Annotated in this window: 40 protein-coding genes and 3 pseudogenes (1 of these 43 running past the window's edge); 14 read left to right on the top strand and 29 right to left on the bottom strand. The window is 73.5% G+C overall.

Features of this window, described 5'->3' with window-relative positions:
* Positions 1 to 1,201 precede the first annotated feature (1,201 nt).
* Together IE109_RS26920 and IE109_RS26925 are read left to right on the top strand one after the other, a co-directional pair.
* A pseudogene (locus tag IE109_RS26920) lies at positions 1,202 to 2,587 on the top strand (CLIPPER-2 domain-containing protein); the annotation flags it as partial.
* Between the two features lie 635 nt (positions 2,588 to 3,222).
* Positions 3,223 to 3,426 (top strand): hypothetical protein, encoded by a 204-nt coding sequence (locus tag IE109_RS26925; protein WP_189553953.1) that lies wholly within the window; start codon positions 3,223 to 3,225, stop codon positions 3,424 to 3,426.
* A 225-nt stretch (positions 3,427 to 3,651) separates the two neighbouring features.
* On the opposite strand, the gene IE109_RS26930 is transcribed toward IE109_RS26925, so the two are convergent.
* From IE109_RS26930 to IE109_RS34115, 9 genes and pseudogenes are all read right to left on the bottom strand, one after another.
* Positions 3,652 to 3,972, bottom strand: a complete 321-nt coding sequence (locus IE109_RS26930; protein ID WP_189553954.1) for a hypothetical protein — start codon at positions 3,970 to 3,972, stop codon at positions 3,652 to 3,654.
* A 256-nt stretch (positions 3,973 to 4,228) separates the two neighbouring features.
* Positions 4,229 to 6,610 carry a phosphoketolase family protein gene (locus tag IE109_RS26935; RefSeq protein ID WP_189553955.1) on the bottom strand — a complete coding sequence of 794 codons (2,382 nt, stop codon included), beginning with the start codon at positions 6,608 to 6,610 and terminating at the stop codon, positions 4,229 to 4,231.
* A 212-nt stretch (positions 6,611 to 6,822) separates the two neighbouring features.
* Positions 6,823 to 7,340: pseudogene (locus IE109_RS26940) on the bottom strand (sensor histidine kinase); the annotation flags it as partial.
* Between the two features lie 153 nt (positions 7,341 to 7,493).
* Entirely contained in the window at positions 7,494 to 8,636 is a 1,143-nt protein-coding gene (locus tag IE109_RS26945; protein WP_189553956.1) for an LLM class flavin-dependent oxidoreductase, read from the bottom strand.
* A gap of 141 nt (positions 8,637 to 8,777) precedes the next feature.
* On the bottom strand, positions 8,778 to 9,962 hold the full coding sequence (locus IE109_RS26950; RefSeq protein WP_189553957.1) for an SfnB family sulfur acquisition oxidoreductase: 1,185 nt from the start codon (positions 9,960 to 9,962) through the stop codon (positions 8,778 to 8,780).
* A gap of 5 nt (positions 9,963 to 9,967) precedes the next feature.
* Positions 9,968 to 10,522 carry an NADPH-dependent FMN reductase gene (gene ssuE, locus IE109_RS26955; protein ID WP_189553958.1) on the bottom strand — a complete coding sequence of 185 codons (555 nt, stop codon included), beginning with the start codon at positions 10,520 to 10,522 and terminating at the stop codon, positions 9,968 to 9,970.
* A 55-nt stretch (positions 10,523 to 10,577) separates the two neighbouring features.
* The gene (locus tag IE109_RS26960) at positions 10,578 to 11,795 is read right to left on the bottom strand and encodes an acyl-CoA dehydrogenase family protein (RefSeq protein WP_189553959.1); all 1,218 of its coding nucleotides are present in this window, start codon (positions 11,793 to 11,795) and stop codon (positions 10,578 to 10,580) included.
* Positions 11,796 to 11,868: 73 nt separating this feature from the next.
* A complete protein-coding gene (gene sfnG, locus IE109_RS26965) occupies positions 11,869 to 12,990 on the bottom strand; it encodes a dimethylsulfone monooxygenase SfnG (RefSeq protein ID WP_189553960.1) in 1,122 nt (373 codons plus the stop codon).
* Between the two features lie 209 nt (positions 12,991 to 13,199).
* Positions 13,200 to 13,283 carry a putative leader peptide gene (locus IE109_RS34115; protein ID WP_366877399.1) on the bottom strand — a complete coding sequence of 28 codons (84 nt, stop codon included), beginning with the start codon at positions 13,281 to 13,283 and terminating at the stop codon, positions 13,200 to 13,202.
* A 137-nt stretch (positions 13,284 to 13,420) separates the two neighbouring features.
* On the opposite strand from IE109_RS34115, the gene IE109_RS26970 reads away from it, so the two are divergent.
* Together IE109_RS26970 and IE109_RS26975 are read left to right on the top strand one after the other, a co-directional pair.
* Positions 13,421 to 14,368 (top strand): LysR family transcriptional regulator, encoded by a 948-nt coding sequence (locus IE109_RS26970; protein WP_189553961.1) that lies wholly within the window; start codon positions 13,421 to 13,423, stop codon positions 14,366 to 14,368.
* A gap of 198 nt (positions 14,369 to 14,566) precedes the next feature.
* A pseudogene (locus IE109_RS26975) lies at positions 14,567 to 16,314 on the top strand (RecQ family ATP-dependent DNA helicase).
* A 9-nt stretch (positions 16,315 to 16,323) separates the two neighbouring features.
* Here the strand turns inward: IE109_RS26975 and IE109_RS26980 are convergent.
* Complete coding sequence (locus IE109_RS26980) at positions 16,324 to 16,929, bottom strand: flavodoxin family protein (protein ID WP_189553962.1); 606 nt, start codon at positions 16,927 to 16,929, stop codon at positions 16,324 to 16,326.
* 112 nt (positions 16,930 to 17,041) lie between these two features.
* On the opposite strand from IE109_RS26980, the gene IE109_RS26985 reads away from it, so the two are divergent.
* A complete protein-coding gene (locus IE109_RS26985) occupies positions 17,042 to 17,620 on the top strand; it encodes a DUF6328 family protein (RefSeq protein ID WP_189553963.1) in 579 nt (192 codons plus the stop codon).
* 71 nt (positions 17,621 to 17,691) lie between these two features.
* Here IE109_RS26985 and IE109_RS26990 read toward each other — a convergent pair whose 3' ends face one another.
* The 3 genes from IE109_RS26990 to IE109_RS27000 all read right to left on the bottom strand — a co-directional run bounded on the left by IE109_RS26990 (position 17,692) and on the right by IE109_RS27000 (position 19,251).
* Positions 17,692 to 18,117, bottom strand: coding sequence for an ATP-binding protein (locus tag IE109_RS26990; protein ID WP_189553964.1), 426 nt, complete (start codon positions 18,115 to 18,117; stop codon positions 17,692 to 17,694).
* Positions 18,118 to 18,121: 4 nt separating this feature from the next.
* Positions 18,122 to 18,997, bottom strand: coding sequence for an MEDS domain-containing protein (locus IE109_RS26995; RefSeq protein WP_189553965.1), 876 nt, complete (start codon positions 18,995 to 18,997; stop codon positions 18,122 to 18,124).
* Between the two features lie 62 nt (positions 18,998 to 19,059).
* Positions 19,060 to 19,251: a hypothetical protein gene (locus tag IE109_RS27000; protein ID WP_189553966.1), complete on the bottom strand. Its 192-nt coding sequence runs from the start codon at positions 19,249 to 19,251 to the stop codon at positions 19,060 to 19,062.
* Between the two features lie 355 nt (positions 19,252 to 19,606).
* On the opposite strand from IE109_RS27000, the gene IE109_RS27005 reads away from it, so the two are divergent.
* Together IE109_RS27005 and IE109_RS27010 are read left to right on the top strand one after the other, a co-directional pair.
* The gene (locus IE109_RS27005) at positions 19,607 to 20,665 is read left to right on the top strand and encodes a LysR family transcriptional regulator (protein WP_189553967.1); all 1,059 of its coding nucleotides are present in this window, start codon (positions 19,607 to 19,609) and stop codon (positions 20,663 to 20,665) included.
* 112 nt (positions 20,666 to 20,777) lie between these two features.
* On the top strand, positions 20,778 to 22,166 hold the full coding sequence (locus tag IE109_RS27010) for a carbohydrate-binding protein (protein WP_189553968.1): 1,389 nt from the start codon (positions 20,778 to 20,780) through the stop codon (positions 22,164 to 22,166).
* A gap of 128 nt (positions 22,167 to 22,294) precedes the next feature.
* On the opposite strand, the gene IE109_RS27015 is transcribed toward IE109_RS27010, so the two are convergent.
* From IE109_RS27015 to IE109_RS27055, 9 genes are all read right to left on the bottom strand, one after another.
* On the bottom strand, positions 22,295 to 22,663 hold the full coding sequence (locus IE109_RS27015; protein ID WP_189553969.1) for a hypothetical protein: 369 nt from the start codon (positions 22,661 to 22,663) through the stop codon (positions 22,295 to 22,297).
* Between the two features lie 162 nt (positions 22,664 to 22,825).
* Positions 22,826 to 24,043 (bottom strand): ATP-grasp domain-containing protein, encoded by a 1,218-nt coding sequence (locus IE109_RS27020; protein ID WP_189553970.1) that lies wholly within the window; start codon positions 24,041 to 24,043, stop codon positions 22,826 to 22,828.
* A complete protein-coding gene (locus IE109_RS27025; RefSeq protein ID WP_189553971.1) occupies positions 24,040 to 26,916 on the bottom strand; it encodes a non-ribosomal peptide synthetase in 2,877 nt (958 codons plus the stop codon). The genes IE109_RS27020 and IE109_RS27025 overlap by 4 nt, the downstream gene beginning before the upstream one ends.
* On the bottom strand, positions 26,913 to 27,788 hold the full coding sequence (locus tag IE109_RS27030) for an SDR family oxidoreductase (RefSeq protein ID WP_189554053.1): 876 nt from the start codon (positions 27,786 to 27,788) through the stop codon (positions 26,913 to 26,915). Before IE109_RS27030 ends, IE109_RS27025 begins: the two co-directional genes overlap by 4 nt.
* An 11-nt stretch (positions 27,789 to 27,799) precedes the next feature.
* A complete protein-coding gene (locus IE109_RS27035) occupies positions 27,800 to 28,516 on the bottom strand; it encodes a thioesterase II family protein (protein ID WP_189553972.1) in 717 nt (238 codons plus the stop codon).
* Position 28,517: 1 nt separating this feature from the next.
* Complete coding sequence (locus tag IE109_RS27040) at positions 28,518 to 33,542, bottom strand: non-ribosomal peptide synthetase (protein ID WP_189553973.1); 5,025 nt, start codon at positions 33,540 to 33,542, stop codon at positions 28,518 to 28,520.
* Between the two features lie 69 nt (positions 33,543 to 33,611).
* Entirely contained in the window at positions 33,612 to 37,397 is a 3,786-nt protein-coding gene (locus IE109_RS27045; protein ID WP_189553974.1) for a non-ribosomal peptide synthetase, read from the bottom strand.
* The gene (locus IE109_RS27050; protein WP_189553975.1) at positions 37,354 to 38,625 is read right to left on the bottom strand and encodes an MFS transporter; all 1,272 of its coding nucleotides are present in this window, start codon (positions 38,623 to 38,625) and stop codon (positions 37,354 to 37,356) included. The genes IE109_RS27045 and IE109_RS27050 overlap by 44 nt, the downstream gene beginning before the upstream one ends.
* A gap of 772 nt (positions 38,626 to 39,397) precedes the next feature.
* Positions 39,398 to 40,639: an FAD-dependent monooxygenase gene (locus IE109_RS27055; RefSeq protein ID WP_189553976.1), complete on the bottom strand. Its 1,242-nt coding sequence runs from the start codon at positions 40,637 to 40,639 to the stop codon at positions 39,398 to 39,400.
* 143 nt (positions 40,640 to 40,782) lie between these two features.
* Between IE109_RS27055 and IE109_RS27060 the strand changes: the two genes are divergently transcribed.
* Positions 40,783 to 40,938, top strand: a complete 156-nt coding sequence (locus IE109_RS27060) for a DUF6131 family protein (protein WP_189553977.1) — start codon at positions 40,783 to 40,785, stop codon at positions 40,936 to 40,938.
* Between the two features lie 177 nt (positions 40,939 to 41,115).
* On the opposite strand, the gene IE109_RS27065 is transcribed toward IE109_RS27060, so the two are convergent.
* The 3 genes from IE109_RS27065 to IE109_RS27075 all read right to left on the bottom strand — a co-directional run bounded on the left by IE109_RS27065 (position 41,116) and on the right by IE109_RS27075 (position 43,787).
* Entirely contained in the window at positions 41,116 to 41,667 is a 552-nt protein-coding gene (locus IE109_RS27065; RefSeq protein ID WP_189553978.1) for a DoxX family protein, read from the bottom strand.
* Between the two features lie 192 nt (positions 41,668 to 41,859).
* Positions 41,860 to 42,348: a hypothetical protein gene (locus tag IE109_RS27070; protein WP_189553979.1), complete on the bottom strand. Its 489-nt coding sequence runs from the start codon at positions 42,346 to 42,348 to the stop codon at positions 41,860 to 41,862.
* Positions 42,345 to 43,787 carry a WGR domain-containing protein gene (locus tag IE109_RS27075; protein ID WP_189553980.1) on the bottom strand — a complete coding sequence of 481 codons (1,443 nt, stop codon included), beginning with the start codon at positions 43,785 to 43,787 and terminating at the stop codon, positions 42,345 to 42,347. Before IE109_RS27075 ends, IE109_RS27070 begins: the two co-directional genes overlap by 4 nt.
* A gap of 125 nt (positions 43,788 to 43,912) precedes the next feature.
* Between IE109_RS27075 and IE109_RS27080 the strand changes: the two genes are divergently transcribed.
* The 3 genes from IE109_RS27080 to IE109_RS27090 all read left to right on the top strand — a co-directional run bounded on the left by IE109_RS27080 (position 43,913) and on the right by IE109_RS27090 (position 47,905).
* The gene (locus IE109_RS27080) at positions 43,913 to 44,566 is read left to right on the top strand and encodes a class I SAM-dependent DNA methyltransferase (RefSeq protein ID WP_189553981.1); all 654 of its coding nucleotides are present in this window, start codon (positions 43,913 to 43,915) and stop codon (positions 44,564 to 44,566) included.
* Between the two features lie 120 nt (positions 44,567 to 44,686).
* Positions 44,687 to 45,454, top strand: a complete 768-nt coding sequence (locus IE109_RS27085) for a peptidoglycan recognition protein family protein (RefSeq protein ID WP_189553982.1) — start codon at positions 44,687 to 44,689, stop codon at positions 45,452 to 45,454.
* A gap of 231 nt (positions 45,455 to 45,685) precedes the next feature.
* A complete protein-coding gene (locus IE109_RS27090) occupies positions 45,686 to 47,905 on the top strand; it encodes an NADP-dependent isocitrate dehydrogenase (RefSeq protein WP_189553983.1) in 2,220 nt (739 codons plus the stop codon).
* 208 nt (positions 47,906 to 48,113) lie between these two features.
* Here the strand turns inward: IE109_RS27090 and IE109_RS27095 are convergent, their stop codons facing one another.
* From IE109_RS27095 to IE109_RS27110, 4 genes are all read right to left on the bottom strand, one after another.
* Positions 48,114 to 50,600, bottom strand: coding sequence for a beta-xylosidase/alpha-l-arabinosidase (locus IE109_RS27095; protein ID WP_189553984.1), 2,487 nt, complete (start codon positions 50,598 to 50,600; stop codon positions 48,114 to 48,116).
* 8 nt (positions 50,601 to 50,608) lie between these two features.
* Positions 50,609 to 51,427: a carbohydrate ABC transporter permease gene (locus IE109_RS27100; RefSeq protein WP_189553985.1), complete on the bottom strand. Its 819-nt coding sequence runs from the start codon at positions 51,425 to 51,427 to the stop codon at positions 50,609 to 50,611.
* Positions 51,424 to 52,293, bottom strand: a complete 870-nt coding sequence (locus IE109_RS27105) for a carbohydrate ABC transporter permease (protein WP_189553986.1) — start codon at positions 52,291 to 52,293, stop codon at positions 51,424 to 51,426. The genes IE109_RS27100 and IE109_RS27105 overlap by 4 nt, the downstream gene beginning before the upstream one ends.
* Before the next feature lie 198 nt (positions 52,294 to 52,491).
* Positions 52,492 to 53,790, bottom strand: coding sequence for an ABC transporter substrate-binding protein (locus IE109_RS27110; RefSeq protein WP_189554054.1), 1,299 nt, complete (start codon positions 53,788 to 53,790; stop codon positions 52,492 to 52,494).
* Between the two features lie 161 nt (positions 53,791 to 53,951).
* On the opposite strand from IE109_RS27110, the gene IE109_RS27115 reads away from it, so the two are divergent.
* The 3 genes from IE109_RS27115 to IE109_RS27125 all read left to right on the top strand — a co-directional run.
* Positions 53,952 to 54,977 carry a LacI family DNA-binding transcriptional regulator gene (locus IE109_RS27115; protein WP_189553987.1) on the top strand — a complete coding sequence of 342 codons (1,026 nt, stop codon included), beginning with the start codon at positions 53,952 to 53,954 and terminating at the stop codon, positions 54,975 to 54,977.
* 300 nt (positions 54,978 to 55,277) lie between these two features.
* Positions 55,278 to 56,654 carry a glycoside hydrolase family 10 protein gene (locus tag IE109_RS27120; protein ID WP_189553988.1) on the top strand — a complete coding sequence of 459 codons (1,377 nt, stop codon included), beginning with the start codon at positions 55,278 to 55,280 and terminating at the stop codon, positions 56,652 to 56,654.
* Positions 56,655 to 56,759: 105 nt separating this feature from the next.
* Positions 56,760 to 57,671: the 5' portion of an extracellular catalytic domain type 1 short-chain-length polyhydroxyalkanoate depolymerase gene (locus IE109_RS27125; protein WP_189553989.1), read on the top strand. The gene runs 402 nt beyond the window's last position; only the first 912 of its 1,314 coding nucleotides appear in the window; the start codon lies at positions 56,760 to 56,762; its stop codon lies beyond the right edge, outside the window.

Below are 57,671 nucleotides of genomic sequence, written 5' to 3' on the forward strand. Positions count from 1 at the left end.
CGGAGGCGAGGTAGATGAAGAATTCGGTCGTCTTCAGAGCCGACTTCGTCTCGGTCGACAGGCGACGGGGACGGTGCCCGACAGGGCCGGTGCCAGCAGGATCGTTGGGGTTGCCGGCCGGGGTCCCGAGGTTCATGGCGATGCATCCATCCAGTACGTGCGAAGCACTTCATGCACTCCACGAGGGCGGAAGCGCCGCGTCAAGATCAACGCTCCCAGCCCCCGACTACCCCATGTCCGCCACGTAAACCGCGGATAAAGCGAGCCGGCGAACGCTCCACCACCACACCGTCAGCGACCTCACCCTCGCAGTCCGAACCCAACACACCATCAGGTCTGCCGACCGTCCTCGCCCTCGTCCAGCTCCGGGCGCCCCCGCCGGGCGGAGGTACCGATCTTGGGCGGTGGGTTCCGTACGCCCCGACCGAATCGGATGTCCGTGGCTTCAGTACCACGGGGCGACCGGATGAGCAGCGACGATGGGTGTGCGGCCGCCCGCTGAGCGGGTGTCCACCAGTGGGCGCACGGTGCGCACAGAAGATCGGCGCCGGTGCGCCCTCGACGCCTCTTCAGCAGCGAGTGAGCCGCTGGACGGGAAGGCGCTGGCGAGTGGTCGCGGGATCTGTACCCGGGACAGCGGCCCTGCAGGCCGGCCGGTCAACCGGTCACGGCACACGGAGCCCTTGGCGCTGAGCGCCGGGGGCTCCGTGAGATGCACCTGGCCAAGCAAGAGGCCGTGCAGGCGCGGGAGTTGGGCCGAGCATACGGGCTCGCCGTCGCCTGACAGCGCTGTCCGGAACCGTTTTCCGGGCCGGTGCGGCACCGCGACCGGCCCGGTTCGGCGGTTGCGCGATGAAGGCAGCACGTCAATATCACGCAACTCGATTCACTCGATCGGGGAGTGCGTCCTGTCAGTTCTTTGACCTATCTCGGCCATTCACAGGGTGACGACTGATCGAATCGGTGCACAAGTAGGGCCTGTGGCATACGCGGGGCAAGACCCCGCGAGTGGGGGTCCGTCATATGTCCCATGCGCATGCCCGTCAAACCGGCCCCGCAGCGATGACCGGAACGGTAGGTCGGTTCCTGTCGGCCGAGGCATTGGACGTGCTGTCCTTCCGGGCCACCAGTAGCCCGCCTACCGTCCGCGTCTCCGGGGCCTGGTCGGCGGCGCGTCAAGCAGGACCGAAGGGGGAAGACAGTGACCACTCCCACCCCGCTCCGTACAGCGCTCGTCAACGGCAGCTTCGAAGAACCCAGTGGCGTCGAACGCTGGGAACTCGTACCGGACGCCTCCCAGACCCAGGCGCCACGGCGGGTGCCCGGCTGGCTGACCACCGCGCCCGACCACAGGATCGAACTGTGGCGGTCGGGCAACGCAGGCGTACCGGCTCCCGACGGGACGCAGTTCGCCGAGCTCAACGCCAACTCCGTGTCCACCCTGTACCAGGACCTGCCGACCACACCCGGCACGACGCTGTACTGGCGGCTGTATCACCGCGGGACCGCGGGCCAGGACACCATGGCACTGGACATCGGCGCGCCGGGAGCGGTGGTCGAGCAGCGGCGGTTCACCGACGGCAACACCGCCTGGGGCTACTACGTGGGCACCTACACGGTGCCGGCCGGGCAGACGACGACCCGCTTCGCCCTGCGCTCGGTGGCGGCGGCCGGAGGCAACCCCCGGGTCGGCAATCTCGTGGACGGGGTCTTCTTCGGCACCGCGCCCCTGGTGGTGCTCACCAAGTCCGCGATCCCCGAGGGGCCGCTGGAGGTGGGGGACGTCATCACCTACCGCGTCACCGCCAGGAACGAGGGCGGCAGCGCGGCCGAGAACCTCGTCCTGACCGACGCCATCCCCGCCGGAACGACCTACCTGCCCGGGTCGCTGCGCATCGTCGAGGGCCCCAACACCGGTGCCAAGACCGACGAGGCGGGCGACGATCAGGCGTACTTCGACGCCCAGGACAACCGGGTCGTCTTCCGCCTCGGCAGCGGGGCGACCAGCGGGCAGGGAGGCAGCCTGCCCAGCACCGAGACCGTGCCCGAGGGCACCACCGCGGAGTACCGGGTCACCATCGACGAGGCCAGTGCCGGCGGACGCGTCACCAACACCGCGACCGCCACCTACGAGAACCGCCTCGGTCCCACCCCCGAGCCGCTGACGGCCACGTCGAACGAGGCGGTGACCGAGGTCCGCGCGGCGGCCGACCTCAGGGTGGTCAAATCCGCCGACGCCACCACCGTCACCGTCGGCCAGACCGTCACCTACCGCATCACCATCCGCAACACCGGCCCCAACCAGGCCACAGGCGCCACGGTCACCGACCGGCTGCCCGACAACCTCGCCTTCCTCTCCGCCGCCGCGACCGCCGGCTCCTACGACCCGGCAACCGGCCGCTGGACGGTCGGAGACCTGGCCGACGGCGCCACCGCCACTCTCACCCTCCGGGCCAAGGCCACCCAGGCCGGCCCCCTCACCAACACCGCCACCGCGGACGCCGACGAGACCGACCCCCGCCCCGGGAACAACACCGACACCGTCACCATCTGCGTCGAGAACGCCAACTCCTGCGGCGCGGAATGCACCGTGGATCTCGACCCCCGCACCTGCAACTCCCTCACCCAGACCCCTCAAGGGCTGCTGGCGCCCCGTACGGTCCTGTCCGGCATCGCCCCGGGCGGCACCGTCGGCCGCTCCCGGTCGATCGACATCGACGTCACCGACACCGGCGGCCGCAACTGCCCCGACACCTGGAGCATCGGCGCCCGCCTGTCCCCCATCAGCGGCGAAGTCCACAACAGCTCCGAGGTCAACCTGCCGCGCACCGCCGCGTGGCGGCCCACCGGCGCGGCCGCGGTCCTGCCCGAAGCCGGGATCTACGAGGTCACCGCCACCGGCTGGGGACAGATCTGCGCCGTGGCCGGACCCCACACCAACCTGTGGGTCAGCCTCGGTCTGCGCATCGACGGGCAGGGCGTCATCGGCTCCGACCTCGTCGTCCAGCACCAGTTCACGATGAACACCGGCAGCAGCATGCAGGCCTGCGTCCTGGGCCAGGGCTCCGTCACCCGACGCGTACGCACCACCGGACGCATCGTCGTACGAGCCGTCGCCGCCCTCTCCGGCCCCGCGCCGACCGAGGACTCGGTGCTGCGCTACGCCCACATGAACAACGCACACCTGTTCTGGCACAAGATCAGCGACTAGGGAGCCCGGACATGAGCGACAGCACCAGCCCGTCCAGCACGCAGCCGCGCTACTTCACCAAGCCCGGTGAAGGCGTCCAGATCGTCCACAACCTCAAGGATCCCACTCCCTACACCGACCTCGGCTACGAAGAGGTCGACGAGGCCGCCTACCGGGCCACCCTGCCCGACCCGGACGAACCGCCCGTACTCAGCGAGCCCTGCGCCAACGACTGAACCCGCCGACGGCCGCACGGACACGCGACCGACACGGCCGGCACCGGCCAGGCCCCGACCGGCGGTGCCTCCCTGCCCGCGACCGCCGCGCGGGCCGGGAGGCACCGCCGTCCGGAAGCACCTCCGGCCCGGGAGCCAACGCCGGGCCGGCGCTCGACACCCCCGAGCAGGCACGTGCTCGCCGGGCGGTCACGGTGCCGCCCGTCGAGCACCCGGCAGGTCACGTCACTGGACGAAGACGACCGACCAGCCCGCGGGCCGAGTGAGCGTCTGGCCGATACGCAGGTACTCGACGTGGTACCCGGGTTCGCACCCGGGTGCGTGGAAGACCCACGCCACCTTGTCCGTCCGGTTGCCGAAGGTGACGTCTCCCTTCGCCGGGTCGCTGGACATGCAGGTACGCGGCGCCGGATTGGTGTACGTCGTGGTCCGACCGGCCTGCGTCATGTACGCCGTGCCGGTGGCCGCGCTCGCGGACGTGGTCAGCCCCACGGTGAGCAGGCCGGCGGCGGCCAGCGTGCCGGCCGACATGAGGAGGTCGCGCATCTGTTCCCCTTGCTGATCATTGGCGCCCTGTGGCGCCCGACCCCGGCCAGTAAAGCCCGTCAAGCCTGCCGGGTGACGGGCTTTGCCCCGTCTGAGGGGCGGCGTATCGAGGCTTTCCGGAGGCGTGGGCTCACGCCGGTCGTACCGGCTTCACCATTCCTTCGTGGTGTCGTGCTGGCCTCGTACCGCTCGACGGCTTCCCGTCCTGCGCGGGGCAGGCGTCGGCGAACCCGCCTTCACGGCCGGGCGGGGGCGTTCAGTCGGTCCACGCCCAGTCGGCGACTTCCGGCATGTCGGTGCCGTGTTCGCGGATGTAGGCGTGGTGGCGGGTGCGGGCGTCCTCCATCCGCTGCCGGACGACCGCGGCCTTCACCGCGAGGCCCGGGACGCGGTCGATGACGTCCATGACGAGCCGGTAGCGATCGAGGTCGTTGCGGACGACCATGTCGAAGGGCGTGGTGGTGGTACCCGTCTCCTTGTAGCCGCGGACGTGCAGGTTGCCGTGTCCGGTACGGCGGTAGGCGAGACGGTGGATGAGCCAGGGGTAGCCGTGGTACGCGAAGACCACCGGCTTGTCGGGGGTGAACAGCGCGTCGTACTCGGCGTCGGTCATGCCGTGCGGGTGCTCCTCGTGCGGCATGAGCCGGGCCAGGTCCACCACGTTGACCACCCGCACCGCCAGGTCGGGCAGTTCGGCGCGCAGGAGGCTGACCGCCGCGAGGACCTCCTGGGTGGGGACGTCACCGGCGCACGCGAGGACCGCGTCGGGATCGCCCGCCTCGTCCTGTGTACCGGCCCAGTCCCAGATCCCGGCGCCGCGCGCGCAGTGGGCGCGCGCCTGGTCGAGGGAGAGCCAGTCGAACGTGGGCTGCTTGCCGGCCACCACGACGTTCACGTGGTCGCGGCTACGCAGCACGTGGTCGGCCACCGACAGCAGGGTGTTGGCGTCCGGCGGCAGGTAGACCCGCACGACGTCGGGGCTCTTGTTGAGGACGTGGTCGACGAAGCCCGGGTCCTGGTGCGAGAAGCCGTTGTGGTCCTGGCGCCACACATGGGAGGTGAGCAGGTAGGTGAGCGAGGGGACGGGGGCCCGCCACGGCAGGGCACGGGACGTCTTCAGCCACTTGATGTGCTGGTTGACCATGGAGTCGACGATGTGGACGAACGCCTCGTAGCAGGAGAACAGCCCGTGGCGGCCGGTCAGCAGGTACCCCTCCAGCCAGCCCTGGCACAGGTGCTCGGAGAGGATCTCCATGACCCGGCCGTGCCGGTCCAGGTGCTCGTCCGTGCCGAGGGTCCGCTCCTGCCACGCCTTGCCGGTCGCCCCGTAGACGGCCTGCAACCGGTTGGAGGCGGTCTCGTCCGGCCCCACCAGGCGGAAGTCGCGCCGCGCCGCGGTGTCCGCCATCACCTGTTCGAGGAGCTCGCCGAGCACCTGCGTGGGCTCGTGGCGGCCCGCGCCGGGCTTCTCCACGGGGACGGCGAAGCGCTCCAGAGGGGCGATCGGCAGGTCCCGCGTGAGGAGTCCCCCGTTGGCGTGCGGAGTCGCCCCGAGCCTGCGCTTCCCCTCCGGTACGCACTCCAGCACCCGGGGGCGGGGACGGCCCAGGTCGTCGAAGAGCTCTTCGGGGCGGTACGAGCGCAGCCACGCCTCCAGCTGCGCCAGGTGTCGCGGGTTCTCGCGGACGCCGGACAGGGGCACCTGGTGCGCGCGCCAGGTGCCCTCCACCGGCTGTCCGTCCACCTCGGCGGGGCCCGTCCAGCCCTTGGGCGTCCGGAGGACGATCACCGGCCAGCGCGGCCGGCCGGTGACGCCGTGCTCGCGGGCGGCGCTCTGGACGGCGGCGATCCGGTCCAGGGCCCGGTCCATGGCGGCGGCCATCGCCCGGTGCACTTCGGCCGGGTCGTCACCGGACACGTGGAGGGGGTCGTGACCATAGCCGCGCAGCAGTTCGTCCAGCTCCTCGCGCGGCAGGCGCGACAGGACCGTCGGGTTGGCGATCTTGTAGCCGTTGAGGTGGAGCACGGGCAGCACGGCGCCGTCGTGGACGGGGTCGAGGAACTTGTTGGCGTGCCATGAGCCGGCGAGCGGGCCCGTCTCCGCCTCGCCGTCCCCGATGACGCAGGCCACCACCAGGTCCGGGTTGTCGAGCGCCGCGCCATGGGCGTGGGCGAGGGAGTAGCCGAGTTCGCCGCCCTCGTGGATCGAGCCGGGGGTCTCGGGGGCCACGTGGCTCGGCACGCCGCCGGGGAAGGAGAACTGCCGGAAGAGCCGCTCCATGCCGCTGCCGTCCCTGGGCACGCCGGGGTAGACCTCGCTGTAGCTCCCCTCCAGCCACGAGTTGGCCAGCACCGCGGGTCCGCCGTGGCCGGGTCCCCAGACGCACAGCGCGTTCAGGTCCCGGGCCCTGATCACCCGGTTGAGATGGGTGTGCACCAGGTTGAGGCCGGGTGACGTACCCCAGTGGCCGAGCAGCCGGGGCTTGATGTGCTCGGGCCGCAGGGGTTCCCGCAGCAGGGGGTTGCGCATCAAATAGATCTGGCCCACGGCGAGGTAGTTCGCGGCGCGCCAGTGGGCGTGCAGGGCGTCGAGCTCCTCCGCCGACAGGGTGGTGGGGGCGGCCTCGCCGTCGCTCATGAGCTTCTCCGTTTCGTGGACCGGACAGGGCAAGGATGCGTCGTGGCCGGGTGCGCCGCACGGTGGCGCCTCCGGGGTTCCGCCCGCCGCGCGGGACCGGCAGGGGCCGGTCGGCCCCACGCGCGGTCCATGAGGTCCGGGTTCCGGTCTGCCGGACGAACATGCGGCGCGGGGGAAGGATGTCCGGAACCGGTGCCCGGGGGGTGCCGGGGTCAGACGCGCAGAGGGGCCCGCCACACGAGGCGGGTCCCGCTCCCCGCCGGTCCTTCGATCCCGAACGTGCCGCCGACCGCACGTGCTCGCTCCCGCAGGTTGGCGAGGCCGCTGCGCCGGCCCGCCTCGGGGACGCCCACACCGTTGTCCGCCACCGTCAGGACGACCTCGTCGGTCGTGGCCCGCACGGTGACCTCCACCCGCGTGGCGCGCGCGTGGCGTGCCGCGTTGCTGAGCGCCTGCGTCAGTGCCGCCACCACGTGGTCGGCCACCTCGGCCGGCACGTCGGTGTCCAGCAGGCCCTCCCTGCTGAGCCTCGGCGGATGGCCCAGCGCCGGGGCGGCTTCCCCCACGGCCCGGGCGACCTGAGCGCGCAGGCTGGGTCCGGTGTCCTCACGCGTGCCCGGAGACCGAAGATCGTCGATCGGATGATCCTGATCGTCTCGTCGAGGTCGCCGACCGCCCGCTCGACCCGCTCGGCGGCCCCCTTGTGCTCGACCAGACGACGAGCTTCGCGGCGTACGCCCGGTCACCGCCGCCGGTAGCCATCAGGGCTGTCCCCGGCCCGGGGCGTTCGTGCCGGGCCGGGGGTGAGCCAGGAATACGGTGCGTGCGGGGGGGGCGGTGCGGGCGGGGGCGCGGTGCGGCGCCCCCCGTCTCCCGGCCGGTGTCAGCTCGCGAACGGTACCTGCGCCGGGTGCTCCGGCCGGGTGGTGCGCGGGTGGTGCCACAGGCCCTGTCCGGCCAGGCGGGGCAGCACTCCCTCACCGAACCAGTACGCCTCCTCCAGGTGCGGATAGCCGGAGAGCACGAACTCGTCGATGCCGAGGGCGTGGTACTCCCGGATGCGCTCGGCGACCTCGTCGTGGCTGCCGACCAGCGCGGTGCCCGCGCCGCCGCGTACGAGGCCGATGCCGGCCCACAGGTTGGGGTGGATCTCCAGGCCCTCGCGGCCCCCGCCGTGCAGGGCGAGCATGCGCCGCTGTCCCTCCGACTCGCTGCGGGCCAGCCCGGCCTGCACGGACCGCACCGTCTGCGGGTCGAAGCCCGCCAGCAGGCGGTCCGCCTCGGCCCATGCCTGTGCCGAGGTGTCGCGGGTGATGACGTGCAGGCGGATGCCGAAGCGGGGTGTGCGCCCCTCCTTCGCGGCCGACCGCCGGATCCAGGCCACCTTCTCGGCTACCTGGGCGGGCGGCTCGCCCCAGGTGAGGTACACGTCGGCGTGCCGGGCGGCGACCTCACCGGCCACGGGCGAGGAGCCGCCGAAGTAGATCTCCGGAACCGGGTCGGGGAGGCGGGCCAGCCGGGCCCCCTGGACGCGGAGGTGCTCCCCGGCCAGGTCGACGGTCCCGCCCGCCCACAGTTCCCTGACGATCAGCAGGAACTCGTCGGTGCGGCGGTAGCGGGCGTCCTTGTCGAGGAAGTCGCCGTAGGCGCGCTGTTCGTGGCTCTCGCCGCCCGTGACGACGTTGAGCAGGAGCCGTCCGCCGCTCTGCCGCTGGAAGGTGGCGGCCATCTGCGCGGCGAGGGTGGGCGAGACGGAGCCGGGGCGGAAGGCGACCAGGAACTTCAGGCGCTCGCTCTGCTGGGAGACCATCGCCGTGGTCAGCCAGGCGTCCTCGCACCAGGCACCGGTGGGGGTGAGCGCACCCACGAAGCCGAGGTCCTCGGCCGCGCGGGCGATCTGGCCCAGGTAGGCCACCGTCGGCGGCCGGTCCCGTCCGGACGCGGTGGCCGGGGTGCCGTGGCCACCGCCGACGACATGGCGGCTGTCGCCGTTGGTCGGGAGGAACCAGTGGAAGGTGAGGGACACGTGAGGTCTCCGATCTGAGGGTCCGCCGCCCGCTGGTCGCCGGCCGCCGGGGGGAGGTGTGCGGGCCGGGCCGGGGCGGGGAGTGCCGGCGTCCGCCCGACGGGCGGGGCCGCGGGCCGGGCGGGACCGCGCGGACACGAACTAGAGCAGGCCGTGGCGTGGTGGCCGCGTGCCGTTCAGCACGTAACGGCCGATGTGCTGGATCTTCCAGCGGGCCGGGTCGTGCAGGGTGTGGGTACGGGCGTCGCGCCAGTGGCGGTGGAGGTTGAGCGAGTCGAGCGCGGAACGGGTGCCGGCGACCTCGAACAGGGCGCCGGCCACCTCGACCGCCGTGTGCGCCGCGTGCGCCTTGGCGGCGGCCACGGCGATCGACGCCTCGGCCGCCGAGTCGTCGGTGAGGTGGGCGCGCGCCGCGTCCACCGTGCGGGCCGCCTCACGGAGCAGCGCTTCGGACGCCCTGACCCGTACGGCGAGTTCACCGAACCGCTGGATCAGCAGGGGGTCCTCGGTGGCCGTCTCGGCTCCGCTCTCGAACCAGGGGCGGCTCTTGGTGCGGACGAACGCGGCGGCTTCGGCCAGGGCGCCCCCGGCGATCCCCGCGTCGATCGCCGCGTGCAGCAGCTGGGCCACCGCGCCGTGGAGCTGGGGCCCTTGGAAGGTGAGGTGGTGGGGCAGGACGCGGTCGGCCGGGACGGGCACGGCGTCGAGCCGCACCGTACCGCTGGCCGTCGTGCGCTGGCCCATTCCGTCCCAGTCGTCGACCACGGTGAGGCCGGGGGCGTCCCGGGGGACGTACGCCACGTGCAGGTTCCCGTCCTCGGTACGGGCGAGGACCGGGACCCAGTCGGCGAACAGCGCGCCGGTCGCGTAGTGCTTGACGCCGGTGAGGACGTACGAGCCGTCGGGCCGTGGTGCGAGGCGGGTACGGATGTCCTGGACATGCCGGGTGCCCGCCTCGGACTGGGCGTTGCCGAAGCGGCGTCCGGCGAGCACCTCGGCGAAGAGGAACCTCCGTTGCTCCTCGGTGCCCTGGCGGCGTATCACCCCGACGTAGACGAAGTGGCTCTGCGGGATCTGGGCGAGGCTGCCGTCGGCCGAGGCGAGCAGCCGGAAGATCTCGGCGAGGGTGGACGCGCCGACGTCCGCGCCGCCGTGCTCGGCGGGGACGGTGACGGCGAGGAGCCCCGAAGCGGACAGCTTCTCCACCTCCCGGCGCGGCAGCCTGCGTTCGGCGTCCCTGGCGGAGGCGCCGGCGCGGAACTCCCCGGCCAGGGCGGCGGCCACGGAAAGGGCTTCGGCGTCGTCGGCGATCACGTGCGCGGTCATGGTGTTCAGCCCGCCGCGGCCAGGACCGGAGTGCGGCCCAGCGCCGCCGAGAACCGGTCGACCACCTGGGAGAGAGCCTGGTCGGCGGGCGCCGCGACGGCGAGGGAGCCGTCGTCCCGCACCGTGATGTCCTTGTCGAGGGTGAACCAGCCCTGCACGATGTGGGCCGCGCCCATGGAACTCAGGACCGGGCGCAGCGCGTAGTCGATGGCCAGGACGTGCGCCGTCGATCCGCCGGTGGCGAGCGGCAGCACGGTCTTGCCGGCCAGCGCGTACTGCGGGAGCAGGTCGAGGAGCGCTTTGAGCACACCGCTGTACGACGCCTTGTAGACGGGGGTGCCGACGACCACGCCGTCCGCGCGGGCGAACAGCTCTGTCGCCCCGACGATGGCGGGGTGCCGGAAGTCGGCGCCGAGCAGGGCCTCGGCGGGGATGGTACGGACGTCCAGCGGGGTCACCTCGTGGCCCTGCGCGACGAGCCGGTCGTCGAGGTGGCGGAGCAGGCGGTTGGTGCGGGAGGAGGCGGAGGGGCTGCCGGAGACGGACAGGACGGTGGCCATGGGTCCTCTATTCGGGGAGCGGGGCGCCCGCGCGCGGCGGGCGCCCCTGGGAGGGTCAGGAGTACCAGGTGGGTTCGGGCAGTTCGCCCTCGAGGACCCAGCGGCCGACCTCGCGTCGCTTGTAGGCGACGGGGTCGTGCAGGGTGTGGGTGCGGACGTTGCGCCAGAAGCGGTCCAGGCCCTCGGCGGTGGTGGTGGAGCGGGCGCCGGTCACCTCGAAGATGCGGTTGGTGACCTCCAGGGCGACCTCGGTGGCGCGGGCCTTGACGGCCGCCACCCGCACCTCGAACTCGCCGCGGGCCTGCTCCGTGACCGCGTCGGGGTCGTCGTGCAGCTTCTGGCCCTCGTGGGCGACGGCGTCGGCGAGCGCCTCGGCGGCCCACAGCTTCGCGGTGAGGTCGCCGTAGGTGTCGATGACATGGGGCTCGTCGACCGCGCGGTCGTGGCCACCGTGCAGCCAGGGCCGGGTCCTGCCGCGGGTGTAGGTGGCCGCCGTCTCCAGCGCGCCGCCGGCGATACCGAGGTAGAAGTTGACGAAGACCAGCTGGATGGTGGGAACGTTGAGGGTGTTGTAGGTGCGCGGCCGGAACTCCTTGTCGACGTAGCCGGCCGCGGAGGACCACGGGGTGCGGACGCCGTCGATGGTGACGCTTCCGCTCTCGGTGAGCCGCTGGCCGATGTTGTCCCAGTCGTCGTGGAAGGTCAGGCCCTCGCTGCCGGACGGCACGATCGCGAACACGTGCTGGTCGGTGCCGTCCAGGACGCCTTCGAGGACGGTGACGTCGGAGACCTTGCTGCCGGTGGAGAAGGTCTTGCGGCCGGTGAAGACGAGGTCGTCGCCGTCCTCGGTGACGACGACGTCCTTGTCGCGCGGGTTGACCGCCCCTCCGAAGAACCAGCGGTGGCGCGCGGCCTCGGCCTCGACGTGCTCCCACTGCTCGCGGGTGCCGACCAGGCGGGCGGCCCAGTTCCACAGGTAGTGGTAGCCGAGGAGCTGGCCGATGGAGCCGTCGGCCTTGGCGACCTCGCGTACGACGCGGTAGGCGGTGGGCCACTCCTGGCCGGCGCCCCCGTGTTCGACGGGGCCGAGCAGGGTCACCAGACCGGAGTCCTTGAGGAGCTGGACCTCGGCGTAGGGGGTTGCGCCGGCGCGGTCGCGGGCGGCGGCGTCGGTGGCGAGGACCGCGGCGACCTCGGCGGCGCGTGCGATCCAGTCCTGGGCGGTCACCGGGGTGGGGCCGGCCTGCCAGTGCGTGGGCGTGGTGGTGCTCATGCGATGACCTCTTTCGTGGTGAGCGGCGGTGCGGGGAGAGGAGGTGCGGAGGGGCGCGGGCGGCGCGGGGAGGTCAGGCGTGGGCGGGGACGGACCGGGTCCCGTGGTCGTCCGGAAGCCGCGCCTCCAGCTCTCGTACGAGGGGCAGGACGCGTTCGCCGAAGTACGCGACCTCCTCGTGGTAGTGCAGGAAGCCCAGGAGCAGCAGGTCGACGCCGATCCGGCGGTAGGCGACGATGCGCTCGGCGATCTGCTCGGGGGTGCCGATCAGGCCGGTGCGGAAGCCGTCGTTGTACTGGACCAGGTCCTCGAAGGAGGAGTCCTGCCACATGCCCTTGCCGTCGGCGGTGGACCGGCCGGCCTGCTTCACGGCGGCGCCGAAGCCCTCGACGGCCTCGGAGTCGGCCTTCGCGATGATCTCCCGGAGGGTGTCCCGGGCCTCGGCCTCGGTGTCGCGGGCGATGAGGAAGGCGTTGAGGCCGAACCTGGGCGCGGTGCGGCCCGCCTGGGCCGCCGAGGCGCCCACGTCGCGGATCTGCTCGGCGACTCCGTCGAAGTCGTTGCCGTTGGAGAAGTACCAGTCGGAGACCCGGCCGGCCATCTGCCGGGCTGCGGTGGAGTTGCCTCCCTGGAAGATCTCCGGGTGAGGGCGCCCGGGGGTGCTGAGCGGCTTCGGCTTGAGGGAGAAGTCGCGCAACCGGTAGAAGTCCCCCGCGAGTTCGGTGTGGTCCTCGGTCCAGATCTGGCGCAGGGCGCGGATGAACTCCTCGGAGCGGCGGTAGCGCTCGTCGTGCTCCAGCCAGGGTTCGCCGAGTGCGGTGAACTCGCTCTTGAACCAGCCGCTGACGACGTTGACGGCGAAACGGCCGCCGGACAGGTGGTCGGCGGTGGCGCCGAGTTTGGCCAGGACGCCCGGGTGCCACAGGCCGGGATGGACGGCGGCGATGATCTTCAGGCGCTCGGTGGCCAGGAGGAGGGCGAGGCTGAAGCTGGTCGACTCGTGCTGGAACTCGGCCCCGTAGCCGGCCATGTAGCGGACCTGGCTGAGCGCGTACTCGAAGCCGTTGTTCTCGGCCAGGACGGCGAGTTCGCGGTTGTAGTCGTACCCCCAGTCCGTGCGCTGCTCGATCTTGCTGGTGACCAGTCCCCCGCTGACATTGGGGACCCAGTAGGCGAATTTCACGGGCGCGGGCATGCGGAACTCCTGTTGCGGAACGCGGCGGCGATTCAAGAACGCCGACCGGGAAAAGGGACGGGCGAATGCAGCGCGAATTCAGGCGGCGCCGCACGCGAACAGCGCGTGTGGAGACGGCGCGGACCGGGGCGGTGCGGCGGGGTGGGGAATCGGCGGTGGCCTGTGCGGCGACGGCCGTGGCGCGGGAAAGGAGCGGCGGATCGCGGGGATCAGGCCGCTGGGCGACAGGAGGCGCTGGAGACGCGCGCGAGGTCGACATGGCGTCGCCGCGTGAGGTCCAGTCGCATCTTCATGCCGTCGATCGTGGCAGTCGCCGGTCGGGGCAGTCAAGGGAAACCCGACCGGACTCACGTCGCGGACCATTGAATTCACGAAGGTGTGACAGGGAAACCCTTGAACCGGTTCCGCGAAGGCCGGAATTCTTCCGGTCGTGCGCACCGAACAACTGGAGTACATCGCCGCGGTGACGCGGCTCGGCTCGCTGCGCCGGGCCGCGGAGGAACTGCGCCTGTCGCAACCGGCGTTGAGCGAGACCGTCAGGAACCTGGAACGCGAACTCGGGGTCGATCTCCTGGAACGCAGGCGCTCCGGGGCGACGATGAGCGCGGAGGGCCGGGAGCTGCTGCCGCACATCGTCGGCGTGCTGGAGGCGGTGGACCGGCTGCGGGCCGCGGCGGGCGAACAGCACCGGGTCAGCCGCATGGTGCGGGTGGGTACGGTGAACGCGGCGACCGTGCCGCTGCTCATCCCGGTGGTGCGCGCCTTCCGTGCCGCGCATCCCGTCACCCAGGTGGAGGTGGTCGCCGCGCAGCAGACGGACATCCACCGGGCCCTGGCCGAGGGCGGTCTCGACCTCGGCCTGGTGAACCACCTGGAGGGCGACGATCCGCCGGCCGCCCTGGAGTCGACGCGGCTCCTGCACGGGCGGCCGGTGGTGTGCGTACGGCCCGACAGCCCGCTCGCGTCCCGGGCCGCGGTGAGCGGGGAGGACCTGCTGGCCCAGCCGTTGATCGCGATGCGTTCCGGTTACGTCATGAACCGCTACGTCCACCGGCTCCTGGACGGTCGCTCCCCGTGCTTCTCGTACTCCACCGACGGCGCGGAGATGGGCAAGCTGATGGTCGCCGAGGGGCTCGGGGTGACCGTCCTGCCCGACTTCAGCGTGGTCGGGGATCCGCTGGAGCGGCTCGGCGCGATCACGTACCGGCCGCTGGCGGGCGACACGACCCGGGTGCTGCTGATGCTGCAACGGCGCAGGGCCGCGTCCGTGCCGCGGGCGGCGCGGGACCTGCGGGAGGCGTTCGTACGCCGGGCCGGGGACCTGGGCGGGACGTTGAGCGCCCCGCCGGACCGGGCGGCCGGCGGGGCGGAGGACTGAGGCACGGGGGTCGAGGCACGCGCCCGGTCCCGCGTACTCCGGGGGCGTCACCGGCCGGGCGCACGGCGCACCTCGGCCGGCCGTACGGACGCCTCGGCCGGGCGTACGGCGTACGCGGGGAAGACGGCCGGGAAAGGACTGGACACCGGGTGTGGGGCTCCCGGCGGTCGACACCGGAGATCGGGGTAGCCGTACTCCATGAGTGCGCGAGGACAGGACGGAGCCGCCGACCGGCTGTGGCGGACCGCCGGCGAAGGGTTCGGCTGGCGGGAGCTGCGGCCGGGGCAGCTGTCGGCGATGGAGCAGGTCATGGCCGGGCGGGACACCCTGGTGGTGATGCCGACCGGGGCGGGCAAGTCCGCCGTCTACCAGGTGCCCGCCCTGCTGCTCGACGGCCCCACCGTGGTGGTGTCGCCCCTGCTCGCCCTCCAGCGCGACCAGATCGCAGGGCTGCCGGCGCGCCACGCCCGGCGCGCGGTCGCCGTCAACTCGGCGCAGACGGCGAGCGGGACGGCGGAAGCGTGGGAAGCGGTGGACTCCGGGTCCGCCACGTACGTGTTCCTCTCCCCCGAGCAGCTCGCCAAGGACGAGGTGCTGGAGCGCCTGGAGCGGGCGGCACCGGCCCTGTTCGTCGTCGACGAGGCGCAGTGCGTCTCCGCCTGGGGGCATGACTTCCGGCCCGACTACCTGCGCCTGGCGCAGGCGGCGCGACGCGTGGGCCGCCCGCCGCTGCTGGCGCTGACGGCGACGGCCGCCCCGCCGGTGCGGCAGGAGATCGTCGACCGGCTCGGGATGGACGAGCCCGCCCTGGTCGTCGCCGGGTTCGACCGGCCGAACATCGCGTTGCACGTGAGCCGGTTCCTGGACGACGACGACAAGCGGCGCGCCGTGGTGGAGCGGGCCGCCGGTGAACCGAAGCCCGGCCTCGTGTACGCCGCGACCCGCAAGGACACCGAGCGGTACGCCGACGAGCTGGCGGGCCTGGGCCTCGCGGCCGCCGCGTACCACGCGGGGCTGCGCGGCGAGGAACGGTCACGGGTACACGACGCGTTCCTCGACGGGACGCTGGACGTGGTCGTGGCGACCTCCGCGTTCGGCATGGGCATCGACAAGGAGGACGTGCGCTTCGTGCTGCACGCCTCCATTCCGGGTTCCCTGGACGCGTACTACCAGGAGGTCGGCCGCGCGGGCCGCGACGGCAAGCCGGCCCTCGCGGTGCTGCACTACCGGCCCGAGGACACCGGGATGCGCAACTTCTTCGCCGCCCGCACACCCGGCGACGACACCCTGGGCAAAGTCGCCGAACACCTGGACGGCCAGGAGGCGCCCCTCCCCCTGGACGAGCTGCGCGAGGAGACGGGGCTGTCCCGAAACCGCCTCACGGCCGCGGTGAGGAGGAGGCCGGGGCCGCCCACACCGACGACGAGGGCGCGCTGCGGGCCGATCCCGGCGTGTCCGCCGACGAGGCGGTCGAACAGGCCGGCGAGGCCGCACGGGCGCGGAAGCGGCTGGAACGCACGCGCGTGGAGATGGTGCGCGCCTACGCCGAGACGACCGGCTGCCGCCGCCGCTTCCTCCTGGGCTACTTCGGGGAGCCCTACGAGGCGCCCTGCGGGAGCTGCGACGTGTGCGAAGCGGCGGCCGGGGACGCCCCGGTGGCGGACGGCACCCCGTTGGCCGGCCGCGCGGACGCCAAAAGCCCCCGGAGCGCGGACGTCGCCGGCGGCGCGGGCGGCGCCGGCGACGGGCGGGCGCCCGACACGGCCGGGTCGCCCTTCGGTGCCGGGGCGCGGGTGCGCCACCGGGAGTGGGGCGACGGGTCGGTGCTCAGCGAGGAGGGCGACCGCGTCACGGTCTTGTTCGACACCATGGGGTACCGCACCCTGTCGCTGCCCGCCGTGGCCGGCGGGGACCTGCTGTCGGTGCTCGAACGGCCGGGGGGCTGAGGACCCGGCTCAGCCCGGCGGCGGTCCGAGCGGGCGCTGCTCCAGGGCCCTGGCGACCCCGTACAGATTGGCCGCCATCGCCCGGCCCGTCCGGTCGGACCAGTCGTGGCCCCGCTCGTCGTCGAGGTAGTCGGGGCCGGCTCCCGGCCCGAGGTGCCAGTAGGTCCAGGCCTGGCCGGGGACGGTGTAGCCGATGTCGCCGAGGGCGCCGGCGATCTCGCTGATCACATGGTGGGCGCCGTCCTCGTTGCCGGTCACCACGACCCCCGCGACCCGGTTGTACGCCACCGGCCTGCCCGTGTCGTCCGTCTCCGAGATCATCGCGTCCATCCGCTCCAGGACCCGCTGGGCCACCGAGGAGGGACGTCCCAGCCAGGTCGGCGAGGCCATGATGAGGATGTGGGTGTCCAGGAGCATGCGGTGCACCTCGGGCCACTGGTCGCCCCCGCCCTCGTCCCCGGTCACCCCGGGTTTGATGTTCAGGTCGACGGCGCGGAGGAAGCGCACCTCGACGCCGAGGGCGACGAGTTGGCGGGCGACGACATGGGCCAGCGCGTGGGTGTTGGACGGCTCGGGCGATTCCTTGAGTGTGCAGTTGATCACCAGTGCTTTCATGCCGTCCCCAGTACCCAGACGCCACAGGTCGAGACGGCTCCCGGTCCCCGATCGAGTGAGTATGAAAGGCCCGGCACGGGGCAACCGGTCTTCCTGAGACGTGGAGGGTGCCATGACCATGACGGAGCAGCCGGCCGGGTCGCAGGAGCGGGACACCGGCGCCGGCGCCGCCTGCGCGTGCGGGCACGGCATCGGGGACGACCCTGTCGCGGAGCGGCCGGAGACGGCGCGCGAGCGGGTCAACCGGCGGTGGAACGAGATCCTCCAGGAGACCCGGGTCGCCCAGACGGGCGTACAGATCCTCTTCGGGTTCCTGCTCAGCGTGGCGTTCACCCCGCTGTTCCGGGATCTCGCCACCTTCGACCGGGTGGTCTACGTCCTGACGGTGGTCCTCGGAGCGGCGGCCACCGGGTCGCTGATAGCGCCCGTCTCGATCCACCGCTTCCTGTCCGGGCAGCGCATGAAGGACGAGGTGGTGGAGGCGGCGAGCCGGCTGATGATGTGCGGCATGGTGCTTCTCGCGCTGACCATCGGGTGCACGCTCCTGCTCATCCTCCACGTCGTGGTGCCGGGCCTGCTCGCCGAAGTGCTGGTCGGCGGCGTGATGTTGTGGTTCGCCCTGTGCTGGTACGCGCTGCCGCTGTGGCTGCGCCGGCGGGGCGCCGGGCGCCCGGACGGCCACGGCCGCTGACCCCCCTGGCGTACGGCTGCGTACCCAGGTGGTCCTCCCGGCTCCCGGTTCTCCTGGCCCTCCCGGCGCTCTCAGTACAGGACCATCGCGAACGTCACGATGCTCCCGGCCGGCCCCGACGCGACGGTGAGGCGATCGGTGATCAGCCGGGTGAGCCACAGACCCCGGCCGCGGCAGGCGCCGTTGACGCCGGGGGCGAGGTCGGGGATGACGTCCTCGGTGAAGCCCGGGCCCCGGTCCGTGACGCGGCACTCCAGTTCCTTGGCGGTCCTGGCCAGCTCCAGCAGACCGTGCCCGCCGGCGTGCTGGACGACATTGCCGGCCACGGCGTCCATGGCCACGACGAACTCGCCGCGCCGGGGTTCCGGGAGCCCGCAGAGGGCCGCGCAGCTCTCCACCAGCACGCGCAGCCGCGGGATGTCCGCGCTGCCGAAACGGCGGCGCAGCAGCAGTTCCTCACCGATGCCGGGCGGGCCCCCGGCCGATTCCACCGCCATGGCCCTACCCCGCCACATCGAGAGCGGCGGGATCCGCACCGAGGCGGCGCAGCAGGCCCGCGTGCCGCTCGCGGCAGCGGATCCGTACGGGCCGGTGGACCGGCGCCCGGTCGAGCAGGAGTACGAGCTCGGTCGCGGACTCGACGCCGAGGAACCCCGTGCGCGACAGGTCCACCGTGAGGAACCCGGCAGGCGGCTCGGGGCCGCGGAGCAGGTCGGCGAGAGCACGGGCGAACCGGCCGTGCGTCACCGCGTCCGCCTCGCCGATGACGCACAGGGTGCCGTCGCCGTGCCGGCACCTCAGGTGGCCGAGGCGGGGCAGCAGGTTCTCCGGGTGGGCCCGGCACATCGACTCCAGGACCGGCTCGGGGAAGCGCCGCCGGTCGTAGGCGCACACCTCGCTGTAGAAGCCGTCGGTGAAGAGGTGGCCGGCCCGCCGCTCGCGGTCCATCATCAGGTCGAGGTCGGCGCCCAGGTCGGCGACCCAGCCCATGTCGATGTACGTCCGCAGCCCGGTGAACCCCTGCTCGCGGGCGGCCCGCGACTCCTCGACGATGCGCTGCCACTGCCGGTCGGCGGTGAACCGCCGGTCCGGCAGGATCAGTTCCCGCATGCTGTTCAGCTCCAGTTGCGCCCTCTCGTACCCGGACGCGGGCAGCGGCCCGGGGGCTTCCTGCAGCCGCGACCGGACCTGTGCCTCGGTCAGACGCGGCGGTCCGAGGACGATGACCTTCTCGCCGCGGGCCAGCCCGGACCAGACGAACGCGGCCAGGACGTCCCAGCCGGGCGCATCGTCGTCGTAGCACAGGAACGCGTGGTGCCCGGGGCCCATGCGCTGCACGGGTAGCGTCCCCGGGTGGTGCTCATCGCCGGCGAGCACGCCCACCTCACCACCCCCGTGTAACCGCCGTGTGGCGCTACGTTACCAACCTTCGCGGGTCCTCACTGACGCTCCTGGGCGTCCGGGTGCCTCTCGCGCAGCGCGTCGCCGGGCAGCGGCCCCTTGGGGGCGGCGGGGCCGGGCTCGTCCTCCGCCCGCTCGGCGGGCCCGTCCTCGTGCTCCCGACGGCCCCTGCGCTTCTCGTCCTCGAGCCGCCTGCGGACCTCTTCGGGCTTGTCTCCGAGCTGGTTCACGTCCCACTCCGTCCCGTCGTCGCGGGGGTCGCACGACCCGCTTCCGCCGTCAGCGTCACACAGACCCGCCCCGCCCGCACGCGGCGCCGGCCGCCGCCCCGGGGCCCGGAGGGGCGAGGGCGGTGGTACCGGCGGGTGGTACGGGGGGCGCGTACCCGATGACCCGGGAGCCGCGGGGCCGGGAGCCGGAGGGCCCGGGAGCCGCGGGGCCGGGAGCCGGAGGGCGGGAGCCGGAGGGCGGGAGCCGGAGGGCGGGAGCCGGAGGGCGGGGGCATCGGGCGGGACCGGTGAACCCTCGGTATTGGTCCGGACCTTTGTATTGCCGCCTGGTTCGGCCGGGCGTCAAGCTGCGGGTATGGAACTGGAGTTGCGGCACCTCAGGACGATCAGGGCCATCGCGGACGCCGGCAGCCTCACCAAGGCCGCCACGGCCCTGGGCCTCGCGCAGCCGGCGCTGAGCGCCCAGCTGAAGCGGATCGAGCGCTCACTGGGCGGCGAACTGTTCGAGCGCGGGCGCCAGGGGGTGCGCGCGACGGCGCTCGGGGCCCTGGTGCTCGACCGGGCCCGGGTCGTCCTGCCCGCGGTGCGGGAACTCCAGGAGGAGGCCGCGCGGTTCGCCCGGTCGGGCTCGCCGGCCGGCGCGGAACGGCGGTCCCTGCGCATCGGCGGGACGCACGGGCCGCTGCTGGGCGGGCTCGTCGACCGGATCGCGTCCGACGACCCGGGCGTCGCGGTGCTGACCCGGACGTCGTGGTCGGAGCGCGAGATCGCCGCCTGTACCGCCGAGGGCGGGCTCGACTACGCGTTGATCGGCACGTGCGGGGAGAGCGCGCCGCCCGAACCCGGCCGGCTGGTGTGGACCGAGGTGGCACGCGACCCGGTGTTCGTGATGCTGGCCGCCGGCCATCCGCTCGCCGCGCGGCGGGAAGTGGGGCTTCACGAGCTGGCCGGCGAGTCGTGGACGGACGTGCCGGGCGACGGGTGCTTCGCGGACTGCTTCACCGCCGCGTGCGTACGCGCCGGGTTCACCCCGGCGTCCGTGTACGAGACGGACATCGCCTCCTGCGTCCACCTGGTGCAGGTGGGCCGGGCCGTGGGCCTGTGCCGGGCCACGTTCCCCGACACCCCGGGCATGGTGACCCGTCCGCTGGCGGGCACGCCCCTGCTGTGGCGGCACCTGCTCGGCCGGCACCCGCACGCGTCCGCCGCGGTGGACGCGGCCCGGATGGCCGGTCACCTGGGCGCGGCGCACCGGGCGGCGGTGGCCCGCAGCGGGAGCTACACCCGGTGGCTGGCGGCCCGTCCGGGCCCGGCCCGGGACCCCGGCCCGGCACGGGAAGGCGGCACGGCACGGGAAGGCGGCACGGCGCGGGGGCGCGGCACGGCGCGGGGGCGCGGCAGGGCCGCCCGGTGACCCCATAACGCCGTGCAGGGGGCCGAGTGGGAGCTCCCCCGCCGGGCCCGGGCTCCCTACGGTGTCGGAACACCTCCCCACCCCCCACCTCCGACACCGAGGAGACCCCTCCATGTTCCACCGACACGCCAGAGCCGCGTGCGTGGGCGCCGCGACCGTGGGCGCGCTGGTCATGACGGCACTGCAAGGAGCCGCGGCCGCGCCGTCGGACGGCCGTGGCCCGGGCCCCGCGCCCGCGCCGTCGGCCCGTACGGCGGCCGCCACGCTCGCCGTGTCCGCCGTACGGCCGGATGTGCTGCGGGCCATGCAGCGGGACCTGGGGCTCACCCCGGCCCAGGCGCGGCAGCGGCTGGTCAACGAGGCGGAGGCGGGCGCGACCGCCGCCCGCCTCCGCCAGCGGCTGGCCGGTTCGTACGCGGGTGCCTGGGTCGAGGGGGAGGCGTCGTCCGTCCTCACGGTCGCCACCACCCGGGCGGCCGACGCGGCGGCGATCAGGGCGAGCGGCGCCGAGGCCGACGTCGTCGGGCACAGTCTCGCGGAACTCGACCGCACCAAGGCGGCCCTGGACCGCGCGGCGCGCGCCGCCGCCACCTCCGGCGTACCCGTCTGGTACGTCGACGTCCGCACCAACTCCGTGGTGGTCCGCGCCGCCGACCGGGAGGCCGCGGCGTCGCTGACCGCCCGCGTCGGCGCCGCCGACCGGTCCCGGATACAGGTCCTGGCGACCCGGGAGCAACCGCGCGCGCTGTACGACATCCGGGGCGGTGACGCGTACTACATGGGCGGCTCGGGCCGGTGCTCGGTGGGCTTCCCGGTCACCCGCGGGACCCAGCAGGGCTTCGCGACGGCCGGGCACTGCGGCCGGGCCGGCACCACCACGACCGGGTACAACCGGGTGGCGCAGGGATCGTTCCAGGCCTCGACGTTCCCCGGCCGGGACACCGCCTGGGTGGCGACCAACACCAACTGGACCGCGACCCCGTACGTGAAGGGCGCGGGCGGCGCGAACGTCCAGGTCACCGGCTCCGTGCAGCAGCCGGTCGGCGCCTCGATCTGCCGCTCGGGCTCCACCACGGGCTGGCACTGCGGCACCATCCAGCAGCACAACACCAGCGTGACGTACCCGGAGGGGACCATCACCGGGGTGACCCGCACCTCGGTGTGCGCCGAGCCGGGCGACTCCGGCGGCTCGTACATCTCGGGCAGCCAGGCCCAGGGCGTCACCTCCGGCGGCTCGGGCGACTGCCGCAGCGGCGGTACGACGTACCACCAGCCGATCAACCCGCTGCTGGAGGCGTACGGGCTGACGCTGAAAACCACCACCGGCCCCGAGGACCCGCCGGACCCGGGCGAGCCCGGCGGCACATGGGCGGCCGGCACCGTCTACCGGGCGGGTGACCAGGTCACGTACGGCGGTGCGACGTACCGCTGTCTGCAGGGCCACCAGGCGCAGGCCGGGTGGGAACCACCGAACGTCCCGGCGCTCTGGCAGCGCGGCTGACGGTGCGCGCCGCGCCCGTCCGGGCGCCGGGCCGTGGGGGCGCGTGCCGTGACCGGCGACGGTCACGGCACGCGCGTACCCCTGCCCGCGCAGGTCCACGTGCGTGGGGGCTCCGGCGGCGCCCCGCGTCAGCGCCCCCGCGGTCCAGCGCCGTCGCGGCGCTCGCGTACCGCCCTCACTCGGGCGACCGCGACCGACGCCCTGTCGAGGAGCCACACCGTGCTCAGCGAGAAGAGGGCGAAGCAGAGGAAGAAGGCCACGACGGCCGCGAGGAGGAGCAGCGGGACCGCGGTGGAGGCCGAGCCCCGGAACAGCGACCCGGCCGCGCCGCCGGCCGCGCCCACGACGGGCACGAGCACCGCCACGAGAACCACCCGCCCCCGGTGGGGCGCGGCGTCGTCGTCCTCCGGGCACGCGTGACCGTCGCCGTGCCACGTGCGCCCCACGCGCCGCGGGTCGTGATCCTGCTCCTGGTCGTCGCTCGGTCCTTTGCTCACAGTGATCCAGTGTGCGGCCCGGCCGCCCCTTTCGAAAGCGCGTTCCAAGTCCTGGATGCCCCGGCGCCCAGCACGCCGGTGCGTGCCGAGCCCGTGCCGGTGTCGGCCGGCGGCGCGGGGCCGGGCCCGGTGTGCGTCCGGGACCCCGGCCCCCGGGGGCCGTCACAGCGGGCGCAGCACCTCCAGACCGATCGCGGGCGCGGCCTTGTCGAGGTCGGCCAGGCAGTCTTCACGGGTGTCCCCGACCACGGTGACCAGGGCGTAGCGGCCGGCCACGTGGCCGTGCGGCGGGAGCCGGAGCTCCTGGCCCGGGAGGGCGACGGCCAGGGCGGAGTCCACGCCGGCGGGGAGCTGCGCGTGGTCGATCACCACCTGGCGCGCGATGCAGTCCGCCTCCGGGTAGTGGAAGCGGACGGCCGCCACGCGGTGCCGGCCGGGACGGACGTCGGGCTCCTCCCCGCAGGCCACACGGGCGGCGACCAGCGCGGCGTCGACACCGAGGGCGAGCCGCCCGATGTCGGGGATGCGGTCGCCGCCGATCCGGGCGTTGATCTCCACGACCTTGGGGCCCTCGGCGGTGAGCCGCAGTTCGGTGTGGGTCCAGCCGGTGGTGAAGCCGACGGCCCGGTGCGCGCCGGTCACCACGTCCCGGACGCGGGGGTCGTCCATCAGCGGGTCCCGGCCGTCGACCAGGTGGCCGACCTCCTCGAAGTACGGCGGGTAGCCGCAGTCCTTGCGGGCGACGAAGGCCAGCGACATCCGGCCCCGGTACCAGGCCGCGTCCACGCTGATCTCGGGGCCGTCGAGGTACTCCTCGACCAGGACGTCCCCGGGCGCCACCTCCACGGCGCCGGGCGCGGTCGCCGCGCGGGCCAGCCGGAACCGGCTCGCCAGCAGGTGGGCGGACTCCACCTTCACCACGCCCGTACTGGCGTTCAGCGCCCGGGGCTTGAGCACCAGCGGGTAGCCCACGCGGGCGGCGGCGGCCCGCGCCTGCGGGAGCGAGGTGACGGGCACCGACTCGGCCTGCGGCACCCCGGCGGCACGCAGCGCCTCCCGGGTGGCGCGCTTGTCGCGGCACCGCAGCACGGCCTCGGGCGGGCTGCCCGGCAGGCCGAGCAGCCGGGCGAGTTCGGCGGTCTGCACCACCCGGGTGTCGTCCCAGGTGATGACCCCGGCGCAGCCCAGCCCCCGGGCGGCGGCCGCCAGCGCGGCCGGGTCGGCGGTGTCCACCACGGTGTGCCCGGTGAGGTACGGCGCCTCCCAGGTGGGCGCGCGGTCCGCGAGCAGGTGGACGTCGTACGCGCCGGCCACCGAGCGCAGCAGGTACTCCCGGTAGGTCTGCGAGCCCGCGCCGACGAGCGCCAGCGGTTTCCTCATGCGCGTGCCTCCGCCTTGTCGAGGAAGGCCGCCAGGGCCCGTACGGTGCGGTGCAGGTAGAGCTGCGGCAGCGGGAAGACCGGCATGGCGGCGTCCCGGAGCGCGGCCAGCAGCCGCACGGCGAGCAGGGAGTTGCCGCCCAGGGCGAAGAAGTCGTCGTCCGGCCCCACGCGGAAGCCGAACACCTTCTCCCAGACGGCTCTCAGGCGGGTCTCCAGGTCGCCCGCCTCCTCGTCCGCCGGGCTCGCGTCCGGTCCGCCACCGGTCAGGGGTTCCGGCAGCCGGGCCGTGTCGATCTTCCCGTTGGGGGTGAGCGGCAGGGCGGGCAGCGCGGTGACAGTCGACGGCACCATGTGCTCCGGCAGGAACCGTGCCGCGTGCCGCCGCACCTCCTCCGTGCCGGCCGGGGCCGCCGTGCCGCCGCCGGGGTCGCCGTCGCCGCCGGGCACGCCGTCCCCGCCGCGGAGGACCACGTAGGCGTCCAGCCGGGCGCCGGCCGCGTCGCCGGGCTTGCGCCGCAGCACCACGGCGGCCGCGGCGACCCCCGGCGCGTCCAGCAGCCGGGCGCGGATCTCGTCCAGCTCGATGCGGAAGCCGCGCAGCTTCACCTGGTTGTCCAGCCGCCCCAGGTGCTCCAGCCTGCCGTCCGGCAGGAGGCGGCCCCGGTCGCCGCTGCGGTACATGGGGCCGGGGGCGTGCGGGTCGGGCACGAAGCGCTGCGCGGTGAGTTCGGGCCGGTTCAGGTACTGTCCGGCGACCCCGGCCCCGCCGACGTGGATCTCGCCGGCGACACCCGGCGGCAGCTCGCGGCCCTCGGGGTCGAGGACGGAGACGTGCCAGCCGGGCAGCGGGTGCCCGACCGACCGCGAACCGGTCAGCGCCTCGCGGCGGGTGACGGTCTGGGCGGTGACGTGCACGGTGGTCTCGGTGATGCCGAACATGTTGACCAGCCGGCACCGCGAGGCCGGGTGCCGGTCCAGCCAGGACCGCAGCGGGCGGGTGTCCAGCGGTTCGCCGCCGAAGACGACCAGGCGTACGGAATCGGCCACCGGCTCGGCGCGGTCGGCCTCCATCAGCTGGGCGAAGGCGCTCGGGGTCTGGCTGAGGACGGTCACCCGTTCGTCGCCCAGCAGCCGGGCGAACCGCTGCGGGTCGCGGGACGCCCAGTAGGGCACGACCACGAGCCGGCCACCGGTCGTCAGGCAGCCCCAGATCTCCCAGACCGAGAAGTCGAAGGCGCTGGAGTGGAACAGGGTCCACACATCCTGGGCGCCCAGCCCGAAGTCCTCACGGGTGGCGTCCATCAGGGCGCCCACGTTGCGGTGCGGGACGACCACGCCCTTGGGCCGGCCGGTGGAGCCGGAGGTGTAGATCACATAGGCGGCGTCGTCGGCGGACAGCGGGCCGGGCGCGGGGGTGCCCTCCGGGACCTCGGCGGCGAGGGAGCCGGGTGACACGGTCCGCACCCCCTCCAGGGAGGGGAACGCCTCGGACTCCGTCACCACCAGGGACAGTTCGGCGTCCTCGGTCATGTACGCCAGCCGGTCCGCCGGGTAGGCGGGGTCCATCGGGACGTACGCGGCACCCGTCTTGAGCACCCCGAGCAGGACCACCACGAGGTCGGCCGTGCGGTCCAGGCAGACGCCGACCCGGTCGGCCGGCGCGACGCCGAGCGCCCGCAGCGAGCCGGCGATCCGCTCCGCCCGCTCATCCAGCTGACGGTACGTCAGAGCTCGGCCCTCGTCGCTCACCGCCGTGGCGTCCGGGGTGCGTTCGGCCCAGGCCCGTACGGTCCGCTCGATGCGCTCGCCCGCCGCGCCGGGTGCCGAGGGCGTGCGTCCCAGTCCGCCCAGGACGGCCAGGCGGTGCCGCTGCTCGTCGTCGAAGAGCGGGACGTCCGCCAGCGGCGTGTCCGGGCCGGCGGTGACCAACGCCCGGTGGGCGGTGACGAGCATGCCGGTGAGCCACTCCGCGGCGGCGTCGCCGAAGACGGAGCGCCGGTGGTGGCACACACCGGACAGCACGGTGGAGCCGTCGTCGGCGACATGCACCGACAGGGGGTGGAGCGGGGCGAGGAACGGCCTGGCCGAGAGGGTCTCCGCCTTGACGCCCTCGCCGGTGAGCACCTCGGCGGGCTCGGTGACGTACAGCCCCGCCACCGGGGCGCGGCAGGGCGCCGGCCCGGTGTCGCGGACCCGGGCCAGGTACTCCCCCACCGTGGCCGCCCCGCCCGCGGTGAACGTCAGGCTGTGTCCGGGGTCGACGCCCAGCTCGACCTCGGGGTCGACGGTGCAGCGGGCCAGGACGAGCCCGAGCGCCGCCGCGGCGGTGACGGCCACCGGTACGTCGCCGTGCACCGTGAGGGTGAACGGGCGGGCGCCCGCGGTGGTCGCGCCGGGTTCGCCGAGCCCCCATGCGGGGGCCGGTTCCCGGTCCAGCCGGGCCACCTGCTCGCGCAGCCCCGCCGCCGCGCCGCCGGACGCGCTCCCCGGCACCGGGGCCGGCCCGGCGGCCGGCGCGGCGGGCTCCAGCAGCAGCGCGCGGGCCGGCTCGTACGGGTCCGCAGCCACCGCCCGGTGGGCGACGACGACGAGGTCGGCGGCCCCGTCGGCGTACCGCAGCAGGACGGCCCGCAGGCCGGGTCCCGTCGCCGGGTCGGCGGGGCGGGACAGCTCGCGTTCCCGCAGGAGGGCCGCGGCGGGGGACTCCGCCCCGTCGGGCACGTCCTCCACCCACAGCCGGGCTCCGGCGGGGCCGAGCAGCGCGAGAGCGCGGCCCAGCCGCTCGGGGTCGGCGCCGGTGTGGACGCGCAGGGCGACGGCGCGGCACAGCCGCCCCGCGGCGGACGGATCGGTGAAGCGGTCGTCGGTCATCGGCTGGTGAACCCTCCGTCCACGGTGACCGTCGAGCCGGTCACCTGCCGGGACTCGTCGGACGCGAGCCAGAGCGCCGCGCCCGCCACGTCGTCCGGCTCGATGAGCCGGTTCATCGGCTGGGCGGCCGTGAAGGTCTGCTCGTGCTCCTCGACGGGCACGTCGAGGGACCGGGCGATCTCGCTGAGCATCCGCCCCTCGGCCGCCTCGTCGTCGCGCACCGAGCCGGGGCACAGCGCGTTGACCCGCACCCCGAACGGGGCGAGGTCCAGGGCCGCCGCCTTGGTCAGGCCGACCAGCGCGTGCTTGGCGGTGACGTACCCGGCGAAGTGGCGGTAGCCGACCAGCCCCGCGGTCGAGGCCACGTTGACGATGCTGCCCGAGCGCTGTCGGGTCATGGCGCCGCCGACGGCCCGGATCATCCGCCAGGCGCCGGAGACGTCGACGTCGAGCATCAGGTCCCACTCGTCGGGCGTGATGTCGTGCACGGTCTTGCCCGAGGGGGCGGCGATCCCGGCGTTGTTGAGCAGGACGTCGATCCTGCCGAACCGGTCGAGCGCCGCCTCCACGACCGCGCCCACGTCCCCGGTGTCCCGGACGTCGGCCGGCACGGTGACGACGGCGGAGCCGGCGCCCTGTTCACGGCAGAGGAGGGCGGTGTGGGCGAGTTGGTCGGCCGTGCCCAGCGGGTAGGGCACCCCGGGCAGGTCCCGGCCGATGTCGGTGAGGAGCAGGTCGGCTCCGGCGCGGGCGTAGGCGACCGCGCACGCCCGGCCGATGCCGCGCGCGGCGCCGGTGATCACGGCGGTCCTCCCGGCGAGCCGGCCGGGCGGGCGCCCGGCCGGCCGGGGGGACGCGTGGGGTGCCGTCAGGGCGGTGGTCGTCACCGTCTCACCGCCAGTCCGGCCAGTTCCGCGTCGAGCAGCCGCATCAGGCCGTCGGGCGACTCGACCACGTACATGTGCCCGCCGGGAAGTTCGGCGTGGTGGTACGCGCCCATGGTCGCCGCCTCCCACTCCCCCGCCTCGTCGCGTGAGACCAGCTCGTCGTGGTCGCCCCGGACCGAGACGACCGGGACGGGCAGGGGCTTGCCGGCGGGGGCGCGGTAGTTCTCGTGCATCTCCACGTCGGCGCGCAGCGGCGGCAGGAGCATCTCCCGCAGGTCGGGGTGTTCCAGCGCCGGGTGGGTGTACCCGGCGAACTCCCGCACCTGCGCCAGGAACGCCTCGTCCGTCAGGCCGGTGGCCCTGGTGCGGCGCTGCGTCCAGGGGCCGGGCGAGCCGCTGACGATGAGCTTCACCACCTCGGGCCGGCCCAGGGCGCACAGCCGGTGGGCCATCTCGTAGGCCAGGACGGCGCCGAGGCTGTGGCCGAACAGGGCGACGGCGGGGCTGCCGGCGATCCGGTCGAGCACCGACGGCAGCAGGTCGTCGACGGCGGTGACGACGTCGGTGTGCAGCGGCTCGCCGAAGCGCTCCTCACGGCCGGGGAGCTGGACGGGGGTGATGAGCACGGTGTCGCTGCCGTACTCCTGGCAGCGGCGGTACACCGAGGCGCCGGCGCCGGCGAAGGGGAAGCACAGGACGGGTATCTGCTGCATGTCAGCCCTCCATCTCGGTCGTGGTGGCCCACGCCCGCTCGATCAGTTCGCCGGTGCCGGCGGGGTTTCCCCGTACGAAGTAGTGGCCGCCGGACGCCAGCCGCTGGAAACGCACGTCACCGGCGAGCAGCTCCCAGGAGCGGTAGGCGTCGGCGGCGTGGGTCAGGCCCTGGTCGTCGTCGGCGACGACGACCGTGAACGGTGCCTCGATCCGCCGCCCGGACGGCTCCTCGGTGCGGCCGATGAAGTAGCGGTAGCCGCCGCAGACGTCGTGGCGGAAGGAGTCGCCGAGGAAGGACGTGTAGCGGTGGTCGAGGCCGTCCAGCTCGCTGTAGCCGGTCTCCTCCACCATGTACCGGATGATCTCCTCGTCGCTCCAGCCGTCGATCATGGCGATGGACTCGCGCATGTCGGAGGCGGGCGGCAGGAGCTTGGACCCGATGAAGACGTGCCGGAGGTCGAACCCCCGCTCCTCCAGTACGCGGGCCAGCTCGACGGTCACGGCGGCGCCGCCGCAGTGGCCCCAGAGGATCAGCGGCAGGTCGGCCCGCTGCTCGATCTCGTCGACGACCCGCAGCACGGTCTCGGTGACGTCGGTGAACTCGCCCCTCCGCTCGGGGCTGTGGCCCGGCTGTTCGACGCCGTACACCACGAGGTCGGGGGTGAGCTTCTCGATCGCCTCGGCGAGCGGTTTGAAGTTGACCGGGTGGCCACAGGGGTACGGGACGCAGATCACCGCTCCGCGGGCGGCCTCGGCGGGGGCGGTGGTGAGCCGCTGGAGCAGCTCGCCGTCCGCCTGTCCGGTTCCCTCCTCGCGCGTCGCGCGGTGGTCCACCAGGGCGGCCAGTTCGTCGAGGCGTGAGGTGCGGGTGAGGTCGGAGAGGGTGACCAGGCCGTCGAGTTCCAGGACGACCCGCAGCGCGGAGAGGGAGTTGCCGCCGAGGGCGAAGAAGTCGCCGTCGCGCGGGACGGCGGAGGGGGTGGTGCCGAGGACGGACGCCCAGGCGTCGCGGATGCGGGTGACGGTGGCCTCGGTCGCGTCGCGGCCGGTGGTGGCGGAGGCCGTCGCCCCGGCGGTGGGGCCGGGGGTGCGGCCCAGCAGGGCGAGGTCCTCCTCGGCGAGCAGGGCGTGGGCGTCGTGGGGCGCGTCGGTCTCGGCGGCCATCAGTTCCAGCACCCGGACGAAGTAGCCGCCGATGCGGTCGATCTGCGCCTCGTCGTACAGGTGGGTGTGGAAGTGCAGGCAGAGCTGGAGCTCGTCGTCGAGGAAGTGGCGCGAGAACTCCGTGCGGAACGGGAACTCGGTCTCGGAGTCCACCCGCATGTCGAGCATCGAGAACTCCGGGAGCTTCTGGAGGTCCTGGAGCAGGTAGAAGTGGGTGAAGTTGAACGTAGTGCTGAACAGGACGCGCTGGGTGGCCAGGTCCTGCTTCATCCGTGCCATGGGGTAGCGGCGGTGCGGCAGAAGGTCGAGTTCGGCGCGGTACACCCGGCGGATCAGGTCGGCCCAGCTCCCGCCGGCGAGGCCGACCTGGAACGGCACGGTGTTGAGGTGCAGGCCCAGGGTGGTCTCGGCGCCCGGCAGTTCGGGCCGGCCGCTGTGCTCGTAGCCGGTCATCACGGTGTCCTGGCCGGACACCAGCGCGAGGACCTTCATGTGGGCGGCGAGCAGCACGTCCTTGAAGGGCACGGACAGGGCGTCGGCGGTCGCCTCGACGCGCTGGGTGAGCCCGGCCGGGAGGGGCACGTCGCGCAGGACGACGCGGAAGTCGTCGGTGGGTTCGGCTCCGGGCCGGGGCGGGACGTCGGCCGGGTGGGGGTCATGGAGCACCCGCAGCCAGTAGTCCCGTGACTGCGGGGAGCGCAGGGCCTCGGTCTCCAGGCCGACGAAGTTGCGCAGGTGGTTGTCGACGGGCGGGCGGGAGGTGTCACGGCCTTCGCGCAGCTGGTGGTACAGCTCGAACAGCTGGGTGTGCAGCAGCGAGATGGACCAGCCGTCCAGGGCCGAGTTGTGCTGGCTGACCGTGTAGCGGAACAGCTCGTCGCCGAGGATCTGGACGTGGAGGGTGACCAGGCCGCCCTCCTCCCACACGAAGCGGCGGGCCTTCTCCCCCGCCAGCCACTCCTGGTGCCATGCCTCCTGCCCCGCCGCGTCGAGGTGGCGCAGGTCCGCGACGGTCAGCGGCGGGTCCACCTCGCGGTGCACGATCTGGAGGAACTCGCTGTAGCCGGTGAGGTGGTACGTGGTGCGCAGGATCGGGTGGCGCGCGGTGAGCAGGCGTACGGCCTCGGTGAAGGCGCCGGTGTCGAAGGCGCCGGTGATCGAGTAGCTCAGCACGTCGTGGTACTGGCCCAGGCCGCCGGTGATCTCGGTCTGGAAGATCAGCCCGGCCTGGAGCATGGAGAGCGGGTACGCGTCCTCGGCGTCCTCCGGGAGCAGGGCGCGGTCGGCGTCCTTGACCAGCTCGAAGGGCCGGAACGCCCCGCGGGCGGCGACGTCCGCCTCGGTCGTCGCGGTCTCGTCGGCGTCCTCGATGCAGCGGGCCAGCCGGGCGATGGTCTGGTGCTTGAAGAGCTGCTGGAAGGTGAACTCCAGGCCCGCCTCGCGGGCCTTGGCGAGGACCGGGACGAAGTGGATGGAGTTCCCGCCGAGGGCGAAGAAGTTGTCGTCGACGCCGATCCGGTCGCGTCCGAGGACCTCGCGCCAGATCTCCGCGAGGGCCTTCTCCTTCTCGGTGCGCGGGGCGACGTGGCCCGGTGCCTTGGGGCGCAGCGCGTCGGGGCCGCGGAGCGCGGCGCGGTCGAGTTTGCCGTTGGGCGTCAGGGGCAGCTCGCCGAGGGCGAGGACGCGGCCGGGCACCATGTAGGCGGGCAGCGCGTCGCGCAGGTGGTCCTTGAGCGCGCTCTCGGCGGGTGCTTCCCCGGCCGGTACGACGAAGGCCCGCAGCGAGGAGGTCAGGCCGTCGTCGACGGCGACCACCGCGGCGTCCCGGACGTCCGGGTGGGCCCGCAGGCGCTCCTCGATCTCGCCCGGTTCGACGCGGAAGCCGCGCACCTTCACCTGGAGGTCGACGCGTCCCAGGTAGTCGAGGGTGCCGTCGGGCAGCCACCGGGCCAGGTCTCCGGTGCGGTAGAGGCGCTCCTCGCCCACCGCCGCGCCGTCGGTGAACTTCTCGGCGGTCAGCTCCGGTCTGCCGAGGTAGCCGCGGGCCAGGCCGACGCCGGCGACGTGGAGTTCCCCGGGCATGCCCACCGGGCAGGGGTGGCCCCGGCCATCGAGGACGTGCATCCGGATGTTGTCGATCGGCCGGCCGATCGGCAGCCGGGCGCGGCGGGCCGCGTCGGCGAGACCGGTGACGGTCTGGTGGGTGACGTCGACGGTCGCCTCGGTGGGACCGTAGAGGTTGATCAGCCGGACCTCGGGGAGCAGGCCGGCGAACTGCGCCGCCTGGGCCGGGGTGAGGGCCTCGCCGCTGGCGAACACCCGGCGCAGGGTGCGGGTTCTGGCGGTGTCGCCGAAGCGGTCGAGGTGGCCGAGGAACATGCTGAGCATCGACGGCACGAAGTGCACGGTGGTCACGGAGTGCCGGTCGAGTGCGGCGAGCAGTTCGGCGGGGTCCTTCTCGGCGCCGGGCGCGGGCAGGGCGAGGGCGGCTCCGGCGAGGGACCACCAGAACAGTTCCCACACGGAGACGTCGAAGGAGACGGAGGTCTTCTGGAGGATGACGTCCCCGGCGTCGAGCGGGTGGGCGTTCTGCATCCAGGTCAGCCGGTTGACGGCGCTGCGGTGCTCCACTTGCACGCCCTTGGGCCGGCCCGTCGAGCCGGAGGTGTAGATGACGTACGCGACGTCGGTGGCGCCGCCCGCCGGTTCGACCGGCCCGTCGGCGCCGGCGTACGCGGCGGCGTCCTCGAGGTCGAGCGCCGGGGTGTCGCCGAGGAGCGGGAGGAAGCGTGTCTGGGTCAGTGCGAGGCGGGCCCCGCTGTCGGCGAGGAGGAAGTCGACGCGGGCCTTCGGGTAGGACGGGTCGACGGGCAGGTAGGCGGCGCCCGCCTTCAGCACGGCGAGCAGGCCGGCGATCATCTCCGGGGAGCGTTCCGCGACGACGGCGACGACGGTGCCGGGGCCGGCGCCGCGCCCGCGCAGGGTGTGCGCGAGCCGGTCGGAGCGGGCGTCGAGTTCGCCGTACGTGACGGTGCCGGCGTCGGTGAGGAGTGCGGGCGCGCCGGGGGTGCGGGCGGCCTGCGCGGCGAACAGGCCGTGCAGGGTGGCGTCGCGGTCGAAGGGCCGGTCGGTGGCGTTGCTCGCCTCGATGATCGCCGCGTCCTCGTCGGTCCACAGCCACAGGTCGGTGACCGGGCGGTCGGGTTCCGAGGTGGCGAGGTCCAGCAGGAGGGCGTAGTGGGTGGCGATGCGGCGTACCGAGTCCTCGGCGTGGCGGCCGGTGTCGTACGTGACGGTGACGACGAGGCCGTCGTCCTCGCGGGAGACGGTGAACCGGGTGGCGGCGGGCGTGGCGTACCCGGGGTCGTGGAAGCCGGTGAGTTCGAGGGCGGTGGCGAAGGCGTCGGTGCGGCCGAGCCCGGCGGCGAGCGCGGCGACGTCGCAGTCCTGGTGGCGCTCGGCCTCCAGGACCGCCGGGGTGACCCGTGCGAGCAGTTCGCGGAGCGTGCCGTTGGGGTCGGCGCGCAGCAGCAGCGGGCCGCCGGCGTGGCCGGGGGCTGCGCCCCGGGTGGGCTGGGCGACGACGACGTCGTCCTGGCCGGTGTAGCGGCCGACGAGGGCGATCAGCACGGCCGCGAGGACGACGTGCAGCTTCTCCGGCCGTTCGCGGCTGACGCGGTCGAGCCGTGCGGTCAGTTCGGGGCCGAGGCGCACGGCGTGGGTGGCGGTGGACACCTGTTCCCGGTCCGCCGGCGGGCGGAAGTCGGGCAGGAAGCCGGAGGTCTCCGTGAGCGAGGTCAGCTGGGTTCGCCAGTGGGTGTCCTGCGCGGAGGGTGCTGCCTCGGGGTGGTGCGACGGCATAGGTGTCTCCTGGATCGAGCTGCGAGTGAATGCGTGACGGGCTGTGCGTGTGCGTCGGGCCGTGAGCAGTCAGAGATCGAAGTCGAGGTCGAGACCGGCGGGAGCGGGCAGGAGTGAGCCCAGGGTGGTGCGGGGGTCGGTGGTCGCTGTGTCGAGCAGCGTGGTGAAGGCGTCGCGCCAGCTCTCGACGGTGTCGCGGCGCAGCAGCGCGGCGGCGTACTGCCAGGCGACGCTCAGGCCGCCGGGGGTGTCGTGGACCTGCATGTTGAGGTCGAAGACGGCCTGTCCGGTCTGTTCCAGGCGCAGTGGTACGCGGGTGCCCCGGAAGTCGACGGAGAGGTAGCGCCCGCTGTGCAGGGCGAGCAGCGCGTCGAACAGCGGGGTGCGGCTGTAGTCCCGCCCCGGGGCCGTGCGGGCCACGAGTTCCTCGAAGGGGAAGTCCTGGTGCGCGGAGGCGTCCTGGGCGGTGCTGCCGGTACGCCGCAGGAAGGCGTCGTACGTCAGGGCGGGGTCGGCGTCGAGGCGCAGGACGACGGTGTTGGCGAACATGCCCACGGTGCGGTGCAGCCCCGGGATCGTACGCCCGGACACCGGGGTGCCGATCGTGATGTCGGCGGTGCCCTTGAGCCCGGACAGCAGCAGGGCGTACGCGGACGCCAGCACGGCGAAGGGGGTGACGTCGTGCGCGCGTGCCACCGCGCGGATCCGCTCGGTCCGTTCACGGCCGAGGCCGAAGGCGAGGACGTCGCCGTCGAGCCGGCGCAGCGCCGGCCGGGGGTGGTCGGTGGGCAGGTCCGCCGGGTCGACCGGTTCGGCGAACACCTCCTTCCAGTGGGGAGCCTGTGCCTCGCGGGCCGCCGCGGCGTCGCGTCCGGTGAGCCACACCGCGTAGTCCCGGTACCGGCGGGTGGGCACGGTGGGCTCGCCGCCCTCGTAGAGCAGCGCCAGGTCCTCCAGGAGGGGCGCGAGGGAGAAGCCGTCCACGATGATGTGGTGCAGGTCCATCCGCAGCCGCACGCCCCCGCCCGCGCGGTGCACCTCGGCGCGCCACAGCGGTGCGCGCGCCAGGTCGAAGGGGCGGACGAACGCGCCGGGCGGGGTGGCGTCGCGGGGGTCGCCGACGAGCCGTACCGGCGGCTCGGCGTGGTCCTCGACGCGCTGGCGGACCTCGCCGCCCTCGACGGTGAACCGGGTGCGCAGTGCCTCGTGGTACGCCGGCAGGCGCCGCAGGGCGTCCGCGAGGCGCGCCGGGTCGGTGCCGGCGGGCAGGTCGAGGGTGACGGGCACGTTGTAGTGCACGGCCCGCTCGTCCTTGATCTGCTCCAGGTACACCTGCCGCTGCTGCGGGGTCACCGGGTACGTGTCGGCGTCGGGCGCGGCCGGGATGCGCGCCGCTGCGGTGGCGCCGGAGTCGCGGAGCAGGGCGGCGAGCCGGGCGGGCGTACCGCTGCGCAGGACCGCTCCCGCCGGGCAGTGGCGGCCCAGGCGCTCCTGCGCCCCGGCGGCGATCAGTGTCGCGGTGAGCGAGTCCGCGCCCAGGTCGCGCAGGTCGTGGCCGGTGCCGATGCCGGTCATGCCGAGGGCCGCCTCGGCCAGTTCGACGAGGGTGCGCTCGACCTCGTCGGCGGGCGCGGTGTACGGCGTCCTGGCGAGCAGGGGTGAGCCGTCGGGGTCGGGCAGCCGGGCGCGGTCCACCTTGCCGGTGTGGGTGAGCGGCAGCCGGTCCAGCGGCACCAGGTACGTGGGGACCATGTGGCCGGGGAGCGTGCGGGCGAGGTGGTCGCGCAGTTCCTCCGGCTCCGGCGGGCGGGTGCCCGCGTAGTGGCCGCACAGCCGTGTGTCGCCGCGGCCGGGCCGGGGGCGTGCCGTGACGACGGCCTCGGCGACCCCGGGGTGGGCGAGCATCGCCTTCTCGACCTCGGCGGGCTCGATGCGGAACCCGCGGACCTTGACCTGGTGGTCCCGGCGCCCGAGGAAGTCGATGACACCGTCGGGCCGCAGGCGGGCCAGGTCGCCGCTGCGGTACATACGTCCGCCGGGGACGAAGGGGTCGTCGGTGAACCGCTCGGCGGTGAGCTCCGGACGGCCCAGGTAGCCGCGTGCCACGCCCGCACCGCCCAGGCACAGTTCGCCGGGTACGCCGGCCGGGCACAGGCGTCCCGCGTCGTCGAGGACGTAGGCCGTGGAGTGGGCGATCGGCCGGCCGATGGGGATGCGGCGGCCGTCCAGGTCGTCGCGGGTGACGCGGTGGGTGAGGGAGAACGTGGTGTTCTCCGTGGGCCCGTAGCCATTGACCAAGGTCAGTTCCGGGCACGCTTCGAGGGCTTTCGCTATGTGCGGCGGGGAAAGGGCGTCACCGCCCACGACGAGTTCCCGCAAGGGGCGGAATGCTTTCGCGTCCTGTTCCACCAGCTGGTTGAAGAGCGGGGAGGTCAGCCAGATGGTGGTGATCTTCCGGCTGCTCAGTTCCCGCCCCAATTCGGCGGCGTTGAGGACGACGTCGCGGTCCACCAGGTGAAGGCTTCCGCCATTCAGCAGCGGACCCCATATCTCGAAGGTGCTCGCATCGAAGGCGACCGAACCGGTGGGCAGCGTCCGCATTTCCGCGCCGAACCGTACGTAATCCGTACCCTTGACCAGCCGGACCACATTCCGGTGCGTCACCTGGACGCCTTTCGGCTTTCCCGTGGTGCCGGAGGTGTAGCAGATGTACGCCAGGTCGCCGGCGGTCGCGGCGTCGGCCGCCGGGACCGGCGCCGGGGTGCCGGCGTCGGGCGCGCCGGTGTCCCGGGCACCGGTGTGCCGGGCGTCCACGGTCAGGACGGTGCCGTCGAACGCCCGGGGCGCCGGCAGACCGGGGCCGGTGACCAGCACCCGTACCGAGGAGTCGGCCAGCAGCCACCCGGTGCGCTCGTCCGGGTGATCGGGCTCCAGGGGGAGGTACGCGGCCCCGGCGCGGAGGATGCCCAGCGCCGCGACGACCAGTTCCGGGCCGTGCGCCGCGCACAGCCCCACCCGGTCGCCGGTGCGGACGCCACGGGCGCGCAGGGTGGCGGCCAGGCGCGCCGAGCGCCCGTCGAGTTCGCGGTAGTCCATCCGCCCGCCGGACCAGGTGACGGCGGTCGCGCCGGGGGTGTGCCGGGCCTGCTCGGCGAACAGCCCGTGCACGGTCGCGGTGTCGGGCCAGGGAACGGCCGTGTCGTTGAGGGTGCGAAGGATCAGCTCCCGTTCGCCCTCCGCCAGCAGGTCCGCCGCGCCGACGGCCGCGTCCGGTCGGCGGGCCAGGAACTCCCGGACACGCAGCAGGTGTTCGCCGAAGCGTTCCATCGTGGCCGGTTCGAACAACGAGGAGCGGTACGTGAGGCGGGCCCGGTCGCCCTCGCGGGCCAGGAGGACCTCGCACGCGTCACCGGGCGCGGTCCCGGGGGCGGACGCCGCGTGGTCCGCGTGGTCCGCGTGGTCCGCGTGGTCCGCGTGGTCCGCGTACCGCACGGCGGTGCCGGCCGGGGGCCCGGCGGGCTCCCCCGCGGCGCACCTGGCCAGCAGGCCGGCGACCGGTTCCGCCGGGTCCACGGTCAGTGCCAGCGCGCCGCGGCCGGTGTCGACCAGCATCCGGCGGCGGCCGGTGTACCGGTGCAGCAGCACGGCGTAGGCGGCCAGCAGCAGGGTGCCCTCCTCCGCCCCGGCGCCGTCGGCCCGGCGGGCCGGAGTCGGCAGGGCCGGCAGGTCGAGGGTGAGCGTCCGGAAGGAGGCCGCGCCGCTGTCGAGGGTGCGGGGGTGGTCGGTGACGAGCAGGACGGTGTCGTCGGCGTCAGGAGCCGGAAGGGACGGTGTCGTTCTTGGGCTGCTGGTCATCGGCCGCTGTCACCCCCAATCTGAACGGGGTACGGCGGAACAGGACGACCGTCAGGATGCCGGGCGCGGCGGCGAGCGCGGCCACGACGAGGATCAGGCCCTGGTAGTGGCTGTCGGTGAGCAGGAAGCCGCCGAGCGCCGAGCCGGCGGGCAGGGCGCCGGCCATCACCGTACGCATCAGCGTCATGGCGCGGCCGCGCATCTCGTTGGGCACCCGGGTCATCCGGACCACGCCGCCGAGCACGGTCATGGGCGCGGACAGGATGCCGTTGAGCGCCAGGCCGAGCAGGATCCAGGGCAGGGCGGTCGGGATCAGCAGGAACAGCACGGCACCGGAGAGCAGTTGGAACACGCCGATGCGCAGCATCTGCTTCTCGGAGGTCTGTACGGCGCCGGAGACGAGCGAGCCGATGAGTTCGCCGGCCGCCATCACGGCCAGCATCAGGCCGAGGACGCCGGGACCACTGCCGAACTCGAACTTCGCCAGCCACGGCAGGGCGACCACCAGGGCGCCGGCCGAGACGTTGAAGGCGCCGAACGAGAGCGTGAGCACCAGCAGGAAGCGGTCGCGGACGATGAGCCGGAAGACCGGTGCCCAGCCGGGGCGCTGCGGGGCGTCACCGGTGGTGTCCGCCGGTTCGGGGCGGCCCATCGGCGCCTTGATCCGGCTGATGAGGAACGCGAAGAGGAGGTAGGTCGCGGCGTCCAGCAGCAGGACGTTGGGGGCGCCGAAGAGGGTGATCAGACCCGCGCCGATGGCCGGGCCGAGGACGTTGGCCGCGCCCATGGCGGTGGCCTCCAGCCCCGAGGCCGCCTGGAGCTTGTCGGCCGGCACCAGTTCGGGCAGCACCGCGGGCGTGCCGGCCAGCGGGATGATCTTCAGGAAGCCGTACACCAGGGCCACCACGTACAGGTGCCAGACCTGCAGGGCGTCCGCGACGGCGAGGAGCGGGATCAGCGCGACGACGACGCCCCGGAAGACCGAGTCGTAGATGAAGAGTTTGCGCCGGGAGAACCGGTCGAGCAGCGGGCCGACGACGGCTCCTCCGGCGATCACCGGGAGGGTGAGACAGACGCCCAGGATTCCGAGTCCGGCGGCGCCGGCCTCCTCCACCGTGATCCAGGCGAGGGCTGCATAAGTGGCTCCGTCGCCGAGCAGGTTGAGCACCAGAGCCGACCAGAGCAACCGGTAGTCACCGATGCGCAGGATGGCCAGATATGCTTTCACGTTCCACACCGTTCAGTAGGCCGAGATGGGCAAGCGAAGTCAGCGGGCGGCATGGAATGCGCCGGCACCGCCGCGGGTGTGTGCGAAGGAAAAGACGTCGGGACGTGACCCGTCGACATGCGCGTGCACGCGGGCATGCGTCGGCGATCCCGGCGTTTTCTGTGTATGACCTGTCAGGCGTGCTCGTTTCCGGCCCTGGAGTCCGGAATCCCCCGTGCGAGTGTCCCCAAAAAGTGCCCCCACCCCCGTAATGCGGGCTGCCGGAGCAGCACGCAATTTCCGCCGCTCGTTCTAACAGTTCGTACGAAACGCGTCAACGAGGCCGGAGGCGAACGAAATGGCTTGTTCTGAGGCTTGAGTTCGTCCGGCCGGCCGCGTCGCCGCACAAGAGCCGGCAGGGGCGGGAAGGGGCCGGACGGGGCTGGAAGGGGACGCGGACGGTGCGGCGGCTCCGGCCGGCCGCTGGGGCGGGTGGCCCGCGCGGTGCCCGGCGGCCGGGGACCGCGCGGGCACGGGTGGGCTGATCACGGCGAATGGCACGGGCGGGTCCCCCCGCCCGGCCGGCGTGGGACCGGCACGCCACGCGGGCGGAGGTACGGCCGGGGCCGGCGGGAGCGGCCGGGCGGTCCGGCGGAGGGGCGCGACGGGCGGCCCGGAGGGCCGGGTGATCGGGGCGCCGTCGAACAGCCGCGCTTTTCAGTCATGATCACGACACAATTTGTTCATCCGGCGGCCGGTGAACCGGCGGTTTTCCCGCCGTTCACCGCCGCGATCACCGACTCCGGCCGGACGGACGACGGCCGTGCAGGGCCCTAGCGAGAGTCGGACCGAGCCGGCGTTTGAGGATGCGCAGCGCTTCGACGCGCCCGGCCGCCCGGTCGATCCGGTAGTACAGCTGGGGCGGGACGTACGGGAGCAGCGGGGAGTGCCGCTGGCCCAGCAGGGCGAACATGTGCGAGGGCTCCAGGCTCATGTAGCGCGGTAGGTTCTCGTACCACCGGGCGCTGTAGCGGGCCGCGCTCTGGGCGGGGACGAGGGCGGCCCGGCGCTCCTGTTCGTAGCGGGCGAGGGCGGGCCGCAGCCGGGGGGCGGCGTGCAGGGCGCCGGCGAGCGCGACGGCGTCCTCCAGGGCGAGGGTGGTGCCCGCGCCGGTGGAGTAGTGGGTGGTGTGCGCGGCGTCGCCGAGCAGGACGACGTTGTCCCGGTGCCAGGACCGGTTGGTCACGGTGCGGAAGTTCAGCCAGCGCGCGCCGCCGTCGGGCTGCGGACGGCCGATCAGCGGGTGGCCGTCGAGCGGCTCGGCGAACAGGCGCCCCAGCAGGGCGAGACCGTCGGCGTGGCTCGCGCGGTCCAGGCCGAGCCCCGTCCATGTGGTGGGGGAGCACTCCACCACGCAGGTGCTGCGCCCCTCGTCGTACCGGTAGCCGTAGCACCAGATCCAGCCGTGTGCCGTCTCGGTGAAGGCGAAGGTGAAGGCGTCGAAGACCTTGGTGGTGCCGAGCCAGACGTACTTGTTGCGCCCGGTCACGACGTCGGTGCCGAAGTGACCCGCGTGGCGGGTGCGCAGCCGGCTGTTGGCGCCGTCCCCGGCGACCACGAGGTCGGCCCGGAACGGTTCGGCGGCGGCCGGGGCGGTCATGTCGGCCGGGCCGGTGACCGGGTGCCCGAACTCGACGCGCACGCCCAGGGATGCCGCCCGGCGCGCGAGGATGTCGAGCAGGGTGTGCCGGCCGATCCCGAAGCCCTGGTCGCCGTGGTGCACGGTGACGCGGTCGCGGACGTACGCCACCCCGTCGCTCCACCGGACCGAGTGGTCGGCGACGGCCCGCGCGGAGACCGGGTCGTGGCGGCGCAGCACGTCGAGCAGGCCCGCCCAGTAGGTGACTCCCCAGCCGTACGTCGAACCCGCCGGGTCACGCTCGTAGACCGTGATGTCGTGGGACGGGTCCCGCAGCTTCATCAGGATCGAGAAGTACAGGCCGGCGGGCCCACCGCCGACACAGGCGACCTTCACGCACACTCCCCTGGACGTCACACGATGGCCGGTCGACCACGAAACGTAGCAGCTCATCATGCGATTAGGGGTGATTTGGACGGTTTGGTCACGCCCCGACGGGGGACCCCTTGAGTAGTGGGACTCTCCTGATCGGAGGCGTCATGATCATTTTGGGCCTTGTCCTGCTCGTCATCGGCCTGGTGGCCGGCATCAGCATTCTGTGGACCATCGGCGTCATCCTGCTCGTGATCGGCGCCGTGCTGTGGATCCTGGGTGCCGTGGGGCACGCGGTCGGCGGACGGCGTCACTACTGGTGAGCCGCCGCGGCTCCTGTTCCGGCCCGGCCCGCCCCGTCCGCCCCACCGGGTGACCGGGGGAGACGGGCCGGGCCCTGCCCGCACCGCCGCCGCCGCCGCACCGAGCGAGTGCTTACGCCCCGGCGCACCGCACCGTCCCGTCCGGGCCGGGGTGGGGCGCCGACGCCCCGTTTCCGTTCAAGCGCCTTCGCCGACGACGTCTCCGTCCGCCCCGGCCGCTTCGGCGAGTTGGTCCTTGGCCCGCTTGCCCACCACGGCCGCGGCGGCGAGGGCGCTGCCGAGGAACGCCACCGCGAGGGTCCAGGGCTGGTCGAAGCGGTGCCGGGTGGCGTGGTCCAGCGAGTAGCGGCCCGCTCCGGTGACGCCGATGGCCGCCGCCGTGAAGCCCAGGAACGCCGGGTACTCGTAGCCGCCGGACTGGTTGAAGAACCCGGCCGGGGCGTGCACCGCCACCGCGCCGGCCATCGCGCCCGCCGCGGCCGCCCCGGCGGCGGGGGTGGCGAGCCCCAGCATCAGCAGTACCCCGCCGCCCGCCTCGCCGAGGCCGGCCGCCACGGCGCTCTGCCGGCCGGGCCGGAAACCCATCGCCTCCATCGCCTTGGACGTGCCCTCCAGACCGCCGCCGCCGAACCAGCCCAGCAGCTTCTGCGCCCCGTGCGCGGCGAGCACCGCACCGGTGCCGACGCGCAGGACGAACAGGCCGAGGTCGCGTCGGTTGACGGCGTTCATGAGGGCTCCCGGGCAGGACGGTGTCGGACGGCTACCGTTCCACTGTGGCGCCGGGACGCCGCCCGGGCTGAGCGCTGGTGGGCCGTACGGGTGAGCGTCCGGACGCCCCCCGGCGCCCGGACGCCCTCCTGTGCTCCCCCGGGCAGCCGCCTCCCGGCCCCCGCACCCGGGCGGCCGGCTTCCCGGCGCGGCTCACCGGGCGGTCGGTGAGCCGCCCGGTGCCGGCTCCACCTCCAGGAACCGGCGCTTGCGCGGGCCCCGGTACAGCAGGGCCTCCCAGCCCAGAGGGCCCAGCGCCCGCACGCACTCCCCCAGGGCGCCCTCCTCCTGCTGGGCCGCCCCGCCGCCCGGTGGTCCCAGCCACTCGACGCGTACCGTCCCCGGCCCCTCCCCCGGCGCCACGCGGTACCCGGTCGCCACCCGGCGCCCCTCCGCGTCGACGGCCGACGGCGCGATCCCGGCGGCCTCCAGCGCCAGAGCCACCGCCCTGACCGGCCGGTTGCGCTCCCACACCGCGGGCACCGCCACGGGGTCGCCGTCCGCCGTACCGGTCAGGCGCCGGATCTGCAGCAGCCCCTCGAACGCCACCCGCACCTCGGCGGCCCTGCGCTCCGCCGCCCCGGGCGCGACCGGCGGCGCGGGCCCGTCCCCCGTCGCGGCCTCGAACCCCTCGTCCGTCACAGCAGCCTCCTGATGTCACCCCGCACCCGGTAGAAGCCGCCCGACGCGGGGTGCAGCGCGTCCACGACGTACCGCGCGCCCGGCTCCCGTATCGCCCGGGGGAACTGGACGTTCCACGAGCGCTCGTATCCGTCCGACACCACGTGCACGCGCATCCGGCCGCCCTGCTGGACACACTCCACCACCACCGCTCCGGCGGGCGCGGCCGTCACCGTCGTGACCGAGGAGACCTCGGTGGCGGGCGCGTACGTGGGCAGCGCGGCGGCGAGCTTCACGTCCCGGGCGACCGGCACGGTGCCCTGCTGGGCGGCCGCGATCGCCGCCTCGCCGGCGTCCACGCACACCAGCGAGCCGTCCGTGGTGACCAGGTACAGCCGGTCCCCGTGGTACTGCATCGACAGTGCCGAGCCGCCCCCGGTGCCCAGCTTCCACAGCCGCGTGCCGTCCCGGTCGAAGCAGTACACCGACGACGCGGCGTCCCCCGCGAACACGAACCGGCCGCCGGGCGAGGTGGCGCACGAGTACACCGCGCTGTCGCAGGCGTACGTCGCCTCCAGCGCGCCGTCCGCCTTGGCCAGCCGCTGCACCACCCGCTGCCCCGTGCCCGCGTACACCGCGTCGGCCTCCTGCCAGCCGAACAGCACGGCTCCCCTGGTGGGCGTGTGCCACAACTCGCCGCCGCCGTCCGGCGCGTACGCCGTCACACCGCCGGAGTGGCCGTGGTAGACCGCCCGGTCGTCGGCGCGCACCATCCAGGCGTGCTCGGCACGGCCACCGCGTGACCACTGGTGCTCGTCCTCGTGGTCGATCACCGTGAGGCGCCCGCCCCGGTCCGCGACGTTCAGCACGCCCTCGTGGATGTCCAGCCAGAAGATGTCCACGTCCGCGGCGATGTCGTACGCCGCGAACGGCAGCTTCGACGACAGGTCGTACACCCGGCCGTCGTCGCAGCCCGCGTAGATCCAGAAGTCGTCGGCCACCAGGCACTTGACGCCGTCCGGCAGACTGAACCGGGCGAGGACCTCGCCGGCGTGGTCCAGGGTGTACACGTCGCCCGACTGGTTGCCGACCCAGCAGCGCTCCTCGTCGACATGGATGCCGAACGCCGACGAGCCCGTGCGGAACCGCCACAGCACCGGGGCGACCGCCCGCGCGGTGGACGGCGCCGAGACGACCTGGCGCCGGGTGACCGACCTGGGCGCGCGCTGTCCCGGCACCGCCGGCGCGTACCCCTTGCGCACCTTCTCGCCGACCTTCCTCGCGGCGGCGGCCTGCGCCTTCTGCGGTGTCGCGAACGTCGACGTCTGCGTCTGCCCGGCGGCGCCTATCCGCCCGTACCGCACGGTCACCACCAGGCCCTGGACGCCGACCTCGTAGAACTTGTGCGCACCGCCGCCGTCCTGCGACAGCTCCAGATACGTCGTCGACGTCGTCGACATGGCAGACCCCTCCCCGGAACGGACCCCGCGACCTGTTCCGCGGGTCCCACTGCCTGAACCGTAGGAGGCACCACTGACAATCGCCCCGCGACGGCGGCCGGTTCACGGCCGCTAGGGTCGGGGCCATGACCGAGACACGCCGCCCGCGCGACACCCGGGAGTCGTACGACGCCATCGCCACCGACTACGAGGAGTACGTCCGGGGGGACCTCGAAGCCAGACCGCTGGAGCGCGCGATGCTCGCCGCCTTCGCCGAGTCCGTGCGCGGTACCGGGCACGGCCGGGTCGCCGACATCGGGTGCGGCACCGGGCGGGTGTCGGCCCACCTGAGCGACCTCGGGCTGGACGTCCTCGGCGTCGACCTGTCGCCCGGGATGCTGGAGCGCGCCAGGAACGCGTACCCGGACCTGCGCTTCCACGAAGGTTCGATGACGGACCTGAGCCTCGGCGACGGCGCGCTCGGCGGCGTCGTCTCCTGGTACTCCCTCATCCACATCGAGCCGGAGCATGTGCCCGGCGTGCTGGCGGAGTTCCACCGGGTGCTGGCCCCCGGTGGGCGTCTCCTGCTGGCGTTCCAGGTCGGCGACGAGCCGTTGCGCCTGACCGAGGCGTTCGGCCGCGCCGTGGCGCTCGACTTCCACCGGTGGCGGCCGGACCGGCTCGCCGGGCTGCTCGTGGGGGCCGGCTTCGCTGTGGAGGCCCGGCTGGTGCGCGAGGCGTACCCGACCGAGAGGACCCCGCAGGCCTTCCTGCTGGCCCGTAGACCGGTTGGGGCGTAACCACTCGGAGCAGTCCGGCGGGCGCGCGAGCCGGGAGCTGGGGACGATGGCGGTGACGGCCCCGGCCGGCGTGGTACGCCGGACCGCCGCGGCCGCCCGCCGACGAGCGGAGGGTGGAGCATGCGGCTCACGCGCAGGCGCCGGTACCGGAGCGCCGCCGCGCTGGCGGTGCTCGTCCTCCTCGCCGGGACGTCGCTGTGGCTCCACCCCGAGGGGGCGCTGCCGGGCAGCGCGTCGTCGTCGCCGGAGCGCGGGCGGGCGGCGCAGCACGTCCGCCACCAGGGGCCGCGACCCGCCATCGTGCCGCGCCGCGCCTGGCACGCCGACAGCGTGGACACCGCGCCCGCCGCCCGCTACGCCCCGACCGTGAGGGCCGTCGTCATCCACCACACCAGCACCCCGAACGGCTACGACTGCGCGACCGTGCCGCGGACGCTGCGCGACCTGTACGCGGGGCACGCCTACGGCCGGCACTGGGACGACCTCGGCTACAACTTCCTGGTCGACGCGTGCGGCACGATCTACGAGGGCCGGGCGGGCGGGGTCGACCGGCCGGTGATCGGGGCGCACACCAAGGGGTTCAACGAGGGCACGGTCGGCATCGCGGCGATCGGGACGTTCCCCGAGGGCGAGACCGTGCCCGGCCCGATGCTCGACGCGATCGCGCGGCTGATCGCCTGGAAGCTGGGGCCCCGGGGGCCCGACCCCCGCGGCAGGGTGACCCTGGTGTCCACGCACGACGAGGCCCGTTTCCCGAAGGGCGCGAAGGCGGTGCTGCCCGTGGTCGGCGGCCACTCGGACGGCTACCCGACCCGCTGCCCGGGCGCCGCCCTGTACGCGAGGCTGCCGGACATCGGCGCGCGGGCGGCGAGGCTCCAGCACCGGTGACCCGCCGGTCCGGCTTCGGTCCCGCCCGGCGCCCGGCCCGCCCCGGCCCCGCCCCGGTCCGCCCCGGCCCGGTCGGCCGGCGCCGGAGGCGGGTCCCTCGCCGTCGCGGGGCGCGGCCCGCCGGCGACGCCCGGTACCCGGGAGAAAGGGTTCCGGGCCCCTGTCGAGAACAGGTCGATCACGAGATATCTTGATGTCGAGCAATGTTGCAGACGTGGAGCGGAGCACCCGGTGACTGACTCGACCATCATCTACACCCACACTGACGAGGCCCCGGCCCTGGCCACGCACTCGTTCCTGCCCGTGGTCCAGGCGTACGCCTCGACGGCCGGGGTCAGCGTGGAGACCCGCGACATCTCGCTGGCGGGCCGGATCATCGCCGGCTTCCCCGAGTACCTCGAGGAGGGGCAGCGCATCGACGACGCGCTCGCCGAGCTCGGCGAGCTGGCCAAGACGCCCGGGGCCAACATCATCAAGCTGCCGAACATCTCGGCCTCGATCCCGCAGCTGAAGGCCGCGGTCGCCGAGCTGCAGCAGCAGGGCTACGCCCTGCCGGACTACCCGGACGACCCGAAGACCGACGAGGAGCGGGACATCCGCGCCCGGTACGACAAGGTCAAGGGCAGCGCCGTCAACCCGGTCCTGCGCGAGGGCAACTCCGACCGGCGCGCCCCCGCCTCGGTGAAGAACTACGCCAAGACCCACCCGCACCGCATGGGCGCGTGGACCGCCGAGTCGAAGACCAACGTCGCGACGATGGGCGAGAACGACTTCCGCTCCACCGAGAAGTCCGTGGTGATCACGGAGGCCGGTTCGCTCCGTATCGAGCTGGCGGGCGACGACGGCACCACGACCGTGCTGCGCGACTCCGTCCCGGTCCAGGCCGGCGAGGTCGTCGACGCCTCCGTGATGCGCGTCGCCGCCCTGCGCGAGTTCCTGACCGCGCAGGTGGCCCGCGCCAAGGCCGAGGGTGTGCTCTTCTCCGTACACCTCAAGGCGACCATGATGAAGGTCTCCGACCCGATCGTCTTCGGTCACGTGGTGCGCGCCTTCTTCCCGAAGACGTTCGCGAAGTACGGCGAGACGCTCGCCGCGGCCGGCCTGACCCCGAACGACGGCCTCGGCGGCATCTACAAGGGTCTGGAGTCGCTGCCCGAGGGCGCCGAGATCAAGGCGTCCTTCGACGCCGAGCTCGCCGAGGGCCCCGAGCTGGCCATGGTGGACTCCGACAAGGGGATCACCAACCTGCACGTCCCGTCCGACGTCATCGTGGACGCCTCCATGCCGGCCATGATCCGCACCTCCGGCCACATGTGGGGCCCGGACGGTCAGGAGGCCGACACACTGGCCGTCCTGCCGGACAGCAGCTACTCCGGCGTGTACCAGGTCGTCATCGACGACTGCCGGGCCAACGGCGCGTACGACCCGTCGACGATGGGCTCCGTCCCCAACGTCGGCCTCATGGCGCAGAAGGCCGAGGAGTACGGCAGCCACGACAAGACCTTCGAGATCCCCGCCACGGGCACCGTCCGCCTCGTCGACCAGGCCGGCGACGTCGTCCTGGAGCAGGCCGTCTCCGCCGGTGACATCTTCCGCGCCTGCCAGACCAAGGACGCGCCGATCAAGGACTGGGTGAAGCTGGCCGTCACCCGCGCCCGCGCCACCGGCGACCCGGCGGTGTTCTGGCTGGACGGCACCCGCGCGCACGACGCCGTGCTCATCGAGAAGGTCGAGCGGTACCTCCCCGAGCACGACACCGAGGGCCTGGACATCCGCATCATGTCCCCGGTCGAGGCGACCAAGCTGTCGGTCGAGCGGATCCGCCGCGGCGAGAACACGATCTCGGTCACCGGCAACGTGCTGCGCGACTACCTGACCGACCTGTTCCCGATCCTGGAGCTGGGCACCAGCGCGAAGATGCTGTCGGTCGTCCCGCTGATGAACGGCGGCGGCCTGTTCGAGACCGGCGCCGGCGGCTCCGCGCCCAAGCACGTCCAGCAGCTGGTCAAGGAGAACTACCTGCGCTGGGACAGCCTGGGCGAGTTCCTCGCCCTCGCGGTCAGCTTCGAGCACCTCGCCCAGACCACGGGCAACGCCCGCGCCCAGGTCCTGGCCGACACCCTGGACCGCGCCACCGCGACGTTCCTCAACGAGGACAAGTCGCCGAGCCGTCGCCTGGGTGGCATCGACAACCGCGGCAGCCACTTCTACCTCGCCATGTACTGGGCGCAGGAGCTGGCCAGGCAGACCGACGACGCCGAGCTGGCGAAGGCGTTCGGCCCGCTCGCCCAGACGCTGTCCGAGCAGGAGTCCACGATCGTCGAGGAGCTGATCGCGGTCCAGGGCCGGCCGGCCGACATCGGCGGCTACTACCAGCCCGACCCGGCCAAGGCCGCGGCCGTCATGCGCCCGTCGCAGACCTTCAACCAGGCCCTCGCGACCCTGGCCTGACGTCACGGCAGCACCCCCGCGCGAACAGCGACCGCCCCGGCCGGGGATTCCCGGCCGGGGCGGTCGTGTCCCGGCGCCCGCGCCCCGGCGCACGGCCGGTGCGGCGGTGCGGCCCTGCTCACTGCGCACGCGGGTCGGTGCAGCGGTGTGTCCGTACGGCCGGTACGCCGAGCGTCCGTACAGCCGTACGCGGCGGGGTGGCCGGCCGTCAGTGGGGCGGGGTGGCGGCCGGGGTGATCCGGGCGTGCAGCCGCCGGGTGTGGTCCACGTACCGGGCGGGCCCGGTGAGGGTGACCCGCGCGGTCAGCCGTGGGTCGCCGCTCGAGGCCGCCAGGCGCAGCTCCAGCTCCCCCGGCTCGACGACGCGGCGCCCGTCGAGGCCGGTGAACGCGGCGACGTCGGCCGGGACGGTCACCTCCAGGCGGCGCTCCTCCCCCGGGCGCAGCGGCACCCGGGCGTACCCGACGAGCCGTTGCACCGGCTGGACGACCGATGCCACCGGGTCGTGCAGATACAGCTGGACGACCTCGGTCCCTTCCCGTTCCCCCGTGTTGCGCACCCGGAAGGCGAGCCGGAACTCGCCGTCGGTGGTGCCGGTGTCGTTGCCGACCGTGAGGTCCCCCCAGTCGAAGGCCGTGTACGACAGCCCGTGGCCGAAGGGGAAGGCGGCGGTCGGGTCGACGCTGGACACGTCGGTGGCCTGGCCCAGCCGGGCCGACAGGTAGGTGGCCGGCTGCGCGTCGGGCGTGCGCGGCACACCGACGGGCAGCCGGCCCGACGGGTTGGTCCGGCCGCTGAGTACGCCCGCCATGGCCGTCGTACCGGCCACGCCGGGGAAGAACGACTGCACGATCGCGGCCGCTTCGCCGACGGCCCGGCCCAGCGCGTACGGCCGGCCGGCGAAGAGCGCGGTCACCACGGGCGTACCGGTGTCCAGCAGGGCGTCGAGCAGTCGCTGCTGCACCCCGGGCAGGGTGAGGGAACCCGCGTCGCACCCCTCGCCGCTGGTGCCGCGGCCGAAGAGCCCGGCGCGGTCGCCCAGTGCCGCGACGACGACGTCGGCGTCCCGCGCCAGGCGCAGGGCGTCGGCGAAGCCGGAGGTGTCCGCGCCGTCCACGTCCGCGCCGGGCGCGGTGAGGATCCGTACGCCGGGGAACTCCCGTTCCAGCGCTTCGCGCAGGGTGGGCAGGTCGATGCCGACCGGGGTGTCCGGGTGCTGAGTGCCGACGTGGACGGGGAAGGAGTAGCAGCCCAGGACGGCGGTGGGCCGGTCGGCGTGGGGGCCCACCAGCGCGATGGTGCGCGGCCGGGTGAGCGGCAGGGTGCCGTCGTTGCCGAGCAGGACGATCGCCCGGTCGGCGACCAGGGCCGCCAGGTCGCGGTTGGCGGGCGTGTCCAGGTCGACCGTGCCGCGCAGGGCAGCCGGGTCGTCGAGGTCGGCGCCCTCCAGCGCCGGCGGCACGGGGTTCCATCCGGCGTCGAGCAGGCCGAGCCGGACCTTCTGGCGGAGGACCCGGCGGACGGCGCGGTCGACGAACTCCTCGGGCACCCGGCCGGTGGCGACGGCGTGGCGCAGCGGTTCGCCGAAGGTCTTCACGGTGGGCAGTTCGACGTCGACACCGGCGCGGAGGGCGGTGGCCGCGGCGTCGGCCCAGTCGCCCGCGACGCCGTGCAGGGTCTTGAGGAAGGCGATGCCGAAGTAGTCCGCGACGACCGTTCCCCCGAAGCCCCAGGTGTCGCGCAGGAGTCCGGTCAGGAGTTCCTCGTCGGCCGCGGAGGGCACACCGTCGGTGTCGGTGTAGGCGTGCATCACCGATCGCGCGCCGCCTTCGCGTACGGCCATCTCGAAGGGCGGCAGCACGACGTCCGCGCGTTCGCGCGGCCCCATGGCGACCGGGGCGAGGTTGCGGCCGGCGCGGGAGGCGGAGTAGCCGGCGAAGTGCTTGAGGGTGGCGACGATGCCGGCGGACTCCAGGCCCTGGACGTAGGCGGTGGCGATGGTTCCGACGAGGTAGGGGTCCTCCCCGATGGTCTCCTCGACGCGGCCCCAGCGGGCGTCGCGCACCACGTCCAGTACGGGGGCGAGCCCCTGGTGCACGCCGACGGAGCGCATGTCGGTGCCGATGGCGCGGGCCATGAGGCGGATCAGGTCGGGGTCGAAGGTGGCCCCCCAGGACAGGGGGACGGGGTAGGCCGTGGCCTTCCACGCCGCGAAGCCGGCGAGGCACTCCTCGTGGGCCACCGCCGGGATGCCGAAGCGGTTGGCGGCGGTGATGCGCTGCTGGGTGCGCGCGAGGGACAGCGCGCCGAGCGCGGGGTCGACGGGCGCCGTGCCGAACGGACGGGTCAGCTGCCCGAGCCCGGCGGGCAGCAGGGCGTCGAGGTCGGCGGGCTCCTCCATGTCGTGCTGGTGGGGGGCCACTTCCGCGCCCTCGGCCGACGCGCCGACCCAGACGCCGAAGAGCTGGGCGATCTTCTCCTCGACGGTCATGGCGGCGATCAGGGCGGAGACCCGGGTGTCGACGTCGTGGGCGGGGTCGTTCCAGACCGGCGGGGCGGCGGTGGCGGTGCTCGCGGCCGTCCCTGCGACGGGAGCGCCGGTCGTGGGGGTGGTGGTGGCCGCGTCGCCGGCGGGCGTGGCGGTGGCGGGGCCGGTGGAGGCCGGGGTCGGGGTGGCGGTCGTGTGGGCTGCCATGTTGGCGGTCACTTTCCTCCTACGCCCATCAGGCCCTGGACCAGGGCGCGGCGGGCGAACAGGTAGACGAGCAGGACGGGCACCATGGACAGGACCACGGCGGCCAGCAGTCCGGGGATGTCGATGCCGTGCTCCGTTTGGAAGTCGTAGAGACCCAGGGTGATCAACTTGGTGGAGTCGGACTGGGTCAGGACGAGGGGGAACAGGAAGCCGTTCCAGGCCTGGAGTGCGGAGAACACGACGACCGTGGACAGGCCGCCCTTGGACAGGGGCAGGACCAGCTGGAAGAACATCCGCCGGGGCGACGCTCCGTCCATGGCCATCGCCTCGTACAGCTCCCCGCCGATGTCGCGCATGGCTCCGCTGAGGATCAGGGCGGAGATGGGCAGGCAGAACGCCGCCGTCGGCAGAACGACGCCGAGCAGGTTGTCGTACAGACCCGCTTCGCTGATGAGGTAGAACATCGGGACGATCACGGCCTGCGCCGGGATGGCCAGGCCGAGCAGGAACAGCCGGAAGGCGGACGAGGCGAAGCGGGAACGGCTGCGCACGATCGCGTACGCCAGCGGCGGCACGAGCAGCACCACCAGGCCGACCACGCAGGCGGTGACGATCACCGTGTTGAGGAAGTACTGCCCGAAACCGGTGGACAGCGCCCCGGTGTAGTTGTCGAGGGTGAAACCTTCCGGGAAGGCCAGTGGTCCCCGGCGGGCGTAGTCCGAGCGCGTCCGCAGGGTCGCCCCGATCATCACGTACAGGGGGAAGCCGACCAGCAGGAGCCAGACCAGCGAACCGGCCCCGGCCAGGTGGTTGGGGCGCCGGTTCATGACACGCCTTCCATCTCGCTGCGCATCCTGTCGTAGCCGGAGACGCGCACCACGATCAGCGAGACGAGCGTCGCCGCGACGACCAGGACGAGGGCGACGGCCGCTCCGGCGCCGAAGTCGAAGCCCTTGAATGCCTTTTGGTACATGTAGTAGGCGGTGATCGTGGTGTCGGTGCCCGGGCCGCCCTGGGTCAGGATGAGCACCGTCTCGAAGGTGGTCAGCCCGCCGACGACCATCAGGATCGTCGACGTGATGAGGGAATTGCGCAGTTGCGGCAGGGTGATGTGGAAGAACTGCCGGACCCGGCCCGCTCCGTCGATCTCCGCGGCCTCGTACAGGACCCGCGGGACGGCGCGGGCCGCGCCCTGGTGGATGAGGGTGTGGAACGGGGTGAACTGCCAGGTGCTGACGAAGGCGAGGACGCCGATCGCGCCGGCCTGGCTGCCGAACAGGTTGCCGTCGCCGAACAGCCAGGTCACTCGTGAGGGGACCCCGAAGTTGGGGTCGAGCACCGCGCGCCAGAGCACCGACACGGCGGTGGTGGACAACAGCAGCGGGATGAAGTAGATCGCGGAGAGTACGGCGCGGTTGCGCTGCTGTCCGGCCGCCCAGACGCCGAGCAGGACGCTCAGCGGGGTCTGGATCGCCACGCCCAGGAAGGTGACCAGGAGGCTCAGCCACACGCTGTTGATCATGACGGGGTCGGCGAAGACCCTGGTCCAGTTGTCCAGGCCCACGAAGCGGGGCGACCCGAGACCGCTCCAGCTCGTGAAGGACAGCCCCGCGACCATGATCAGCGGGGTGATCGCGAACAGGAGGAAGAACAGCGTGGCGGGGATCGCCCAGAGGAATCCGGGGCGGCCCACCCGGGTGCCGTGGCCCTCCCGCGTACGCCGTGACGCACCGCGTCCGCCGGATCGGCCGGCGCCGGGCCGGCCGCCTTCGGTCCGCGGCCCGCGCTCCTTCGCCCCTGCCCGTGTCAGCGCCCGTGCCTGTGCCCGCGTCCGCTCCTGTGACCGTGCCCGGGTCTGCTTCTGCGTTTCGATGTGTGCGGACATGTCGGCCTAGGCGGTGGGGAGGGACTGCATGGCCTTGATGAAGCCGTCCGCGTCGGTCTGCCCGTTGAAGAACTGCTGCACCGCCTGGTGGATGGGCGTGATGGCGGCCGGCGGGTACGCCTGGTCCCACGACAGCTGGAACGACGGGGCCTTCTCGACCAGCTGGTACTGATAGCGGGAGTAGGCGGGGTTGGCCGCGGTGTCGAGGAACTTCTCGGTGTTCGTGGTGGTCGGCAGGTTGCCGACGGACAGCTGCTCCTTGACGAACCGGTCGGAGTACATCAGCTTGAGGAACTCCGCGACCGCTTCCGGGTGCCGGGTCTTCTTCAGCACGGAGTAGAAGTTGTTGGTGTTGCCGACGAGGTTCGCGGGGTCGCCCTTACCGCCGTCGACGGCCGGGAAGGTCGTGTAGCCGAGATCCTTCCCGGCGAACTCCGCGTCCGCCTCCTGGTGGGTGGCGTACGCCCACGAGCCCATCAGCTCGAAGCCCGCCCTGCCGCTCGCCAGGAGCGCCGGGGACCCTCCGTCGGTGAACTTCACCGAGTCGAAGTTGCCGCCGAACGCGCCCGCGTCGACCAGTTCCTCGATCATGCCGAGCGCCTTCCTGCTGTCGGCGCTCTCCCAGGCGCTCCTGTCGCCTTCCAGCGCCTTGGCGAACAGCCCGGGTCCCGCGACGCGGTCGTAGAGGTACTCGAACCACATCAGGGTCGGCCACTTGTCGCCTCCGCCGAGGGCGACGGGCGTGACGCCCTTCGCCTTGAGGGCCCTGACCGCGTCGAGCAGTTCCGCCCAGGTCCGCGGCGGCCGGACACCGGCGTCCGCCAGCACCTTCTTGTTGTGGAACAGCAGGACCGGCTGCGTACCGCGCATCGGGACGCCGTACGGCGTGCCCTTGATGACCGCGGTGTTGTAGACGGACGGCAGGAAGGCTGCCGCCAGCTTGGGGTCCTTCTTGGTGAACCCGTCGAGCGGCAGCAGCAGTCCGGCGTCGACGTAGGGCCGGATGCTGCCGCCGCCCCAGTTGAAGAAGACGTCGGGGGCCTGCGGGGTGTTGATGATCGTCTGGAGCTTCTGCTGGTAGTCGGCTCCGGGGATGGTGTCCAGGACCGCCTTCACCTTCGACGTCCTGTTGAACTCGTCGACGAGCCGCTTCTCCACCTTGTTGGTGGCGTCGCCGTAGACCAGGACGTGGAACTCCGCCGCGCCGGTCGAGGAGGCGCCGCCACCGCCACCGCAGGCCGCCAGGCCGAATGCCAGCGTGAGCGTCACTCCGCCGACGAGTGTCCGGGGGAAGCGCACGCGTATGTTTCCGAGCCCTCTCACAAGCCCCACCTCTCGAAAGTTTCCGTCGAATCAACGAAAGTGTCCGTGGTCCCGGGACGGTAGGGGCAACCGTCGGGAGCGGTCAACGGGCGTGCGCCGGTGCGACCGAACCGTTACAACGGGCGTGTCCTATCCTTCGTCGCATGCGCGATGACGACGGAGCGGACGGCCGGGTCACCCTGGCGGAGGTGGCCGCCCGGGCCGGGGTCTCCCTCTCGACGGTTTCGAAAGTCCTCAACGGCCGTTCCGACGTCTCCCTCCCCACCCGCGCCAAGGTGGAGCAGCTGCTGGAGACGCACGGCTACCGCCGGCGCGCGGCCGGGACGCCCCAGGCACCCCTGATCGAGCTGGTCTTCCACGAGCTGGAGAGCGTGTGGGCGATGGAGCTCATCCGCGGTGTGGAGAACGTCGCGAAGGAACACGACGCCGCGGTCGTCCTCACCGAGAGCGGCACCCGCCACGCCCCCGCCGCCGACTGGGTCGAGGGGGTGCTGCGACGGCGCCCGCTGGGCGTGGTCCTGGTCTTCTCCACCCTGCCGGACAAGGTCAAGAAGCAGCTGCGGTCCCGCGCCATCCCGTTCGTCATCATCGACCCGGCCGGCGACCCGGAGCCGGACGTCCCGTCGGTGGGCTCGGCCAACTGGGCGGGCGGCATGGCGGCCACCCGGCACCTCGTCGAGCTGGGCCACCGGCGCATCGGCATCATCACCGGACCCGAGGACATGATGTGCTCGCTGGCCCGGCTCGACGGCTTCCGCTCAGCCATGACCATGGCGGGCCTGGCGGTCGACCCCCGGCACGTACGGTTCGGCGACTTCCACGTACAGGGCGGGTTCTCCCGCGCCATGGAGCTGCTCGAGGGCCCGGACCGGCCCACGGCGGTGTTCGCCGGCAGCGACCTTCAGGCGCTCGGCGTCCTGGAGGCCGCCCGCCTGAAGGGCCTGGGCGTGCCGCGGGACCTGTCGGTGGTGGGGTACGACGACGTCCCGCTCGCCCAGTGGTCCAGCCCGGCGCTCACCACCGTCCACCAGCCGCTGCGGCAGATGGCCGAGGAGGCCGCGCGGATGCTGCTGCGCCCGCGCGACCCGGACAAGGCCGCCCTGCGCATGGAACTCGCGACCAGGCTGGTGGTCCGCCAGAGCACCGCCCCGCCGCCCCGCGACGGCTGAACATCACCGGCCCGGACGACCGGGACCCGCCGCCCGGGAGGGCCGGGCCCGCCGCCCGCAGACGGCTGAGCATCACGTCCCCGTGCGCCTGAACCCCCGCAGCGGGCGGCGGGGGCCGCCGCGCCGGCCGTCCGCACCGCCTTCTGCGCCGGCCATTGACCGCCGGGGTGGCCGGCCGTATGGTCTGGCACGCATTCGGAGAATGTTTCGAAACTTTCGAACCACCTGGAGATTCCCGCGCGTCCACCCGTACGCGGGGCGGGCCCCGCCCGGCCCCCGCCAGAGGAGGTTGACATGATCATGGCAAATACTCGGGGGCCGGTGCCGCTCCCGCGCCCGGCCCCGCGCTCCCGGGCCCACCGCGCACTCGTCCTCGGCACGGCGGGCCTGCTCGCCACCGCGGGCCTCACCGCCCTGTCCGCGCCCGCGGAGGCGGCCGGCACCCTCGGCTCGGCGGCAACGGCCAAGGGCCGGTACTTCGGCGCCGCCGTCTCCGCGCAGTACCTGGGCGAGTCCGGCTACGTCTCGACGCTGAACCGGGAGTTCTCCTCCGTCACACCCGAGAACGAGATGAAGTGGGACGCCGTCGAGGCCAACCGCAACACCTTCACCTTCGGCTCGGCTGACCGGATCGTCAGCCACGCCCAGAGCCGGGGCATGTCCGTCCGCGGCCACACCCTGGTGTGGCACTCCCAGCTCCCCGGCTGGGTCGCGGGCCTGGGAGCCGCCGACCTCCGGTCGGCGATGAACCACCACATCACCACGGTGATGCGGCACTACAAGGGCAAGGTGCTCGCCTGGGACGTGGTCAACGAGGCGTTCCAGGACGGAGGCAGCGGTGCGCGCCGCAGCTCGCCCTTCCAGGACAAGCTGGGCAACGGCTTCATCGAGGAGGCGTTCCGCACCGCCCGCGCGGCCGACCCGGCGGCCAAGCTCTGCTACAACGACTACAACACCGACGGCGTCAACCCGAAGAGCAACGCCGTCTACGCCATGGTCAAGGACTTCAAGGCCCGGGGCGTACCGATCGACTGCGTGGGCTTCCAGTCCCACTTCAACAGCGCGTCACCGGTGCCCTCCGACTACCGCGCGAACCTCCAGCGCTTCGCCGACCTCGGCGTCGACGTCCAGATCACCGAGCTGGACATCGAGGGCTCGGGCGGCGCCCAGGCCACCGCCTACGGCAACGTCGTCAACGCCTGCCTGGCCGTCTCGCGCTGCACCGGCATCACCGTGTGGGGCGTGACCGACAAGTACTCCTGGCGCAGCAGTGGCACCCCCCTGCTGTTCGACGGCAACTACACCAAGAAGCCCGCCTACGACGCCGTGCTGGCCGCCCTCGGCGGCTCCGGCGGGGGCGGGGGCGGGACCGCCGGCTGTTCCGTCTCCTACTCCACGACCGCGCAGTGGAACGGCGGCTTCAACGGCCAGGTGACCGTCACCGCCGGCAGCGCGCCGATCACCGGCTGGACCACCACGGTGACCGTGACACCGCCCCAGAAGGTGTCCGCCACCTGGAACGGCGCCCCCACCTGGGACAGCGGCGGCGACGTCATGACCATGCGGCCCAGCTACAACGGGAACCTGGCCGCCGGGGCCTCGACCACCTTCGGGTTCACCGTCATGACCAGCGGCAACACCTCGCCGCCCGTCCTGGGCACCTGCACCGCGTCCTGACCGCCGGCCCGCCCCGATCGCGCGTGGCGCGGCGAGCCGCGGAGCCGCCGGCCGCCGCGTCACGCGCCCGGGCGCCGACGCGCCCGGACAAGGAAGGAGCGCCCCATGTCCGAGAACCCGACCCGGTCGGCGACCGCCGGGAAGCGGTCGCGGAGAGCCCGGCTCACCGCGCTGCTGGCAGCCGTCCTGCCCCTCCTCGCGGGACTCCTGCTCGCCGTCGCCGCGCCCCCCGCCTCGGCGGCCACGCTCACCGAGGTGACCGGCTTCGGTCCCAACCCGAGCAACCTGCGCATGCACCTGTACGTGCCGGACACGGTCCGGCCCCGCCCGGCGGTACTGGTGGCGGTGCACTACTGCACGGGTTCCGGCCCGGCCTTCCACGCCGGTACGGAGTTCGCCCCGCTGGCCGACCGGTACGGCTTCATCGTCGTCTACCCCTCGGCGACCAGGAGCGGCAACTGCTTCGACGTCTCCTCGCCGCAGGCGCTGCGGCGCGACGGGGGCAGCGATCCCGTGGGCATCAGGTCCATGATCGAATACGTGCGGCAGCACCACGGCGCCGATCCCGCGCGGACGTACGTCACCGGCGCGTCCTCCGGCGCCATGATGACCAACGTCCTGCTGGGCAACTACCCGGACGTCTTCCGGGCGGGCGCTGCCTTCATGGGCGTACCGCACTCCTGCTTCGCCACCACCGACGGATCGGGGTGGAACAGCGCCTGTGCCAACGGCACCGTCGACCGGACGCCTCGGGTGTGGGGCGACCTGGTACGCGCCGCCCACCCCGGCCACACGGGACCCCGGCCCCGGATGCAGATCTGGCACGGCACGGAGGACAGTACCCTGCGGTACCCGAACTTCGCCGAGCAGATCGACCAGTGGACCGACGTCCACGGCGTGAGCCGGACCCCCGCCGCGACGGACCGCCCCCAGGCCGACTGGACCCGCACGCGCTACGGCGGCACCGGAGCGCAGACCCCCGTCGAGGCGATCAGCGTCCAGGGGGCCGGCCACACC

Source organism: Streptomyces lavendofoliae (assembly GCF_014649735.1).
Taxonomy (GTDB): domain Bacteria; phylum Actinomycetota; class Actinomycetes; order Streptomycetales; family Streptomycetaceae; genus Streptomyces; species Streptomyces lavendofoliae.

Excerpts from the sequence above, each read along its gene's own strand:
- IE109_RS26925 (WP_189553953.1), top strand. The coding sequence starts at position 3,223 with ATGAGCGACAGCACCAGCCCGTCCAGCACGCAGCCGCGCTACTTCACC.
- IE109_RS26930 (WP_189553954.1), bottom strand. The coding sequence starts at position 3,972 with ATGCGCGACCTCCTCATGTCGGCCGGCACGCTGGCCGCCGCCGGCCTG.
- IE109_RS26935 (WP_189553955.1), bottom strand. The coding sequence starts at position 6,610 with ATGAGCGACGGCGAGGCCGCCCCCACCACCCTGTCGGCGGAGGAGCTC.
- IE109_RS26950 (WP_189553957.1), bottom strand. The coding sequence starts at position 9,962 with ATGACCGCGCACGTGATCGCCGACGACGCCGAAGCCCTTTCCGTGGCC.
- ssuE (WP_189553958.1), bottom strand. The coding sequence starts at position 10,522 with ATGGCCACCGTCCTGTCCGTCTCCGGCAGCCCCTCCGCCTCCTCCCGC.
- IE109_RS26960 (WP_189553959.1), bottom strand. The coding sequence starts at position 11,795 with ATGAGCACCACCACGCCCACGCACTGGCAGGCCGGCCCCACCCCGGTG.
- sfnG (WP_189553960.1), bottom strand. The coding sequence starts at position 12,990 with ATGCCCGCGCCCGTGAAATTCGCCTACTGGGTCCCCAATGTCAGCGGG.
- IE109_RS34115 (WP_366877399.1), bottom strand. The coding sequence starts at position 13,283 with ATGAAGATGCGACTGGACCTCACGCGGCGACGCCATGTCGACCTCGCG.
- IE109_RS26980 (WP_189553962.1), bottom strand. The coding sequence starts at position 16,929 with ATGAAAGCACTGGTGATCAACTGCACACTCAAGGAATCGCCCGAGCCG.
- IE109_RS26985 (WP_189553963.1), top strand. The coding sequence starts at position 17,042 with ATGACCATGACGGAGCAGCCGGCCGGGTCGCAGGAGCGGGACACCGGC.
- IE109_RS26990 (WP_189553964.1), bottom strand. The coding sequence starts at position 18,117 with ATGGCGGTGGAATCGGCCGGGGGCCCGCCCGGCATCGGTGAGGAACTG.
- IE109_RS27005 (WP_189553967.1), top strand. The coding sequence starts at position 19,607 with ATGGAACTGGAGTTGCGGCACCTCAGGACGATCAGGGCCATCGCGGAC.
- IE109_RS27010 (WP_189553968.1), top strand. The coding sequence starts at position 20,778 with ATGTTCCACCGACACGCCAGAGCCGCGTGCGTGGGCGCCGCGACCGTG.
- IE109_RS27020 (WP_189553970.1), bottom strand. The coding sequence starts at position 24,043 with ATGAGGAAACCGCTGGCGCTCGTCGGCGCGGGCTCGCAGACCTACCGG.
- IE109_RS27025 (WP_189553971.1), bottom strand. The coding sequence starts at position 26,916 with ATGACCGACGACCGCTTCACCGATCCGTCCGCCGCGGGGCGGCTGTGC.
- IE109_RS27035 (WP_189553972.1), bottom strand. The coding sequence starts at position 28,516 with ATGCAGCAGATACCCGTCCTGTGCTTCCCCTTCGCCGGCGCCGGCGCC.
- IE109_RS27040 (WP_189553973.1), bottom strand. The coding sequence starts at position 33,542 with ATGCCGTCGCACCACCCCGAGGCAGCACCCTCCGCGCAGGACACCCAC.
- IE109_RS27045 (WP_189553974.1), bottom strand. The coding sequence starts at position 37,397 with ATGACCAGCAGCCCAAGAACGACACCGTCCCTTCCGGCTCCTGACGCC.
- IE109_RS27060 (WP_189553977.1), top strand. The coding sequence starts at position 40,783 with ATGATCATTTTGGGCCTTGTCCTGCTCGTCATCGGCCTGGTGGCCGGC.
- IE109_RS27065 (WP_189553978.1), bottom strand. The coding sequence starts at position 41,667 with ATGAACGCCGTCAACCGACGCGACCTCGGCCTGTTCGTCCTGCGCGTC.
- IE109_RS27075 (WP_189553980.1), bottom strand. The coding sequence starts at position 43,787 with ATGTCGACGACGTCGACGACGTATCTGGAGCTGTCGCAGGACGGCGGC.
- IE109_RS27080 (WP_189553981.1), top strand. The coding sequence starts at position 43,913 with ATGACCGAGACACGCCGCCCGCGCGACACCCGGGAGTCGTACGACGCC.
- IE109_RS27085 (WP_189553982.1), top strand. The coding sequence starts at position 44,687 with ATGCGGCTCACGCGCAGGCGCCGGTACCGGAGCGCCGCCGCGCTGGCG.
- IE109_RS27095 (WP_189553984.1), bottom strand. The coding sequence starts at position 50,600 with ATGGCAGCCCACACGACCGCCACCCCGACCCCGGCCTCCACCGGCCCC.
- IE109_RS27100 (WP_189553985.1), bottom strand. The coding sequence starts at position 51,427 with ATGAACCGGCGCCCCAACCACCTGGCCGGGGCCGGTTCGCTGGTCTGG.
- IE109_RS27115 (WP_189553987.1), top strand. The coding sequence starts at position 53,952 with ATGCGCGATGACGACGGAGCGGACGGCCGGGTCACCCTGGCGGAGGTG.
- IE109_RS27120 (WP_189553988.1), top strand. The coding sequence starts at position 55,278 with ATGGCAAATACTCGGGGGCCGGTGCCGCTCCCGCGCCCGGCCCCGCGC.